We start from the raw sequence: 57,671 nt of genomic DNA on the forward strand, positions 1-57,671 counted from the left end.
TGCCATTTGCACCGGCACCGCGAAAGTAGGACGGACTTTAGTCTGTCCAGACCAACTGGACAGACTAAAGTCCGTCCTACTTTCGCAGTGCAAACCAAAAGGCGGAGTCGAGCCACGCGCTCAACTCCGCCTTTCGTTCATTTCACAGCTTCAGCCATGCCAGCTTGAAGTTTCTTTAGTTGTTGCCCCGCGTTGGCATTGTGCCACCGCCACTGCTGCTCGAACGTTCCGGTGCCGGCGCGGAAATCGTGGCCGCCGGAGCGCTGGTAATCGTCGAAGGCGCGGAAGTTGAAACGCTGCGCGAACCAAAGCCGCCGCTGTCAATGCCGCGGCTTTCGGCGCTACGGCCAAAGCCGTTATCAATGCCGCGGTTGGACGGGATTTCGCGACGAATCGGTTCGCGATCATTCCCAGTCACGACCCGCGCGGGCAACCCGCCAGCGACTACGCCGCCACCATTGTTGTTATTGTTTCCATTTGGATAGTAGTAAGGATAGCCGCCGTAGAACGGATTGTACCAATAGCAATCCGCCCAATTGCGATAAAAGCCGAAGCCGTAGGGCGAGGTCAGGAAGCCGCGATACGGCACAAAGGTGTAGCAGCCGTAAAACGCGTTATAAAACCAGCCGCCTGACAACAGGCTATTCTGCCGCAACGATGACAGATTCGCGGCCACCAGCGTTTGGGCGCGGTTGAAGCTCCAGGCGTCGAAGCTATCTATCGCGTCTTTGTCCACTTTGGCGAGTTCGGGTTTCTCATTGCCGCCCGTCAGACGCACGAGTTTGCCGCGCTTGATCTTTGCGTTGGCTTGATCGGCTAGCGCAACGTCGCGCAAGCCCAAATACGCTTCGCCCTGCCGCACGGCCACCCAGGTCGCCGCCGTTTTCGCGTCAATGCGAAGCAGCGTGGATTCCTTGGTGATGGAAAGCGGGCCATTGGGTGTCAGCACTTCAATCGGCGCTTTCTTGTCAATTTGACCGATCTCAACGATGGCCGAGCCTTTGAGCAACTCAAAGCGCGTTTCGCTGAAGCTAGTGTTGATGGCCTTCACTTCAGTGTTTTCATCCAGTCGTAAATACGAACCGGGGTTGAGCAGGATTTCAGCGCGGCTATTGGCGTCGGTGCTCAGTTGGTCGCCATCGCGCAACTGTGTGCCCAGAGATGCGCGCCCGGCCTTGCCGTCTTCGCTATCGTGCCGCAAAACGTGCACGATGCCATCGGCGCGATTGACGAATCCTGCTTTACTGGAAATCAGGTGTTGTGCACTGGCAGTGCCAGATACGGCCAGCATTAAGCTGAGCAGCAAACCAACCGTGGCATAAGAGATTCTTTGTTTCATCTGCGGCCTCCAATCGGAAAACGTGATTGTTCGTTGGGACGCGCCATAGATTCACATCCTGGCAACTCTGCTGTAGATAACTTTCTGACGCGCGGATTCTACTCCCACGAACCGCGCTCTACCAGCCCAAACACGCCCGGCCGAAACTTTTTCCGCGCGCGACAATCCCCGTGCTTTTTGCTCGGGCAAAACCAACCAGCACGATAGGCCAGCACGGCTGGCCAACACGGTAGGCCAGCACGGTAGGCCAGCGCGGCTGGCGGCTATTCAACTTTGCCTGTCAGCGCCAGCGCCAACGCCGGGCCGGCCTGGCAGTGCCCCCGCCCGCTGAGGTGCAGGTCGGCTTTGGCGCGTTGATCCAGCGCGAACAGGCGATTCAATTCCGTTCCGCGCACCGCCGCAGGTAGCGCTTGACGCGAAGACATGGCGAAGCCTTCCGTTTCACCGCGCAATAGATTGCCGTGCGTCGCGCGCATCTCGGCCAGCGCGCTCATAAACGGACTGCCAATCAGCCAGCCATCCGCAAAGCTCACGATCACATCGGCGCGATTTTTGACGTGCAAGTTGAAGCCATCAAACAACCGCCGCAACGGATCAACATATTCGTGCGCCACCGTCGCCTGATACCAGGCTTCACGGTCAGCAAAGCCGTCGGCATCCAGTCGCCCCGCCTTCCTCATCGCTTGAAGGATCGGATTCAGCCGCAGCGGATCGCCGCCCAGGTCTTCGTATTTGAAGCGCTCGCCCATCTGTGAAAGCTTCGCGCGTCCACGTTGGCTGACCAGCGCCAGCGAGTTGTCGGCTTGGTAATACAACGCGAAATCTACGCCCTCGGTCGCGGCGCAAACCTCGGCGACTTTGACCTTGTTGTCCGGCCAGGTGAACAACTGCGCCGAACCGACCAACCCGTAGCGCGGCAGCACGACGCTCCTTTCCGTCTTCAAGCTCTTTTCGGTCACAAAGCCCGCCTGCGCCAGCGCCTCATTCAACCGCACGTGTTTATAGCTGTCATAGCGGTTGCCGTGATCCGAAAACAACTCGACTTCCAATTGGTTTCCCGCTTGGGCGGATTCCGCGATCAACTCTTCCACCCCGCGATCCAGCGTGCGCAGATACGACTTGATCGCCTGTTCGCCGCCCAAATGCGTCAGCGAATCGGTTGCGCCCAGATAGCCCACAAACACCGGCGCGGACGAGCGGCGAAAAGCCTGCTTGCAGGCCAGCAAATCGAATTGCGCCGCAATCATCGTGCTGAGCGGCGCGGCCACATACGCCAAGGACCCGCCCAACGCCGAGGCGTGATAATCAAAGGTCTCGCGGAACGTGCCGCGAATGAACCGCGTCCCACGCACACGATCCTGCAAGCCGCCGATCAGCCGATTCTGCGCGCGGTCGTAATACTGATCTTCGTAACCCGGCGACGAATCGGCCTGCAGAATCTCGACCAGCGACGGATTGGTCGAAGACGGAAACGTCGCAATCATCCGCGCCGGGTTTTGGAAGTGTTTGAAAAGGCCTTCGGCACGCAGGTCGGCGATGGTTTGGTATGGGACGCCGTCGAGGACGAGGACGAGACGGCGCGGTTTTAAGGAAGATGTCGTGCCTGAATTCAAGCGCGCACCTAGCGGCAAGATCAGGCAACAAGCAAACAGATAATTCAGTAGAACAACCGGCGCGCGCAAAAATCTCTTCATAGCGGATCAAAATTTCTTTCGACGCAATATCAAGCAGCCTGCACTGACACTCGCCCCTGTAACAACACCAATCAGCCCACCCAACATACCCCACACGAGTGGCGCGTCTCCCATCAAACAAAGATACGAGCCGGGGTCGCCTTGAACCGAGCGCGGGTCAGTTTGCACTTGTTGCCAAGCTCGCTCAAATTGTAACTGACCATAGGCCGTGCCAATTCCGCCACCAAGCAAACTACCAAAGAAAGCTCTGATCAACAGCAAATGCAGCTTACCCTTCATCCGTGCCTACCAATCCTGAGTCCGTATCATATGCGTAAGATAGTCAGTCGAGCAGTGCTGTGTTCTCGCTGTTCGCCCAGTCGCAGCATCGCCGTGGCCGCCAAGCTACCGAGCAAAAGCAACAAAGCAACGAAAACAAAGATGCGATTCTCGCTCGCCGGTAAAGACCCAATTTCACTCAGTAGCCAACACATACAAGCTGCGGCTAGCAGCGTTTGTACCGCCAACCCAATTCGCAACAAGTTCAGCATTTGTGTAGGAAATAAGGTCGCCAGAAGTAAGGAGGCTAGACAGCAAGAAAAACCGCCCAATGCAGGCCAGAACAAAACCCAAAAACCATAAGCAAGATAGAGCATGCTAGCGAACGCGAGTGCAACAAGACACAACCAAAAGCCTGTTACTATCGAAAATCGTTTTCTCAGGGAGCGCTTCTCTCAGTTTCCCCTTGATGGTCTTGCAGGACTGCTTTCACGCCGAACACCATCCCCAACAACATACCTATGAGGATCGAAAGCCAAGCAATCCCTCCTCCACGAGAACACTCAGTGCTGGGATCAACTGGGTTAAGCCAGGCATACCAGAGGTAAATAGGAGCCATCATAAAGTAAAGGATGAACCCGCCACTAATCGAACCTATCAACCCTGCCAATATTGCTAACGACCATTTCATCACAAAACCTCCATAATTACGGCGCCGTATAAACCAGCACGCGCTTCCCACTCCCCGCCAACTTATGCCCCACCACGCCACCCGCAATCGGCAATCCAATCAGCGCCCCGGCAACGCCCACCTTCTCTTCATTGCAACTGCCACCGCATTGCTGAAAGCCTAGCGGCACTGCAATAAGAATACCCGCCAAAAGCCCTGCGCCTACGCCAAGGCCGCGAAATAGACGCTGTTTGGCGCGATCAACGCCGGTGACGCGCCAGACCTTCTTGATCTCGGTTTGTTTGAGTACCGTCAGCACGCCTTCTTTTTCAAGCTGCAATTCGGTGTCCGTGGCCGTCACCAGAAAGCCGGAGACCTTTTGCTTAATCCGCAACTGCACGCGCACTTCCTGTCCGGCGGCGATTTGCTTGACGGCCTCCCACTTTGCAGGTCTGGCGTGGCGGTCTGTGCGCACAGCAACGCCGGGTTGGTCACTAGCGGCAGAAAACAAAGACACAAAATCCAGAGAGGTTTCATCGCCAGCCTCATTTCAGTGCGTCGTGGTAGCCTTTCCGAACCGACGACTTCAATTTTCTAACGCGTGGTAAACGATGAACCACGTCAGCAGCAACACGCCAAAAATCACGCCCGCCGTAATTGCGATCTTGACACCGGTCGAGAGGTTCTTCCCCTTCGCCTGTGTGACGTTGGCGTAAGGCACGTCGGTGGCGATGCCGGTCTTCGCATCAGTGAGCACAAACGATGCGGCGTTGGTTTGGCTGACGTAACCGGTCAGTTTGGTTTTGTCGCGCAACTTGACGGCAAGCTGAGCGTCAGGCCCGGTGCCCAACTTGGCTATTTCGGCTTTCATTTTGGCGGCGTGGGCGGCGTTTTTTTCCGCGCTCGTTTCCGCCAAAACGCTGGGCGTTAGGGCGGGGGCAAACACCAAGACGCTCATCAACACTACGGATAAGCTTGGTTTGAACATAATCGCCTCCTGATCAACGCTAATCCAACGTCCGCGCAATCAAGTACAACACCAACAAGGTCACCCCCACTGCCACGGCTGCCGTAATCGCAATCGTCGCGCCGGTCGAAAGGTTCTTCCCTTTCGCTTGGATAACGTTCGGATACGGTATTTCGGTGGTAGTGCCGGTCTTCGGGTCGGTGATGACGAAGGAATCAGCGTTGGCTTGGCTGACGTAACCGGACAGTTTGGTCTTATCACGCAATTTTACGGAAATTTGCGCAGCCGGGCCGGTGCCGAGTTTGGCGACACCGGCTTTGACTTCGGCAGCGCGGGCGGCGGCTTTTTCTTCTTTGCTCGTGGCCGCAGCCGCGGGCGTACTCGCCAACATCAACAACAAGGAACAGACTAACGCAAGAGATATACGTTTTTGGTAAAGGGGTTTGAACATGATGAATCTCCTTTCAGGCACCGTCTAAAAATTCTTGCACCGCTGCTCGCAACGCCGCGCTCAGCGACGCCAACAAGAGCGGTGCAAGCTTTTCAAAAATCCTCAACGGTTGCGCTGTGGCTTAGAGCAAGGCTGGTGCCAGGGCTGGCACGCGGACTGAAATGGGTGCGACTGTGGGGCAAACTCTTCGGTTTGCGACGCTTGCGCGAGCCTTTTACGGCTGGGCGAGAAGTGGTCATGTTTGGCCGCGCGCCAATAGTCCGCCAATCCTCACACGCTGCCTGCCATGTCCGCCCATCAACCGTCAGGCGAATCTGGCGGTTCATCACGGAGTGGAAGCGGCCTAAAAAGTTGGCGGCGCGCAACAGTCCGTCCGCGCGTAGCCTAGAGTGTTCGCTGCGCTTGTGCTAAGGTGCCGCGCGCCAGCGACGATTTCTTAGCGAACTGAATAAACACTCAATTAGATGCGGCGGGCTGTCACGACTTGCCCGAAAGACTTGGTAGTACGCGCGCCTCGACTCTGACGAATGCTTGCGTTTGGCGTGCACATTGCTCTCGTTGTGGTACTCGCTTTCAACACCAGCGACGCTGAACTCGGTTTCTTTCTTTCACGATAATTCAAGGCAAAGTCATGGCTCCTGAACGTTGGCAACAAATCGAGTCGTTGTATCAAGCCGCCCTGGAACGCGAAGCAGCGCAACGCGAGGCTTTCCTGCTGGAAGCGTGCGCCGATGATGAAGCCTTACGCCGCGAAATCGCTTCGCTCTTGGCGGCGCGGAACGAAGCGGTGGGATTCCTGGAACAACCGGTGATTGTCACAAGCGCGGCGGCCAACAGCGGTGCAATTGCCGGGGCCGCGCTGGTTGGCCAGCAGCTCAAGCATTACCAAGTCGTGGCGCTGCTCGGCAAAGGCGGCATGGGCGAGGTCTATTTGGCCGAAGACCGCCTGCTGGGGCGCAAGGTCGCCCTCAAGCTCTTGCCCGCCAATTCACGCAAGACCGCGAACGCCTGTTTCGCTTTGAACAGGAAGCCCGCGCGGCCTCGGCCTTGAACCATCCGAACATCATCACCATTTACGAAATCGGCGTGGCCGACGGGTTGCATTTCATCGTCACCGAATTTGTCGAAGGCCAGACCTTGCGGCAACGCATGCGCACAACAGCTTTGCGGCTGGGCGAAACCCTGGAACTCAGCGCCCAGGTCGCCAGCGCCTTACAGACCGCGCACGCGGCGGGCATCATTCATCGCGACATCAAACCTGAGAACGTGATGCTGCGGCCTGATGGCTATGTCAAAGTGTTGGATTTCGGCCTCGCCAAATTGCTGCATTACGGGCCGCGTCACATCCGCCCGGCCTCCGACCCCGAAGACACGACGCGCGAATTGATCCAAACCGATCCGGGCAAAATGATGGGCACGGCGCGTTATATGTCGCCCGAACAGATTCGCGGCCTGGAAGTGGATGGCCGCAGCGACATCTTTAGCCTCGGCGTGATGCTCTATGAATTGCTGAGCGGCCAGGCGCCGTTCCAAGGCGCAACTTCCGGCGAAGTGATGGCGTCCATCCTGAATCGCGAGCCGCTCTCACTGGCGCAACTCGCGCCCAGCGTGCCTGCCGCCATGTCGCAACTGGCCACGCGCGCCCTAGCCAAAGAGCGCGAAGCTCGCTATCAAACCGTCGCCGAATTGCTCAAAGAGATCGAAAACCTGAAGCTGGATTTGGAATTGGCCGCCAAACTGGAACGCAACGGTGCAGCGACCGAATACCTGCTTGATTTGACGAGCGAACCGTCGGCCCAACCGCCCACGACGCAATCGCTTTATTCCACGCAAATCTCGCCGACTTCGCGCGCCAGCTTGCGCGATGCGCTGGAACCGGTGGGCGGCGCGGTGCCGCTTTCTTCCAAGTTTTACATCACGCGCCCGACCGATGCCGACTTTCAACCAGCCATTGCCCGCCGCGACAGCATCGTGCTGGTCAAAGGCGCACGGCAGGTCGGTAAGACTTCGCTGTTGGCGCGCGGGCTGCAATACGCGCGCGAAACCGGGGCCAAAGTGGTGCTGACCGATTTCCAAAGCCTCAATGCCGAATGCCTTGAATCCGTCGAAAAGCTTTTCCTGACGCTGGCGCAACTCGGCCTCGGCCAGTCGCTCGATGCCGCCGGACAGCGCGCCCAGGCGCAAACCGAATATCAAAGCGTGTTGAAACGGCAGGATGCGTTTGATTCGCGCAAAGACGCACGCAAGTATCTGGAACGGCCTTACGCGGCGGAGAAAACCGGTCTGGGCAAATGCGCCGAGTGAAACAGTAGCGCGCGCGGGAGCAAGCGGCGTTTGGCAATCACTGTCATTGTGCGACGGATGACGGCTCCGCTTGCTCACGCGCGCGCTACTGTTCAGCCTTCATCCGGCGCGTCTTCATTCAAAACAAAGCGCCGCGTCAGCCCCAAATCCTTCAACTTCTGCTGCAAACTCTGGCGGTGCATGCCCACCCGTTCGGCAGCGCGCGTGACATTGCCGCCCGTGTCGTTCAGCACACGTTCGATGTAAGCGCGCTCGAACTCTTTGCGGGCTTCGCGGAAGTCGGTGAGATAGGGTACAGGCAGAAAGTCCTCGGCGTGCGCGGTGGCCGGGCGTTGAAAAGCTTCGACGGGTTTGGCTGTTAGTTGTGCGGGCGAACTCGCGTTGAACAATTCGGGCGGCAAATCGGCGGGTTGCAACGCCGCGCCGTCCGCCAGCACCACACTGCGTTCGATGGCATTGCGCAACTCGCGCACATTGCCGGGCCAGTCATACGCCACCAACTGTTTCAGCGCGGCGGGGCTGAGTTCAGTACATTTCAATTGATACTTGGCGGCGTAGCTTTTCAAAAAGTATTCGGCCAGCAGCGGAATGTCTGCGCGCCGTTCGCGCAGGGGCGGCAAATCCATTTGCACGACACGCAACCGATAAAACAAATCGGCGCGGAATTTCTCGGCAGTGACCGCCGCCTGCAAATCGTGATTGGTCGCGCTGATCACACGCACGTCAAGCGGGAGCGAATGCGCGCTGCCCAGGCGTTCGACCTTGCGCTCTTCCAAAACGCGCAAGAGCTTGGCCTGCGTGTTCAAACTCATATCGCCAATTTCGTCCAGGAAGATCGTGCCGCCGTGCGCGAGTTCAAACTTGCCTTTGCGCTGCGCCGCCGCGCCGGTGAACGCGCCGCGCTCGTGGCCGAACAACTCCGATTCGATCAATTCCGAAGGCAAGGCCGCGCAGTTCATCGCGATGAATTCGCCTTTACGCCGGTGCGATGACTGTTCGTGAATGGCGCGCGCGACCAACTCTTTGCCGGTGCCCGATTCGCCGCGAATCAGCACAGTCACATCGGTGGCGGCGACTTTCTGAATCAAATCGTAAAGGCGCCGCATCGGCTCGCTCGCGCCTTGCAATTCGCCGACGCCGCGCACGGCCTGCAATTCGGCCCGCAATTGGGCGTTTTCGCGCTTGAGGCCCACCGCTTCGAGCGCGTTTTTGACGACGAGGCGCAGTTCATCAACTTCAAAGGGCTTGGCGAGGTAATCATACGCGCCCGCCTTGATGGCCTCGACGGCGGTGCGTTCGTTACCGTGCGCGGTCAGCATAACGACAGGCGGCGCGCCCGCGTCCGTTGCTAATTCGCGCAGATAGTCCAGCCCGCTCATGCCCGGCAGATTGATGTCGAGCAACAACAGATCGGGGCGTGCGACAGCCAGTTGCTGGCGCGCGGCCTCGACGCTGCCCGCTTCAGACACGTCGTAACTTTTGAGCGCGCGGCGCATGCCGTAACGGGCGGCTTCTTCGTCGTCAATGATGAGTATTTTCGCTTCCGCCATTACTCCGGATTAACTCCCAGTGCGCGTAGTTGGGCGGCTAGGCGTTCAGCTTGGGCGCGTGCTTCAGCGGCTTCAGTTCGCGCTCCCGCAGCTTCAGCCTGCGCTTCAGCAGCGCGGGCTTCCGCTGCAACGGCACGTGCAACGGTTTCAACTGGACGCTCAAACCGTTTGCCATCCGGCCCGTATACGCCAAGCCTGCCGTCTTCCTCTACTTTGAGTGTGACGCCCAAACGCGGGCTGTGCCATTCATTCTCGAACGGCATTGAGCGGAAGAAGCGCCCTTCACGTTGCCAGACTTCCAGCGTTCCGCTCTCCGGGTCAAATTCGTAATACTCTTCGACGCCATATTGTTTATAAAACTTGCGCTTTTCGTGCATCTCGCTGGCAGTGTTGCTGGGCGAGAGAATTTCGAACACGACTTGCGGCGCGATGCCGCCCTCTTCCCACTGCTTGTAGGAACTGCGCTCGCCTTTCGGCCTGCCGAAAGCCACGAGCACATCCGGCGCTTTGTTGATGCCGGGCTGTCCCTGCACCGGATACCAAAGCAAATCGCCCGCGACGAACACATTCGGGTCGTGGCTGAAAAGCGCATCCAGACCGACCTGGATGGTGATGATGTACTGATACTGAATGGTGTTGTCAGCCATTGGCCTCCCATCTGAATCGGGATAAACGATCTCGACTGCGCTTGCGGTACTAACCATAGTTTCACTCCTTGTAGAAGCTGTGCGTTGGGCCGCTACTTTACCACAGACGATGGCGCAGGGAACTCCAGCACGAAGCGCGTGCCGCGTGCGTCTTCCAGCGGGCTTTGCACCTTGATGGTGCCGCCCAACTCGCGCACGCGCCGCGCCACAATCGCCAAGCCCAAGCCGGTGCCGCGCTGTTTGGTCGTAAAAAACGGCTCGAAGATTTTCGCCTGCAATTCGGCAGGCACGCCCGGCCCATCGTCGCACACGCTGAATTGCCAGGCGTCAGCGCGTGGTTCGCTGCTCAGCGTAATGACGCCGTCGTGTTGAATCGCCTGCGCGGCATTGAGCAGCAGGTTGAGCAAAATCTCTTTGAGCGCGGCGCTCGTTTCACCGCTGAGTTGCGGATCGAATTGCAAATCCGATTCGACGCGCACGCGGCGTTCATTCAATTCATTGCGCGTCAATGCCAGCGTTTCATCCACCGTCGCGCGCAACGAAGCAGGCGCGGCGGCCACGACCGAGGGCCGCGAGAAGCTGAGCAATTGCGAGACGCTGCGGCTCAACCGATCCGCCTCGCCGGTGATCAAATCGAGATCGCGCCCGTATTCGCGGCTCACCGCTTCGTCTTCGCGCATCACCTGGGCGATGGATTTGATCGCGCTGAGCGGATTCTTGACTTCGTGCGCAACGGTTGCGGCCATTTGGCCGAGCGCCGCCAGCCGCGCGCTTTCAGCCAGTTCCTGTTCGAGCTTGACCTTCTCTTCGAGCAGTTGGCAATTTTCGAGCGCGGCGGCCAGATGGCCCGAAAGCACCGTCAACACTTCGCGTTTCTCGGCGGTCAGGTCTTGTTCGCTGCCACGCACGAGCAACAAGCCGACGACGCGGCTCTCGCGCCAGAGCGCATAACAGGCCACGGCCTTCAAGCGCGCCAATTGCTGCACCTCTTCGATCTGCGTCAACTGGCGCGCTTCGGCCAGGCGGCAAAATTCGGCAGCGACATCTTGCGCCTGCGTAGCTGCGACGATTTGCACCTCTTTCAATTCCAGCGCCTCGCGCAAGCGGTATTCGGCAAAGACGATGAATTGCGCCAGCTTGCCCAGGTTCGTCGAAGCCGCGCCGACCTGTTCGACCAATTCGCGGTACAAGCCGACTTCGCGGCGAAACAAGCGGCGCAAATAGGTCTCGGTTACGCGCCGCAACGGTTCGGCCAGCGCCAGCAACACCAAAATCAACAACGCCTCGACCACATCCGAACGCAAGCCGTAACGCTCCTGCATCACCAAACTGAACCGCCGAATGCCGTAGATGTAGGTCATCATCACCGCCGCCGCCAGCACGGCGTAAAGCACGCTCTGGCGCAGCACCAATTCAAAATAGCGATAGCGGTAAATGTAATAGGCCACGATGGCCGTCGGCGCGATGGACGAGAGCTTCGCCAGCAAATCCAGGTAACGTCCCAACGCGCCCCAATGCCGCGCGCCGAGCAGATAGGTCAGCGTGAAAAGCGCCGCGCCCGCCAGCATCGTCGCGGCGAAGGTTTTGAAAAACTGCCGCTCGCGCTGCGCCTGCCAGATCAGCGATAGCCGCCAGTCAATTGCCGCGCATTCCAAAAAAATAAACACGAACCACGCGATGAACGGCAGCAACAGCACGCCCAGCCGCTCAATCGGCGGCTCATAAGGTTCCTGCCACAGCCGCGTAAGCGCCCACGGCAACACCGTGCACGGCACATAACCCAGCCACGCCAGCGGCTTCAGCCAGCGTTTTGGGAATTGCGGATCGAACCAATCCAGCAGCTTGAAATGCGCGTGCGCCAGAAGTGGCGGCAAAAACGCGAGCGCCGAATAAGCCATCACATTCGCCGACTTGCGCCACCACCCGGCCATCTCGAAATCGAGCAACTCATAAATCGTGACCGCAAAATTACCTAGATGCCACAAGCCCAACACAACGCCCAAACTCAGCAACACGCGCTGTGAACCGCGCAGCCCGTAGCGGTTGTACAACATCCGGCAGAGATACAGATGCAAGGCCGCACCGGTGGCAAAGCCTACGAGTTTGATGATGTCGAGGGGCGCGAGGAGGGTTTGTGGGTAAGGCTGTTGAAGCAGCATAGCAATGCGAAAGAAAGAGATTACGGAACAGACGGAAATAACGGAGCAACCAGAAACTGAGTAGTGGTTGGCTGGGGGAAGTACCCAGCCGCAGATCAACGCAGAGCACGCAGATCAATTCAATCGGGTATCAGGTTTGATCGGCGTTGTTCAGCGTTCATCTGCGACGAGACCTCTCTGCGCCACGCCACTACCACAGCCCCAGAACCAGAACCAGGATTGCTTCTTCCGTCTGTTCCGTTATTTCCGTCTGTTCCGTAATCTCAAAAAACCTCTCGATCCAAGTTAGATCGTCACCTGACAGCCGCACTGCAAAGTGATCCGATGCGGTGATTGATAATGATGCTTGCCGCCCGGCACAAAATGACGAATGGCTTTGGTGTAAGGATCGAAGACGAAAACTTCCTTGACGCCCTGGCCCAGATAAAACGGCGGCCCCAATTCCAGGTCTGGTAGTGGGTCAATGGGGAGAGAGCCACGCCGCAGATCAACGCCGACCGACGCAGATCAATTCAATTGGCTAACAGGTCTGATCCGCGTTTTCCAACGTTCATCCGCGGCAAGACCTCTCCTCTTTGAGCCACTACCGCATTTTCTTTGTGTGCCTTCTTCGTATGCCTTCGTGGGCGAGGGAATTTAGATGTACGCGATCACGTCAATCTCGACCAGCGAATCGCCTGGCACCCAGGCCGCCGCGATGGTCGTGCGCACGGGCGGTTCCGCGCCGAAGCGCCCGCGAAAGACTTCGTTCATGGCCTGGTAATCTTCGGCCTTCGCCAGATACACATTGGCCTTGAGCACCTTGTCCATCGAAGAACCGGCGTTGACCAGTTCTTTCTCGATTTCATCCAGCACGGTTTTGGTGTGCTGTTTGATGTCGCCTTTGTAATGCGCGCCCTTGCCCGCGATGAAAAGCAGGTTGCCGTAAGAGACCGCGCCGTTAAACAGCGGCGGCGGCGCGTCCGGCTTGCGGTCGGGCTGCTTGCCGCCGGGATAATGGACTTTCTTTTTCGGCGCTTGTGTGGCGGCGTTGCCAGCCGGGGCAGCAACCGCCGTGGCGGCGGTGACGGTGGCGGCTTTAAGCAGTTTTCTACGATTTGAATTCATTGAGCAGTCTCCCTGAGTGTGGTTGGTGGTGATTGGTTCGTGTTAGTTGGTTGTGAGCAAACCGGAGCAAGCCAGCAGGCGTTGCGACCAGTCGTCAGCAGTGTCGGAAAGCGCGGCGCGTTGCTGCGCATCCGGCCACAGTGCAGCCCAGCCGCATTGCCAGCGCGCGAGTTGCCGTTGCAGCGCGCGCAATTCAGCTTGTGTCGCGAGGTCGGCATCACGGGCCGCCCATTCGCTGAAATGCTTGCTCTCGTAAACGACGCGCTGGGCGGCTTCGCTCAATTCCGGGCGCTGGGCAAACGCCTTGAGCCGGGCCAGATTGGACGCCAGATTGCCAAGCCGGACGGGCAGCGGGTCACGCAAGAAACGCTGCTGGCGGGCTTGCAATTTGGCCTTGTCGAAATTCATAGCGCTGCAACTCCGGCAAACAGCGGCGTGACGACGGCGCAACCGCGCGCGCGCAAGGCCGGATCAAGCAATTCCATTGACGGATTGTTTTGCCTGGGGCGGATGTTGATGAAGGAGTGATAACGGACTTCTTGCAACAACGGCAGCCAGTCCGCGCCCCAGACGTCTTCCTGCTGGCTGCCGTCTTCCAGCAACACGGCCTCGCAATCGGCGTGTAACTCACCGCCGCCCGCAACCATGCCGCGTTCGATGCCCACGGCCAGTTTGACGTAATCGGTTAACTCTTCGAGCATTTCGGCCAATTGCGCCGGGGTGGGTTTGTCAGCCAGTAAATGAATCATCGTGGGTTGATCTCCGGGTCGAGCAAGCCTGAGTGTTGCAAAAATTTATCTGACCAGCAGCCTGCTTGTGTGGCGACAGCGGCGCGTTGCTCGGCGTTGTCCCAAATGGCCGGCCAATTGGCGAGCCAGACAACCAACTCTTGTTTTAACTTCAGCAGGTCAGCTTGCCAAGCTGGTTGTACGTCCGGCATCAGCCACTCAATGAAATACACGCATTGGTCAAGAAACACTTTTACGTCCTGCTGATGAGCGTTATGATCAGAAAAGGAACGCGCCCTACCTAAACCGACGGCCAACTCGCCCAGCCGCCACGGCAGGGCCAAGCGCAGATAACTTTCGTGCAAGGCTTCCCAACGGTCCGGTTGCAATTGTACTTGTGCGTTACTCATATAACTCCTAGGACTTACGCAGAAGCATTGCCACAGAGGCACGGAGCCACAGAGGAAAGACATGAAAGACCGGAAGACTAGATCTCTGGCTCTGCGTCTCCGTGCCTCTGTGGCAAAGTTTCCGGCTTTTGCGTAAGTCCTAACTCCTAACAAGTCCTCGATGATTTCGGCGACGCGTGTTTGTGCTGCCGGGTCTTGCAACACAGGTGAATAGTTTTTTTGCCGAGCACGGATATTGATGATGGAGCCAAAATCAATTTTGCGCGTAACCATATTCCAACTTGCCCCCAAAGGTCTTCTTGCTGACAACCTTCTGCCAGCAGCGTGGTTTCGCAGTCACAGTGCAATTCGCCGCCGCCCGCCAGAATGCCCAATCGAATATCCACCACAACCTTCACCGTGTTCGTGCCAGCCTCAAGCATATCCTTGATCTGTTGCCGCGACGCGGGCGAATAGAGCACGTAGATCATCTCATTCCTTCACCGCCACCAGCGCAATCCGCACCAGCGGCGTGCCGCGCTGCGCCCGCTCCACTTTCGCAAACGGCTGGACGGTCGTGCGCGTCGGCGGGGCGGCGGCAAAGAAACTTGCATACGTCTCGTTCATCAGCTTGAACTCGGTGATGTCGTCCAGATAAACATTCGTCGCCACGGCGTGCGCCAGCGTTGCGCCGTGTTTGGCCAAACCGGCTTGCAGCAACTTGAAGGTCGCTTTGACTTCGCCTTGCACGTCCAAGTCATCACACGCACAGGCGGCTTGCGCCTGGCAGAAAACGGTTGCCCCATCCGCCGCGCAAACATCCGAGGCGGGTTTCTGGCTGCCGGTGTTGCGCAAGGCAATCACGGAGAGGGCCGCCTGTGCGCCTTCCGGCAACGCCGTCATCGGCAGCTTGGCATCCACCTTTGTGCCGTATTCGTTGCGGAAGACCGCAGTGGCTTTCAATTCAGCCAGCACGCGCTTCAGCGTTTGTTCAGCCTCGGCAGCCGTTTTGCCATAAACCGCCGATGGATAAATGCGCTGGCCCACGGCGACGGCGGCGCTGGCGTGGCCGAGGGGTTTGAGGCTTTTCAGCGTCAACACTTTCTTCACCTTCAAATCGCGCACGGCAACGGCGGTCATCTCAATCGGCGTGTCGGTCGGCATCTTGGCCGTGCCCAGAATCACGCGCGCGGGCGGATTGTTCGGAAAGTAGCCGGCATAGACCTTTTCGACTTCGGGCAGATCGCTCAGGCGTTCGAGATACAACTGCATGTGGACGACGTGTGCCAGCGTCAGACCGCCTGCTTCGACAATGGCTTTGACGTTTTCGAGGCACTGTTTGGCTTGCGCGGCGACGCCGTTAGGCACGTTGTTTTGCGCATCGCGTACACCTTGGCCCGAGACATACAGATAGTCGCCCGCGCTGATGCCGGGGCTGTAAGGGCCGACCGGTTTGGCGGCGTTGACGGGCACAATGACTTTGCGTTCGGAAAAAGCGGCGAACACATTCAAGACGAGCAAGCTTGCAAGTAGGAGTGGTTTGACCATGGTGGCGTGATTATACGGAAGCTGTCCAAAGCGGCAATAGAGCGAGCCGCCTAAACCTTGACACATTGAAGAAAGCCGGAGTATGGTCTGACCACTTTAGCGGTAGTATTCAAAAAAACAATTCAGGCATTTACCCCAACGCTGTTCCATCTTCCCTTTGGAGGCTCTCAATGACGCAACGTCCCGTTTATTTTGGTAAACAGTGGTGTTACCTATTTCTCCTTTGGCTCCTTATTTGTCCCAATATTTCAGCGCAAACAACTTCCACTTCAATCGTCGGCACGGTCGTGGATGCCTCGGGCGCGGTTTTGCCCGGCGCAAAAATCACCGCGCTCAACACGCGCACCGGCCAGAAGCGCGAAGACGTGACTTCCTCCACCGGTGATTTCAGCTTTCCGTTGCTGGACGTCGGCGTGTATGACGTGACGGTGGATGCGAGCGGCTTCAAGCAGGAGATCCGGCGCAGCGTCGTGTTGCAGATCAATGACAAACTGCGCGTGGATTTCGCCTTGCAGGTGGGCGCGACGACTGAAAAAGTCGAAGTCACGGCCACCGGCGTGACCTTGCAAACTGATGACGCGACGCTGGGCTTGACGGTCGAACAGCGCCGCGTCGAGGAATTGCCGCTCAACAATCGCAACCTCGGCGTGCTGGCGATTTTGCAACCCGGCGTGCAATACGGCCCGCGCAGCGGCACCGATGGGCAAGGCTTCGGCCAGCGCCAAGGTGCGAATGGCGTGCCGATTCCCGGCGTCGGTCTGGCCTTCGTCGCCAACGGGCAGCGCGAGACGAATCAGCACGCGACGCTCGACGGCGTGGTCGCCACCGAAGCGCGCGTCAACACGATCCCGTTTAGCCCTTCGCCCGAAGCGGTGCAGGAATTCCGCGTGCTGTCGGGCAGCTATTCGGCGGAATACGGGTTCAATTCGGGCGCGCAAACGATCATCGTCACCAAATCGGGCGGCAACGAATGGCACGGCTCGGCCTTTGAGTATTTGCGCAACGATGTCTTTGACGCCGAGAACTTTTTCCAGAACTACTTCAATGCAGCGGGCGCGGCGCGCAGCAAGAAAAACAGTCTGCGGCAAAATGATTTTGGCGGCGTGTTGACCGGGCCGCTGTGGGTTCCCAAAGTTTACGACGGGCACAACAAGACGTTTTTCATGGTCAATTACGAAGCGCGCCGCCGCCGTGATGGCGGTATCGCGCAAACGGCCAATCATCCGCCGCTGGCTTTTCGCAACGGCGATTTCAGCTCATTGCTGGCGCTGCCGACGCCGATCAAGATCGTTGATCCGCTGACCGGCGCCGAGTTCACCGGCAATATGATTCCTGCCAATCGCATTTCAGCCCCCGCCAAAGAGTTCATGAAATTCTGGCCCGAGCCACAGCGCGTCAATGCCAATCCGCTGACGGGCGTCAATTACACCGGCTTTGAACAACGCAAGCTGGATGACGATCAGGCTTTTGTGCGCGTGGATCACAATTTCAGCGAGAAAGACAAAATCTTCGGGCGTTACGCCTTTGACGAAGTGACCTACAGCGTGATTCCGGGCGACAACCCGAACTTCACCTATTTCGTCGCGGGGCGCAATCAGAACCTGGGCACGGCCTGGATTCACATTTTCAGTCCCAGCTTTATCAACGAAGCGCGCTATGGCTACAACCGTTCGGTGGACAACACGCTCAACCCGCGCGCCAACACGAGCTTTGATGTCGAGGCGCTGGGCGTGACGGGTTTCCGCGTCGTCAATGACGGCAATCGCAAATTCACGCCGCGCGAAACGGGCGTGCCGACGATCACGGTCAATGCTTTTTCGACCCTGTCGGAACAAGATGGCGGCAATGGTTTCGACTTTAACAACCTGCACCAATTCAATGACAACCTGACCTGGAGCCACGGCGCGCACAATACGAAATTCGGCTTCGACTTTCGCTGGGTGGATTTGTTCCGCGGCGCGGCCAACACGCCGCGCGGCAACATCACCTTCAACGGCGACATTGCCAACAACGGCTTTGCCGCGTTCCTGCTGGGCTATCCCAGCAGTACCGGCACGCCCGAAGGTTTGCCGCTGACTTACGCACGGCAAAAACGCTTTGCCGGTTACGCGACCGACGACTGGAAGGCGACGCGCAAGCTGACGCTCAATCTGGGCCTGCGCTACGAATACAACACGCCCGCGATTGACACGAAAGGACTATGGCGCAGCCTGACCTTTACGCAACAGGTCAACGGTGTGCCAACCGTCGTACCTAACATCGGCACACCGTTCGAATTTTACGAAGCGCAGAAGAAGCTCTTTATGCCGCGTCTCGGTTTTGCCTATCGCTGGACAGATCGTTGGGTGGTGCGCGGTGGCTTCGGCATTTATTACAACGTGCATCAGTTGAACAACTACACGATTCTGAATTTGAATCCGCCCAAGTCGGGCACCGCCAACTTTGCGAATTCGTCCACCGGCGGGCGCATCACCAACGCCGCCACGCAACCGGTGCTGACGTATGCCGCGCCTTTTGGCGTGGTCAGCCCGACGCTGGCGACCGGCATCAATGCGCTCGACCCGAAGAACGATCAACCCTACGTCAGCCAGTGGAGCCTGGACGTGCAGCGCCGCTTGCCCGGCGATATCGTGTTGTCGGTCGGCTACGTCGGCAACAAGGGCACGCACATTGACCAGACGGTCGAATTGAACGCGCCCGCGCCTTCGATCTTGGCGAACCCCGGCGGGCGGCGTCCGATTCCGACCTTTATTGACGGGGCGGGCGGGCCGTCGCGCCCATTGAACCGGCTGCGCTGGCTCACGTCCGATGGCAATTCGTGGTATCACGCCTTGCAGGTCAATGCGCAAAAACGCTTCAGCAAAGGTTTGCAGATGAACGTCGCGTACACCTACAGCAAGGCCGAGGGCGAAGGCTACGGGCGCAACGAAAGCGGCGGCGCGTTGCCCAATTCGTACCAGAACCCGCACAACCGGGCGGCTGAAAAGACGCGCTACGGGTTCGATTTCCGCCACAGCCTGGTCACGAGTTACCTGTATGAACTGCCGACGCTGCCGCTGTTCAAAGACAACCCCGGCAAATATGTTTTCGGCGGCTGGCAGATCAACAGCATCATTCAACTGCGTTCGGGCCTGCCTTTCACTGTCACGCAAACCAACACGATCAACACCATCGAAGGTCACGTGCGCCCCGACCGGTTGGCGAGCGGCAAGCTCGACACGCCGACGGTCAACAAATGGTACGACCCGGATGCCTTCCGCGTCGTCACGTGCGCGCAACCGGGTTCGGCGACGACCACGGCGGGCCAGGCGCTCAACAGTTATCTGGCTGGCTTCTGCCATTTCGGCAGCGCTGGGCAGGGCATTCTGGAAGGGCCTGGTTTCAAGAATGTGGACTTCTCGCTGATCAAGAACACGCAAGTGACCGAGAAGTTCAAGCTGCAATTCCGCGCCGAGATTTTCAACCTCTTCAACACGCCGCAATTCGGCATTCCGGCGACGGGGTTGAATGCGGCGACGGCCTTCCTGCCGACGGCGACAGGTGGCGCCTTCCCCACCCAAGTGACGGCTTCGCGCGGCCCCGGTTCGATTTCGAGCATTGTCGCGCCGATGCGGCAGATGCAGTTTGGGTTGAAGCTGTTGTTCTGATGAATTCGGCGCGGTACTTTACTAAATCGGTTTGCAATTGCGTTTACGAGAGCGTGTTGGGCTGGGACGGTACCGCGCGCGTCAGCAAGCGGCGCGTCAAGTTTACGCCATTGGCTGAACCGCCCACGCGCCGCTTGCTGACGCGCGCGGTACCGTCCTAATCGCCTGATCACAACGAACACAATGATGAATAACAACGCCGCACTATTTCGTTCCTTTCCGCTGATCGCTGGTGTGCTGGCGGTTGGCCTCTTCACCTGCTGGCCTGTGACTACAAGCTCCGCCCTCGAAGAAATCAAAATCCTGCGTTACCAACCCGTGCCGATGCGCGACGGCATCAAGCTCTTTGCCGACGTTTATCTGCCGCGGGCGACGGGCCGCTATCCCACGCTCATCGTGCGCACGCCTTACGGGGTACAGCGTGACGCCGTGCACGAGACGATGATCAAATTCGCCCAGCGCGGCTACGCCGTCGTGATGAACGATGTGCGTGGGCGTTATGAAAGCGAAGGTAAATGGGAGCCGTTCCGCAACGAAGCCAAAGACGGTTACGACACGATTCAATGGGCGGCCCAACAACCGTGGTCGAATGGCAAAGTCGCCACGCAAGGCGGCTCGTATCTGGGCCACGTGCAATGGGCGGCGGGGAAATTACAACCGCCGAATCTGGTGGCGATGTTCCCGGCGCTGGCTTCGACCAACATCTACCGCGATTGGATCACGCTGAATGGCGCGTGGCGCTTGTCATTCAATTACGGTTGGGGCGTCGTGCGTATGCCGAACCGGATCATGCTGCCGCAATACTGGCACACCGAAAATTACGCGCCGCCGGAATTGAAATACGAGACCATCTTGAAACATTTGCCGCTCAACGATGGTGATCTCGAAAGCGCAGGCTATACCGTGCAGCATTACCGCGACTGGGTGGCGCATCCGAGCTACGACGCCTATTGGAAAGAGATCAGCGACGAAGAGAGCTTCAACAAGATCAATGTGCCGGTGCATACCAGCGGCGGCTGGTTCGACATCTTTTTGCAAGGCACGCTCAACGGCTTCACCGGCGTGCGCAAGCAGGGCGCGAATGAAAAGACGCGCCGCGAATCGCGCATGATCATCGGCGCCTGGGGGCACGGCCCGACGCAAAAATACGGCGACGTGGATTTCGGCCTCGCCAACAACCGCAACCAGTTCGAAACCGAGTTGCGCTGGTTCGAGCATTACGTCAAAGGCGTGGACAATGGGATTGATCGCGAACCGCCCGTCGAGATTTTTTACATGGGCGTCAACCAATGGCAGCACGAACGGGATTGGCCGATTCCAGGGACGAAGTTTACGCCGTGGTATCTTGATAGCGGCGGCGCGGCGAACAACTGGGACAGCAACGGCACGCTCAGCGCCAAACTGCCAGCCGGTGCGGCGAGCGATCAATACACCTATGACCCAGATCGTCCGGTACCATCGGTTGGCGGCAACAACTGTTGCGGTACGCCCACGCTGGCCGGGCCGAAAGATCAAAGGATAATCATCAGCCGCAAAGACATTCTTGTTTATACCAGCGAACCGATGATCGAACCTTTGGCAATTGCCGGGCCGGTCAAAATGAAACTATTCGCCGCGACCGACGGCCCCGACACTGATTGGGTCGTCAAGCTGATTGACGTAGCCCCCGATGGCTTTGCGATGAACCTTTGCGAAGGCATCATCCGCGCGCGTTACCGCAAAGGTCTGGACAAAATCGAATTGCTCAAACCCAACGAAGTTTACGAATACGAGATTGATCTGGTCGGCACGGCGAACGTCTTCCTGTCCGGCCACCGGCTGCGCGTGGACATCACCAGCAGCCACTTCCCACAATTCGACCGCAACCCTAATACGGGCGCACCGTTCGGCACGTCGGCCCAAGTGCGCATAGCGAAACAAACGATCTTTCATGCCGCCGGGCGCGCCTCGCACATCGTGTTGCCGGTCGTGCCTGTGCCAAAACTCAAATCATAGAGATTACGAAACAGACGGAAATAACCGAACAAACAGAAACAGCCAGCCTGGATGAGTTCCGTCTGTTCCGTTATTTCCGTCTGTTTCGTAATCTCCTTCCAGCAAAGGCAGGGAACCCAATGTCCACTCGTCGCAATTTCATCCAAGCAATGTCGAGCCTTCCGTTGATCGGCGGCCTGTTTTCGGCGCACACGCTAACCGCCGTCGCCAAAGCGCCCGCGCGCGATTATTTGAAAGAACTCGGCGTGCGCCCCTTCATCAATGCCGCCGGTACATACACTGCGCTGACGGCTTCGCTGATGCATCCCGAAACGATGGAGGCGATCAATTACGCGTCGAAACATTTTGTCGCGTTGAATGATTTGCACGACGCCGTGGGCAAACGCATCGCCACGCTCGTGCACAGCGAAGCGGCGATGGTGACGTCGGGCGCGGCCTCGGCGTTGACGTTGGCGACGGCAGCCGTTTTGACGGGTAAGTCGCCGGAACGCGCCCGCCAATTGCCCGACCTGACCGGCATGAAAAGCGAAGTGCTGATTCAGAAAACGCATCGCGTAGGCTATGACCACGCGATTCGCAACTGCGGCATCCGGCTGATCGAAGTCGAAACTGCTGCCGAATTGGATAGCGCCATCAACGACAAAACGGCGCTGCTGTTTTTCCTCAACGATGCCGATCCGAAAGGCCAGATCAAGGCCGCCCAATTCGTCGAAATCGCCAAGCGCCACAACGTGCCGACGCTGATTGATTGCGCCGCCGATGTGCCGCCGACCGAAAACTTGTGGAAGTTCACCAAGCTGGGCTTTGACCTAGTGGCCTTTTCCGGCGGCAAAGGTATGCGCGGCCCGCAAAGTTCCGGCCTGCTGCTCGGACGCAAAGACCTGATCGAAGCCGCGCGCGTGAACGCGCCGCCCAACGGCGACACCATCGGGCGCGGAATGAAGGTCAACAAGGAAGAAATGATCGGGATGCTGGCCGCGCTCGAGGTGTATCTAAAACGCGACGCCGACGCCGAATGGAAAGAGTGGGAGCGCCGCGCCAAGCTCATCATTGACACGGCGGCGAAAGCGAACCCGGCGATCAAGGGCGAAACCTATGTCCCGCCCGTCGCCAATCATGTGCCGACCGTGCGCCTCAAATGGGAAAAGGCCGCGTTCAACTTGATCGCCGATGACGTGCGCAAACAGATGCGCGCAGGCACACCGGCGATTGAGATCACACCGGGTTCATCATCGGCATCAGCCACGACGCAAGAGTTCTCCATCGGCGTCTGGCAATTGCAACCGGGCGAAGCTGAAATCGTCGCCAAACGTTTGCGCGAGGTTTTCGGCAGCGTTAAGGGATAGCCAGCGAGCATTGCAAACACCAAGGGGCAAAGAAACAAAGCCGGTAATTTGGCTGGCTGATTTCTTTGCCCCTTTGTCCCTTTGTGTTGTAAAAGGCCCTTGACCGAACACTTCTCAACAAAGGAAATTCACCAAATGACAACGATCAACGCCTTTGATGGCGGCCAATTCGACGCCTATCTGGCCTTGCCGCCCAGCGGACGCGGCCCCGGCATTGTGCTCTTGCAGGAAATTTTCGGCGTCAATCAGGAGATGCGTCGCATCGCCGACTGGTACGCCGCGCGCGGTTATGTCGTGCTTTGCCCCGATTTGTTTTGGCGGCAAGAGCCGGGCATTCAACTGACCGATCAAACCGACGCCGAATGGAAACGCGCGTTTGAACTTTATCAAGGACTGGACGAAGCCAAGGCCGTAGACGATGCGGGCGCGGCGCTGGCCTTCTTGCGCGGGCATCCGGCCTGCACTGGCAAGGTCGGCGCAGTCGGTTTTTGTTTGGGCGGCAAACTGGCTTATCTGATCGCCACGCGCTACCAGACGGATGGCAGCGTCGGTTATTACGGCGTCGGCATCGAGAACGCGCTGGATGAAATTACCAACCTGAGCGGCCATTTGCTGCTGCACATCGCTGAGAAAGATCAGTACTGCCCGCCCGAAGCGCAGGCCAAAATTCAGGCGGCGCTGGCTGGGAATGCGCAGGTCACGATTCACGCTTACGCCGGACAGGATCACGCCTTCGCCCGCGTGGGCGGCGCGCATTACAACGCGGCAGCGGCGGAGCTGGCGAATCAACGTTCGCTGGCGTTTTTCGCGGAGCACCTCAATGGATAACTTGGCCGCGCTGTGGGAAGAGCACGTCAAATACGAATTCGAGACGCGCGATACCGAAGACACGCTCAAGACGATGGTGGCCGATGCTTACGTCAACCACGTGCCGGTGCTGACGGGCGGCGTTGGGCACGATCAGTTGCGGACGTTTTATTCGCAACGCTTCATCCCGCAAATGCCGCCTGACACGGCGATGACGCCGGTCTCGCGCACGGTCGGCGTTGAGCGCGTAGTGGACGAGATGGTTTTCGAGTTCACCCATACGATCAAGATGGACTGGATGCTGCCGGGCGTCGCGCCCACGGGCAAGCATGTCAAAGTGCCGCTGGTCGTCATCATCCACTTCCGTGACGGTAAGCTGGCGCACGAACACATTTACTGGGATCAAGCCTCGGTGCTCGTGCAACTGGGCTTGCTTGACGCCGCGACGCTGCCGGTCGCGGGCGTCGAGAGCGCCGAAAAAGTGTTGAATCCAAACCTGCCGTCGAACGCATTGATGGAGCGCACGAATGACTGATGCGCCGCTGGCTGCCCCATTGACGGGAAGACTCAGGCGCGATCTGGGCACGTTGGAATCCTATGCGGCGCTGCTTGGCATCCTGATTGGCGCGGGCATTTTCACCGTGACCAGTCATGCCTGGACGCTGACCGGGCCGAGCGTGATTCTCGGTTATGTCGTGCTCTTCCCGATGGTGCTGGCGACTTCGGTGCCGTATGCAGCTTTTCTTTCGACGCCGCTCGGACGCGAGCCGGGCGGCGAATACACGCACCTGTCGCGCACGCTCGGCAACTTCCGGCTGGCCTTTGTCGGCGCGTGGCTGAAGATCATTTCCTACCTCGGCGCGCTGGCCTTCCTGGCAAATTCATTGGCGGATTATCTGATCGCGGCAGCGGGCGGACGCTTGAATGCAACGCACCGCTTGCCGTTGGCGCTGCTGAGTCTGGTGTTCTTTTTCGTAGTGCACAGCGTCGGCGTGCGCTGGTTCGGACGCTTGCAGGTGACGATGTGCGCGCTGCTGGGCTGTTCGCTGGTGGTGCTGATTGTGCCGGGCCTGTTCGCCATTCGCCCGGCGAACTATCAGCCGTTTATCACGCACGGGTTGAGCGGCTTTCTGGCGAGTCTTGCGCCGCTGTTTTTTTCCTACGCGGGGTTTGAATCATTGGCGCAAACGGCGGGCGAGGTCAAAGACAGCACGCAGAGATTGCCGCTGGTGTTTTTGAAAGGCTTGAGCCTGACGGCGCTGATTTTCATCCTGATGTCGGCGGTCGCGTTTGGCGTCTTGCCGGGCGCGCGCCTGGGCGCGAGCCACGCGCCGATGGCCGAAGTCGCGGCGGTTTATCTGCCCGTCGGCCCGGCCTGGTTCGTCGGCTTTGGCGCGATTATGGCGCTGACGACGTCGCTCAATTCGACGATGCTGGTGCCGTCGCGCTTGATGTTCATTTTGGCGCGCGATGGTTTGGCTCCTGGTTGGTTGGGGGCGATCAATGCGCGCACGGGCACGCCGGTGCGCGGGTTGGCGCTGTCGCTGGCGACGTCGGCGTTGTTGCTGATCAGCGGACAACTGGCGCTGGCGCTGAATGTGGCGGTCTTTGCGTTAATCATTTTGTACTTCCTGCACAGCCTGACGTTTGTGTTGCTGCCGCGTCGCAATCCCGCGCTCTATCGAGAGATTACCGTGGCGATCAAACCCGCGTGGCAATTTGCGGCGGCGTGGGTGTCGTTGCTCACGATGGGCGGGTTGATTGCAGTGCAGGTCGTGCAGGACATTCAAACGCTAACGAAGCTGAGCTTGCGCCAACGCTTGGCCGAACACGCGCTGACCAGTTTGGAGTTGGTGTTGCTGTGGGGCTTGGTGGGGCTGGTGTTGTATGCGTTGAGGAGTCGGCGAGTGAAAGCGTAGGGGCAGACCTGCGTGTCTGCCCCGGTCGCGTTTGACGCCAGCGAATCCGCCTGATGCCGCCGGGGCAGACACGCAGGTCTGCCCCTACGTTATTGAGGAATGAAGATGCCCGAACAACCGATCAACCGCCGCCGCGAAGAGTTTTCGACGCTCGCGTCTGGCATCCATTTGTTGAGCCACAGCCTCGGCCCAATGCCGCGCAGGGCGCGTGAAGCCATGCAAAGCTACTGCGATTTGTGGGAGCAACACACCAGCGAGGACGCCTGGGCGGCGCGTTGGTGGGAACTGTCCGAAGAGGTCGGCAACCGGCTGGCGCGCATCCTGGGCGGCGCGCCCGGTTCGGTGCAGGTGCAACCGAACGCTTCGGTGGCAATGTCGGCGGTCGCTTCGTGTTTCGATTTCAATGCGACACCGCGCAATAAAGTCGTTACGACGGCGCTCGATTTTCCTTCGATGGGTTACATCTGGGAGGCGCAACAACGGCTGGGCGCGCGTGTGCATGTTGTTCCGTCGGATGACGGCATCGGCGTGCCGCTCGAGCGCATTCTCGCAGCGATTGACGAAACGACGTGTCTGGTGGCGCTCTCGCACGTCTCGTATCGCAGTTCGTCTCGTGTGGACGCCCGCGCCCTGGTCGAACGCGCGCACGCGCAAGGCGCGCTGGTCTTGCTGGATGTCTATCAATCGGCGGGCGCGGTGGAACTGGCGGCGGCGGATTGGGAGGTGGATTTCATGATTGGCGGCACGATCAAATGGCTCTGCGGCGGCCCGGCCTGCGGTTATTTGTACGTGCGGCCTGCTTTGCAAAACGAATTGCAGCCGCGCCTGACCGGTTGGATCGCGCACGCTGAACCCTTCGCCTTCGCGCACGCGGGCATGCATTACGCATCTGGCGCGCGCCGCTTCGCGCAAGGCACGCCGGGCATTCCCGGCTTGCATTCGTGTCTGGCCGGGTTGCAGTTGATCGAAGAGGTTGGTGTGCCGTTGATCGCGGCGGAGTCGCGGCGGCGCACGGCGCGGATGGTCGAATTCATGCAGGCGAAAGGCTGGCCGTTGCACAGCCCGGCGAATGTAAATGAGCGCGGCGGCACGGTGATGTTGGGCGTTGCGGACGGGCCGCAGATGGTGGCGCGCTTGGCCGAGCACAAGGTTTTTGTGGATTGCCGTCCGGGCGTTGGGTTGCGCATGTCGCCGCACTTTTTTAATACCGATGAAGAGGTCGAGGCGGCCCTGGCCGTTCTGGCCGAGGTGCTGGGTGATTGATTGAGTTCCTGGGAATCGAGTGTTGCCCGCAACGCCTGTCTAGCTGTTTTGTCCCGCCCGCCAGGCGCGAAATCAGAACAATAAGGCCATTGCGTTCTAAATATCTGTCTCATAGACTCTGCCGCCGAAACCCAAAACAAAATTGCAGTGCCGTCGCTTAACCGCAAGGCCGGTGGTCATTGCAAGCAGATTGGATAGTGGCTCAAAGAGGAGAGGTCTGGCCGCGGATGAACGCTGGAAAACGCGGATCAGACATGTTCGCCAATTCAATTGATCTGCGTCGGTCGGCGTTGATCTGCGGCGTGGCTCTCTCCCCATTGACCCACTACCGCAAATTGTTCGTACCCCTCCAAAATGAATCTCCCACGGTGACTGGCGGCTGTCAGTGGGTGGGCTTGGTTTGCCTGCAAACGCGCTCCACTTTAATCCGCCTTCGCTAAAGCTCTCGCAGCAACACACACACTTCGGAGGGATCACCCCATGGTCTCAGCACGGCTCACCCACGCTTGGCAACGCATGTTCGCGCTGCTTTTCTGTTTCGGCTGGTTGCTGGTCAGCGGACAGCCATTTGGTTCCGGCCACACGTCCGCCCAACAAAAGAAAGCCCCGCCCAACACTGAGCATGTTTACCTGAGCGACCTGACGCCGGTGTATCAAACCAACGGCCGCGGCCCGGTCGAACGCGACCAGAGCAACGGCGGCGCGCAGGTGCTGGATGGCCGACCGCTGGCGATCAACGGCGTGCCGTACCGCAAAGGGCTGGGTATTGCGGCATACTCCGAAATCCGTTACGCACTGGATGGGCAATACGCGGCCTTGCGTGCCGACATTGGCGTGGCCGACGAAGCGGGCGCGCGCGGCTCGGTTGTCTTTCGTGTGTTGGTAGATGGCGTGAAGGTGTTTGAGAGCGGTGTGTTGAAAGGCGGCATGGCGGCGCAGCCGATTTCGATCAATGTGGCGGGCCGGAAGGAGTTGGTGTTGATCGTGCGCGCTGCCGGAGATGGCGACGAAGATGATTCCGCCATCTGGGCCGAAGCACGGCTGGAAGTTGCGCCGGGCGGCGTTGCGTCTGTCGCCAATATGCCAGAGGGCAATGCGCCAGCGGCGAACGACGGCGACGCCATGCCCGCGCATTCGCACGCGCCGGGCACAGTGGATGAAGATCACGTGGCGCACGATGCCGAGTTGGCGAAACGGGCGCGCAACTTCGCCGGGTTCATCACGCCCAAAGACATCGTGTATGCCGCCGCGCCGGAGCAACTGTCGCAACTGGGGTTGTGGAGCGGCGTGACGACGTGGCCGTTCGCCTTTGCCTCCGTCGCCACCTTGCCGGATGGCCGGTTGCTGGCTTGGGGTGGCAACAATCTGCGCTATTTCAATGGCGGCGCGAACACGTTTGCCGCGCTTTGGAATCCCGCCAACAATCAAATTACTTCGATCAACAACGACGACCACAGCATGTTTTGCGCGATCCCGACGATGCTCGAAGACGGGCGCGTTTTCGTCAACGGCGGCGACGGCACGCGCGAACGGGTCAGCATCTTCGACTGGCGCACCAATCTGTGGACGCGCGCCGAAGATATGAACCGGGGCCGCTGGTATCCGGGCAGTGTGGCTTTGCCGAATGGGCAGGTCTTCACGGCGCTGGGCGAACCGGGCGATGTTTATCCCGAAGTGTGGACGGCGGGGCAGGGCTGGATGCTGTTAAACGGCGCGAACCTGCAAGCTCCCGTGCTGGATTTCCCCGGCTATCAAAACAACTGGCTGCCGTATTTTCATCTTGCGCCAAACGGCAACATTTTCCATTCCGGCCCGACGCAGCAGATGAATTGGATCAATCCCACGGGCAGCGGCAGCGTGGTGAGCGCGGGTCTCAACAACACCTGGTATCCCAAATATGGCGGCGCGGTGATGTATGACAAAGGCAAGCTGCTGGTCACGGGCGGACAGATTGACGGCAACACTGTGGCCGCCACCAGTCTGGCGCAGGTGATTGACGTGAACGGCGCGAATGCGACGCGCACACCGGTGGCGGCGATGCAATACGCGCGCAAATTCCATAACGCGCTGGTGCTGCCCAACGGCGAAGTCATGGTAGTGGGCGGCAATACGGTGGGCCAGGAATTCGACGATACCGGCACCGTGCTCGCGCCCGAAATATGGAATCCCGACACCGGCGTTTGGCGCACCGTCGCCGACATCGCGGTGCCGCGCAACTATCACTCGGTCGCGGTGCTGCTGACCGATGGGCGCGTCTGGTCGGGCGGCGGTGGCCTGTGCGATTGCGCGGCGGATCATCCCGATCATCAGATTTTCACGCCGCCTTATCTTTACACGGCGGCGGGCACGCTGGCCGCGCGTCCGACCATCAGCAGCGCACCGGCCCAGGTCGTCGCGGGCCAAACGATCAGCGTGCAAGCCACCGCGAGCCTGGCGAAATTCAGCCTGATCAAATTCACGGGGCTGACGCATGATCTCAACTCCGACCTGCGTTACTTGCGCGTGCCGTTCACCTCGCCAGCGAGCGGGCAGTATCAACTGACGCTGGATGGCAATCGCAACGTGCTGACGCCCGGTTACTGGATGCTGTTTGCGCTGAACTCAGCCGGCGTGCCGTCGGTCGCCAAAGTCATTCAGGTCGTGACGGCGTTGGGGCCGGTCGTGACGACGCCGGTCGTGCAGAACAGCACGCTCAACACCGCCGTCAGTTTGCAGGTGCGCGCCACCAGCCCGACCGGCGCAATCTTGAGTTACAGCGCGACCGGCTTGCCGCCGGGCACGAGCATCAACAGTCAAACCGGTGTTATTGCCGGCACGGTGACGCAAACCGGCACCTTCCGCGTGACGGTGACGGTCAGCGATGGCACCAGTGCGCAAGTCGCCTTCGACTGGTTTGTGCGCCGCCCCAATCTGGCGCAGGGCAAGCCGGCGACACAGGCTTCGATCTATGAAGTCGCCGCCGCCGGGCTGGCCGTGGATGGGAACACCAACGGCAATTACGCCGCCGGTTCGGTGTCGCATACCAACAGCGCCGCCGCCAACGATTGGTGGCAAGTTGATCTGGGCGCGACCTACACGATTGACAGCTTGCAATTGTGGAATCGCACCGATTGCTGCCAGTCGCGGTTGCAGAATTTCTATGTCTTTGTTTCGACGACCAACCAAACAGGCCGCAGTTTCAGCACGATTCTCAACGACGCGACGGTCTGGCGTTTTTATCAGGCGGCAACCGCGCCCAGTACGTTGAACATTCCGGGCGGCGTCAATGGCCGTTATGTGCGCGTGCAATTGGCGGGCACGAATTACCTGTCGCTGGCCGAGGTGCGCGCGTTCGGCGCGTTGCCGCAAGCCAATCGTCCGCCCGTGTTGGGCGCGCTGCCCCCACGCGTGAATTCGGTCGGCAACACGGTCAACGCCACGCTCACGGCGACTGACCCCGATGGCGACACGCTGGCTTTCAGCGCGACAGGCTTGCCGCCCGGCGTCAGCTTGAGCAGTGCGGGTGTGTTAGCGGGCACAACAACGACGGCGGGCAATTACAACGTCAACGTCAGCGTCAGCGATGGCCGGGGCGGCACCGCGACAGGCAGCTTCACCTGGGCGGTGAATGCGCAACTGGCATTGAACGCCATCACGTCTACGCCAAAGCCCGTGAACAGCAACATCACCTACACAGCCAGCGCCATCAACGGCCTCAATCCGCGTTTCAAATGGCTCTTCGGCGACGGCACGGCGGAGACGGCGTATGCGACGTCGGCCAGCGTGACCAAGAGTTTCGCGCAACCGGGTCTGTATGTCGTGCGCTGCACGGCCACCGATGATCGCGGCCTCGAAGTCGTCACGACCTTTGTGCAGGCGGTGCATCTGCCCAGCACGGCCAACCGTCCGGCGGTCTCGATGAACATTGTGCTCGAAGACCGCGCGGCGGCGAACGACCGGCTCTGGGTGGTCAATCAGGACAACGACACGGTCAGCGTCTTTGACGTCGTGACCAATGCCAAAGCCGCTGAGATCGCCGTCGGCGCCGCGCCGCGCAGCCTGGCCATCGCGCCGAATGGCCGCGTCTGGGTGACGAACAAACGCGCGGCGACCATCAGCATCATTGACCCGGCGACGTTGACCGTCGCACAGACGTTGACGCTGCAATACGCCGCGCAACCCTTCGGCATCGCCTTTGGCGGCGGTGCGGCCTGGATTGCGCTCGAAGCAGTGGGCAAATTGATTCGGCTGGATGCGGTCACGGGCGCAGTGACAGGCACCGTGAACACCGGGCCGAACGTGCGCCACGTTTCAATCACCAGCGACGGCAGCCGCGTCTATCTCTCGCGCTTCATCTCGCCGCGCGTGCCGGGCGAAGAGACCGCCGCGCCGCAAGTCGCCAATGGCGGCGGCGAAGTGCTGGTCGTCAACACCGCCACGCTGGCCGTCACGCAAACGATTCGCTTGCAACATAGCAACGAACCCGATGCCGAAAATTCCGGACGCGGGATTCCCAACTATCTGGGCCCGGCGGTCATCTCGCCCGATGGTGTGAACGCTTGGACGCCGTCAAAACAGGATAACCTGTTGCGCGGCACCTTACGTGACGGGCGCAATCTGACCTTTGACAGCACGGTGCGCAGCATCACTTCGCGCCTCAACCTGACGACGAACGCCGAGGATTACGCCGCGCGCGTTGACCACAACAACGGCGGCATCGCCAGCACGGGGTTGTTTGATCGCACGGGCAATTACCTCTTCGTCGCGTTGGAAGGCAGTCGCGAGGTGGCGGTGCTTGATTCGTATGGCAAACGCGAGATCATCCGCGTCAACGTAGGCCGCGCGCCGCAAGGGCTGGCTTTGTCGGCGGACGGGCAACGCCTGTTCGTCAGCAACTTCATGGAGCGCACCGTCTCGGTGCTCGATCTGACCGGCTTGCTCAATGGTGGCGCGCAAACTGTGCCGGTGCTGGCGACGCTCAATGCCGTGGCGACCGAACGCCTGACGGCGCAGGTGCTCAGCGGCAAGCAGCTCTTTTATGACGCCAAAGACCCGCGCCTCGCGCAGGATGCTTATTTGAGTTGCGCGTCTTGCCACAACGACGGCGGGCACGATGGGCGCGTGTGGGATTTGACCGGCTTTGGCGAAGGCTTGCGCAATACCATCGCCTTGCAAGGGCGCGCGGCGGCGCACGGCTTTTCGCACTGGTCGGCGAACTTCGACGAGATTCAGGATTTCGAGGGGCAGATTCGCAATCTGTCCGGCGGCACCGGCTTGATGACCGACGCGCAATTCAACACCGGCACGCGCAGCCAGCCGCTCGGCGACCGCAAGACCGGCGTCAGCGTTGACCTCGACGCGCTGGCGGCGTATGTGGCTTCGCTCAGCGCCTTCTCGCAAAGTCCGTATCGCAACGGCGGCACGTTGACGGCGGACGCCGTAACAGGCAAGCAAATTTTCCAGACAGCCAATTGCGCGCAATGCCATAGCGGCGTGCTGTTCACCGAAGCGCTGAACGGTACGCTGCGCAACATCGGCACGCTCAAACCGTCGAGTGGCTCACGGCTGGGCGGGCCGCTGACGGGCATTGACACGCCGACGCTGCGCGACGTGTGGGCGACCGCGCCCTATCTGCACGACGGTTCCGCCGCCACGCTGGAAGAGGCCGTCAACGCCCACAATAACGTGACGATCAGTGCGACTGACCTGCCCAAGCTGGTCGCCTACCTGCAACAAATCGGCAGCGAAGAGGCGAGTGCACCCGCAGCCAACCAATCCCCGACGGCCAGTCTGACCGCGCCAGCGAACAATGCGACGTTCACCGCGCCCGCCACGATCAATCTGGCGGCGAACGCGGCGGATGGCGACGGCACCATCGCTCGTGTTGAGTTTTATCAGGGCGCAACGAAGCTCGGTGAAGACACATCTGCGCCGTACACCTTCGCTTGGACGAATGTGGCGGCGGGTTCGTATAGCCTGACCGCGCGGGCTGTTGATAACGGGAGCGCGAGCACGAATTCGACCGCCATCAACGTGACGGTGACACCGGCGGGCGGCGGCGGCGTGCAGGATGTCATTTGGACGAGTCTCGTCAATACCACCGTCAGCGGCACGACGTTGCGCAAAACGGCGGGCAGCAATGAGGGCAGCCCGGACGGCAGCGCCAGTTCGCAACAAACGATTGCGAGCGGCGACGGCTATGTCGAATTCACCGCCACGGGGCCGAATGTGTACCGCGCGGTGGGGCTGAATGGCGCTGACGCGCTCACTTCGTTTGACGCGTTGGATTACGCGGTCGTCTTCACCAACACGAACATCGCTGAATTCCGCCAGGCGGGCGCCTATCGCGGCGACACGTTTTTCGCCCTCAACGACGTGTTTCGGGTGGCGGTCGAAAGCGGCGTCGTGAATTTTTATAAGAACGGCGTGCGGCTGGCGAGCGGTTCCAGCGCGCCGGTTTATCCACTCAAGGCAGGCGCGGTGTTCACTTATCTCAACGGCGAAATCGCCGCCGCCAAAATCTCCGGCGGTGGCGGCGGTGGCGGCACTTGCACCTATTCCGTCGCGCCGCTCAGCTTGAGTTTCGCCACGGCGGGCGGCGCGGCGAATGTCAACGTGACCGCGCAAGCCGGTTGCGCCTGGACGGCCACGAGCAATGCCGCCTGGTTGACGGTGACGGCGGGCGCGAGTGGCACGGGCAACGGCGTGGTGAGCGTATCGGCGGCGGCGAACGCCGGCGCGCAACGCAACGCCGTCTTGACCGTGGCCGGGCAAAGCGTGGCGGTGACGCAAGCGGCGGCAGCGGCGACCGGCAACAACATCGTCTGGACGGAGTTGGTGAATACGATTGTGAGCGGCAACGTCTTGCGCAAGACGGGCGGCGCGAGTGACGGCACCTGGGATGGCAGCGCGGCTTCGCAGCAGTCGTTGGCGAGCGGCGCGGGCTGGCTCGAATTCACCGCGACCGGGCCACAGGTTTATCACGCCGTCGGCTTGAACGCCCAAGGCGCGTTGGGGAAAGAGAGTTCGATTGATTTTGCGGTGGTGTTCACCAACGCCAACATCGCCGAATTCCGCGAAAACGGCGCTTATCGCGGCGACACCCTTTTCGTCACGGGCGATGTGTTCCGCGTGGCCATCGAAGGCACGAGTGTCAACTTTTACAAGAACGGCAGCCTGCTGGCGCAAAGCGCGACCGCGCCTGCCTATCCGATTCGTGCGGCAGCGGTCTTTGCCCAAGCCGGCGGCGAAGTGAGCAATGCCAAGTTGACGGCGGGCACGGTCGCGGCCAGCGGCTTCAATGTGACACCGTTGTTTTGGTGGCAGCGCGGCAAGGAATGGCTGGGTTCGTTGGTGGCGGTTTTGCTCCAATAGGGCAACGCGCAACCCGTACAGCAGACTGGCAGTCTGCTGTACGGGTTCCTCCATGCTCTTGCGCAAAAAATCTAACGCCTTGTTCGACAGGTGGCGCAGGTCGTGAGTATTGGTCTCTGGCGAGCGCGCTACGTTTGCTCAATCATGCGTGCTGGCTGTGCGGTGCCGGTTGAAAGAAGGCTGGCCTGAATTGGCGCAGCGCCAGTATTGACGGCCATTTTGCGCGTCGTAACGTTTTTCTTTCGCCTCCACTCTTGGGCGTAAACCCAAAACTTCTTTCCTGCTTTGGCAACCGGTTTGGCGAGAAAGAAAGGCCGGGAACGCGGCGTTCGTCCAAACGCGCAGACCTGGTTTGAGTGAACCCGTGCCGAAGCAGCTTGTTCATACCCCTCCAAAATTAGTGTCCAAAAGGTGACTGGTGCAGTGCGCGGTGTGTGTGTGTGTAGACGTTTGTCCCTCAGTCTCGCCGTCAGCTTCACCAATCCAATTGGCAAAACGCCGTCCGCATTTTTAACCAGGTGTTCGGGAGAGCTATTTATGCGCACGGTGTTGTTGAGTCTTTTTCTACTCTTATCTTTGCTCGCCAGTCTGGCGGGCGTATATGCCAAATCCGGCCCGAAAGAAATTGTGGCCACGCCGACCGCGCCGACGGGCTTCCTGAATGAAAGCTTTATCAGCACCGGGCTGGTGTTGCCGACGGCCATCGCCTTTGCGCCGGGCAATACCGTCTTCATTGCCGAAAAGCGCGGCGTCGTGCGCGTCTGGCGGCAAGGGGCCTTGTTGGCCGCGCCTTTTATTGACATCCAGGATGATGTGAACAGCCTCGGTGATCGCGGCATGTTGGGGTTGGCTGTGCATCCTGATTTCCCCAACACGCCTTACGTTTATCTGCTTTACACCTACGACCCGCCGGGCGCGCCCAAAGATGGCGTGGGCGCGCGCGTGAGCCGTTTGTTGCGTGTGACGGCGCAGGCGGACAACCCTTACGTTGCGGCCACCAGCGAAGGCAGCCGCGTGGTGATCTTGGGCACGAACAGCACGCTGGCCAACAGCGGGAACGTGGGGAATCTTGAGGATTCGGATCATCCGGCTTGCGGGCGCGGGCCGGTGTTTGATGAACCGTTTGTGCGCGATTGCGTGCCTTCGGACGCCGATACGCACAGCATCGGCACGGTGACGTTCGGGCCGGATGGCAATCTGTATGTTGGCACGGGTGACGGAGCCGGTTACACGACGGCTGATCCGCGCGCCTTGCGGGCGCAAGAATTGGACAGCATGGGCGGCAAGATTTTCCGGCTTGATCCAATCACAGGGCGCGGGTTGCGCGACAATCCGTTTTGGGACGGCGATGCTGACAGCAACCGTTCAAAAGTGCTGAGTTATGGCTTGCGCAATCCGTTCCGCTTCACGCTTCATCCGCGCACGGGCGAGTTGTATACGGGCGATGTCGGTTGGGCGACGTGGGAAGAGATCAATGTCGGCAACGGCAAGAATTTCGGCTGGCCTTGTTACGAAGGCGGCGACCAGGGGAGCGCGCGCCAGGGGCAATACGCCAACAACGGCGGCACGCTGCAACGCTGCCAGCAGCTTTACGCCGAAGGCGAAGGCGCGGTGCAAGCGCCCGCATACGCCTATCAGCACTTTCTGATTTCGGCCTCGGTAGCGGCGGGCGGTTTTTATGCGGGTACGGCGTGGCCGGTGCAATATCGCAACGCGCTGTTTATTTCGGATTACAGCCGCAACTGGATCAAGTTTGCGACCTTTGACGCGGACGGGCGCGTGACGGTGCACGATTTTGCCGAGAGCGTGGCGGATCGCGGCGGGCCTGCGCAAGTGACTTTCGGGCCGGATGGCAATTTGTATTATGTGGCGCTGGGCATGCTGAGCGAGATTCGCCGCATTCGTTATGTGCCGAATGGGAACAGCGCTCCCACCGCCGACATCGTGGCGGACAAAACCAGCGGATCAGCGCCGTTGACGGTGAAGTTTTCGGGCCGCGGTTCAGCCGATGCCGAAGGCCAGACGCTGTCTTATGCCTGGGATTTCGGCGACGGCGGCAAGTCCACGCAAGCGGAGCCGGAACACGTATACACCCGCGAGGGCCGCTTCACCGCGACGCTGATCGTGACTGACCCGCAAGGATTGGCGGGCAGCGCACAACTTGAAATCATTGTCGGCAACAGCCGCCCGGATTTCTACTTCACCTCGCCCGGGCCGCAATGGACGTATTACAGCGGCGGCGAAGTCGGCTTCAGCGTTACGGCCACTGATCCCGAAGAGGGCGACGTTTCTTACCTGACGCAATACAAGGTGCTGCTGCATCACGGCGAACACGTGCATTTCGACCAATCAAGCTATAAAGGCTCCAGCGGGACTTTCATCGCCGAAGATCACGGCGATAACACCTATTACGAAGTCTGCGCCGTGGCCTATGACACGCAAGGCGCGGCGTCGGTGGGGAAATGTCTGGATGTGCGCCCGTTCACGGTGCGTTACACCATTGACACTGTGCCGAGCGGCTTGCGCATTGATTACGGTGGGGCGAGCTACACGACGCCTTTCACTGTGCCGACGATCACCAATTCCAAACGCGACCTAAGCGCGCCCACGACGCAGAACGGCTACCAATTCAGCGACTGGTCAGACGGCGGCGCGCGTGCGCATACGCTGACCATCGAAGACGGCCCGCGCACCTTGATTGCCCGGTATCAACCTGTGGGGCCTGTGACAGCAGACACGCCGGTTTACCTGAGCGATCTGACGCCGACCTATCAAGCGAACGGCTGGGGGCCAATGGAACGCGATCTGAGCAATGGCGAAGCGGCGGCGCGGGATGGCCGCGTGCTAACGATCAACGGCGTGCAATATCCCAAAGGGTTGGGCGTGCATGCGCTCTCGGAAGTGCGTTATGCCTTGGATGGCCAGTACAGCCGTTTCCAAACGGATGTTGGTGTGGATGACGAGGTCGGGTTGCACGGCTCGGTCGTCTTTCAGGTCTTTGCTGATGGCGAGAAGCTGTATGACAGCGGGTTGATGTTTGGCTATCAGTCGGCCAAACACGTCAGCCTGAGCATCGCGGGCAAACGCGAATTGCGCTTGCTGGTGCTGACCGGCAACGGCAACCGTGATCAGGATCACGCCGATTGGGCCGGAGCCAGATTAATTCGTGCGGTCAGCGCCGCTGTTCCAATTGCAGACGCCACCCAGGCGGCAGTACAGACGGGTGGCAAGGTGGCAGGGTTCAAACAACCCTCTTTCTTTACCGGGCGCGCCCGCACGTGGCGGCGGTAAGCGGCCCGGAGTATCCCCAACCGCCGACGAACCGCTGTTTTTCAAGCCTCCAGCGGTTCGTCAGCGGTCACGCCACAGCCCGACACGGCACCTAACCCCATTATCTGTCCAGCACTTATTGATACTTATTGGCTTGCCTGCGCCCACTGACCAAGCTACAATCCGCCCGGCGTGCGTAACTTACGCGATTGCTGTTTTGACTGTGAAGTATTGATTCGAGCGGCGTCGGGTGTTGCCCTTCAATTTCGGCCCGGTGTTTGCCCCGCTGAACCGGCCAGTCCTTCCAGTGTTTAGAAGCACAGCCCGCGCGACCCTCTCGCACCCATCCGGTTAACCGGCGTCCCAAGTCAGGTGGAGCCACAGGGCCTTCAATGCCGGCCGTCACAACAGATGAAACTGGGGACTGAGGACGGCAATAACTATAACCACAACGGAAGAGAGAACCCATGAGAGTCACTTGCCCAAAATGCCAGTTTGAAAACCAGGCCGATTCAAACCGCGTCGTCTGCGCGCGTTGTGCCACGATTATCGAGGTGCGGCCTGAGGCGGGTGTGGGCGGCTACGATACCTATAGCACGAATTTCGATGATGGCAGCTTCGGCGGCGGCGGCTATGACAATGGCGCGCGGCGCACCGCTGGCTATCAGGCGCCAGGCTATAGCGGCGGCGGGGCTGCCGATGCGGGCGGCTATGGCGCGAACTATCCGGGCTCGAATTACCCGACGCAGAATTACTCAAACGCCAGCTATCCGACGACGCCGGTCGCGCATCAATCCGACCAGGATGTTTACGCCACCAAGATTGATGATGATTTTGACGACGTGCTCGACATTCCGCGCACGACCGTGCAACAGCCGCAAAGCTACCAGCCAAACGAAGCGGCCCCGGTCTTTGAAGATGTTTTCGCGACGCCGGATTACGGCATGGGTGGCAATCAACGCAACGCGCCGGATCAATATCAAATGGGCATGGGCGGGATGCCCGGCGCCAATGACCCGTATCAGGGGAATGATCCCTATGCGGGCGGCGGGCAGCAATATCGCGGCGGCCACATGCCTGAAGCGAATTTTGATAACCCCAGTTATGGCGTGCCGCCCGAACCGGAATTCATGGGCTGGCCGGTCTTGCCGGAAGATTCGACCGATCCGGGCATTCCAACGACCTCCGGCTTTGCCAAAAAGAATTCGCTCTTCCGCACGGTCTTGATCGTGGCGGCGGCGTTGGGTTTGCTCTTCATTGCTTATTCGCTGTTTAGCGGCCCCGTTACGCGCAAACCCACGCCGAAACCGGCGGACACAGACACGGCCAGCACCTCCACCACGGGCGAGCAGTCCAAAGCCGATGATTCGGCCAAAGGCGACATTGCTGCCGTCACGAAGTCGGACAAAAACGCAGCCGAGAAGCCGCCGGTCGGCCCTTCGGGGACTGAAACGAAACCGCCGGTAACGCAACCCAAATCTGAAAAGGTGACTGTTCCGCCCGTCACCGTCACGACGCCTGCACCCAAAGTGTTGCCGCCGGAAACCACGACGGTCAAGAAACCGGAAGTAAAGAAACCTGAAGCGGCGAAGCCCGAAACTGCCAAACAACCTGAAAATGCGGGTGTGCCACCGACGCCGAATCGCGGCGGCATCACGTTACAGGTCGGCTCGTTTAATGACCGCGCGCAGGCCGATGAGCGGGTCAGCCGGTTGAAAGCCGCTGGGGTCGAGGCGCATATCGTGTCGGCGAATATCCCCGGTCGCGGTCTTTGGCACCGTGTGCAAGTAGGCCGCTTTGTTTCGCGTGAACAGGCCGCCGGGTATGCCAGTCAATTGCGGGGCCGTGGTTTGGTGCAGGATTTCATGGTCACGCCGGTGAACTGAGTTTCACCGGTATAACTGAAACAAATGAAGCGGAGAGTTGGGCTAAGCCCCCGGCTCTCCGCACTTGTCGTAAAAGCAGGGCCGCAGTGGTGCAGCAACCCCCCATCAGCAGCAATCGCAAACCTACCGATGCGCTTTACGCGCAGGTCGTCGAGCGGTATGCCAAGCTTTTCGACAACCCTTCGGCGCGGCTACGCTTTTTGCACAGTACCTTGGCCAAACAGGCTGCCCGCCAAGAAGAATTGCGGCAATCGCTGCAACGGTTCAAATTCCTCGAAAAAACGCCTTTCTATAATTGGATTATGGAAGCGCGTCTCTACAGTTCGATTCTGGAAGAGATTCGCGCCCTGATGGGCAACGTGCCGCCGGAACAACGCGCGCGCTTGCAGGCGGTCGAGATGCCTTTCAAGGCCAGGGCCTTTTTCTATTGCTATCAGGCGCGTCACGCCTTGTATGCCGTGGGCGTCGTGCTGGCCGGACTGCTGCTTTTCGGGTTGTATTCGGGCGTGATGAAAACGGGGCATTATGTTGCGCAACGCTTTGGCCAGCCGGGCAGAACAATTGTGGTCAATGCCAGCAGCCAATCCGGGGCGACTCCGCCCGTTACGAAAACGCTGGATCGGTTATACAATCTGGAAAAGGTCTGGCTGGTCGAACGCACCGGCAAATATGAACGCTACAGCAATAACGGGCGCATCAATACTGAATACGAGGTGGACAATCATCCGCGCGCCTATTACCTGATTCCGCGTAACTCGGAAGCCGCGCCGGAAGAGGTCAGCGGCGCGCCGATTGGCATCGTTTACCACACGACCGAAGGCGAGCAGATCAATTTCTCGCAAGATAACAATTCTTCGATCCAGGAACGCTCAAAGAATCTGATCAAGCATGTCATCCAGGCCAACAAGTCATACAACTATCTGATTGACCGCTTCGGCGAAATTTTCAGGGTGGTGCGCGACGAACAGACGGCCAATCACGCGGGCTATTCGCTCTGGGCCGATCAGAAATATGTTTACATCGGGTTGAACGAGAGCTTTATCGGCGTCGCGTTTGAGTCCAAACAATCCAACTCGCTCGAAGACACGCTCACCGAAGCGCAGGTGGTGTCAGGCCGCCAACTGACCGCGATTTTGCGCGGCAAGTACAAAATCGCCGACGTCAATTGCACGACGCACGGGCTGGTTTCGGTCAATCCCGACAACGGCGCCATCGCGGCACATTACGATTGGGTCAGGAACTTTCCCTTTGAAGGCATGGGCCTGTCGGACAAATACAAAGTGCCCACGCCCAACATGGCCGATTACGGCTTCACCTGGGACGAAGAGATTTTGGAAAAGCTGAACAAGACGCTCTGGCCCGGTGCCATCACCGCCGACGAAGAGTTCAAACGCCGCGCCGAAAAACAGCACATTGGCGTGGAAACGCTGCGCCTCAAATTGCGCGACCGGTATCGTGATCTGTATGCGCGGCAAAAGGCGTTGCAAACTTCGTCCGCCCCCCAAAACGCCAAGCTGACCTTGCAGTCCGAGGCCGCCGAAAATCCTCGCTGAATTACCCGATGACGGGTACCGCAATCTCCCCCATTAGCACGACTGTTGTGGTTCGACAGTTCAAGCTCTGCGCGCTGTAACGACAGGCTGTAGAGGCAACGGTATTGAGTTAGGTGCGGCAATAAGGCGTTCAGAGTTCACGCTTCAGCGTGTTAATTCGACTGAGACACGCTGAAGCGTGAACTCTGAACACGAATTCAATGCCATTGGGCTATAGATGGAGTATGTCCCCTTCTGTTGAGCGCGGCTGGCCCTTAAAATAAGACCTGCTTGGGTCTTTGCTGCCGAGACAATTCCGCTACTTGAAACTTTTCGCGCCAATTCAACAAAGCCGCTCGTGCTGTTTCTGACAAGCTCCGGCGGAGTATTGCAATTTCGCGGGAAAGCAAGTAAGAAAGGCTTTCTTTTAATGCCAAAAACACCAAGTAAAAACGACGGAGGAATAATGGAAGAGAAGAATCCCGCGACACCCGAAGCCGGCGGCGAAGCCGGTGCGCTCGGACTCGACATCGGCACCAGCCGCATCGTGCTGGCTGGCGGCCCCAACGGTCACAAAGCCCAGACCCAACTCAACGCTTTTGTCAGTGTGCCTTATTCAAAAATGACCGAAGCCATCTTGCAGCAGAACAAGATGGTCTATCAACGCAACGGCAAAGAACTGTTTGTCTTCGGCAGCGATTCCGATAAGTTCGCCAGCTTTTTCAACGCCGTGCCGCGCCGTCCCATGCAACTGGGCGTGCTCAATGCCAGCGAACCGATGGGCCAGCAGATCATCCAGGCCATCATCGAAGCGATGGTGCCGCGCGCCAAGAAAAACGAACTGCTCTGTTTCAGCGTGCCGGGCCGCGGCGAAGGCACCGATTCCAACCTCGTCTATCACGAAGCCGTGCTCCGGACCTTCCTGCAATCGCTCGGTTACGAAGCCAAAGCGATCAACGAAGGCCTGGCGATTGTCTTTGCCGAACTGCAAAGCGAAAACTTCACCGGCATCGGCATCAGTTGCGGCGGCGGCATGTGCAACGTTTGCGTCTCGTTCCTGTCCGTCCCCATGCTGACTTTCAGCATTCCCAAGGGCGGCGATTACATTGACCAGAGCGTTTCCGCCGTGACTGACGAACCGCTCACCCGCGTGCGCCTCGCCAAAGAAGAATCCCTCGACCTCTCGCGCCAGCCCAAAGACAAGGTTTCGAGCGCCCTGCACATCTATTACGATGAGGTCATCAACACCCTCGTCGAAAAGCTGCGCGAAGAGTTCGAGAACTCCAAGCAACTGCCCAAACTCGACCGCGCGATCCCGATTGTGCTCTCGGGCGGCACCGCCAAACCGCGCGGCTTCCTGCAAAAATTCGAAGCGGCGCTCAAACGCGACGGCTTTCCCGTCCAGATTTCCGACGTGCGGCTGGCCAGCGATCCGCTGACGGCGACGGCGCGGGGCTGTTATATCGCGGCGATTTCCGAGATTCGGTAGGCGTTGCAGAAGAGACCGCAAGAGTTTACAAAAGTATGAAGGGTGAGAAGGCTGGCTGTGATTTTGCTCACCAGCACAGCTTCTCACCCTTTCTTTTTGAGAAGGATTGGCTGTAACCCTCAGTCACGCTGGACAGTGATGGGTTCTCGATCTGGTGCCTTGATCACCAAGCTGTCTGGCCCCTGCCGTCCCGCTTCGGCACGCCGCTGGCGAATACGTTGAAGCAACTCTTTCAAGTATGGTTCCAGCCATTCTGGATTGTTACCGTCGTAAAGATAGATTTCCCACTTGTAGAAGTACTGGCCTTTCTTGCCAATCGTCACATAATCCACCGCCCCACAACGGTAGAAAAAGTTGAGACTACGGCGTAATAACTTCTCCCATTCATCAGCATCATTGGCATCACTCACCGCTGGTAATTCAAAGCGGAAGAACGTCTGTGGCAAATGGGCCAAGAGCGTGTGATTGTTGCGGAAGTTGATCTCGTTGATTCCGGCTTTGTGGTTGTTGCACAGGCGGCAAAGCGTTTGTAGATTTCCGAGCGCACTGGTGCCGCCCAGGTAACTAGGTGCAACGTGGTCTACTTCGAGTAATCGGCGATTGCTTTCCCCGCAAGATAGACAGCTGAAACCATCACGGGCTTTGGTCTGCTCTTTGACTTCGGCTGATGGCTCGCGAAGAAACTGCTTCTCCGGGAATTCGACTGGCACCTTTGCTGCGGGCTGCATAAATTCCTGGCAGAGCAACTTGTTTTCGCAAGCGTCATACTGCGATTTGAAGAGCGGATAATTGGGATAAAGTACGCGCCAGTAGCGGTCAGTGCGACTGTATTCGGCCAACAGTGCCTCGTGTTTTTTGCGTGCGCCAAGATCGGCTTGGACGGAATGTTGCACCAACTCATCCAAGTCGTGGTGATTGCGTTCAGCGAAGGCAAAGAATCTAGGCAGGCTGTTGTTTTGCGCCAAGTGGCGGGCAAGGTGGAAAAGATTGGTCAGTAAATCGGCAGCCGAGCGTTCAGTCACTTGCGCAAAGTACTTCTGACGCCAAAACTCAAGCTCTTCTTGATGGGCTTCAAGCGTTGTATCGGGACTGGCAAAGCTACGCAAATCCATACATTCAAGCAACTCAAGCAAGCGTCGGTAGAGTTCGACCTCGTTGTCAAAGACCATCATCATCTGCGGCACCGTCACCTGATCATCGCTGCCAGCCACCACTGTTTCGAATTCGACGAGATACCAGCCGACAGGCAGTAGCGAAAGAAAAGGCGCGGGCGCGACGTTTTCACCGCTGTCCATCTGTCGAGCCAAGCGCCGCACCAAGTCTATCGAAATGTACTGCAGCGGCGGACGCTGGGCGTGTTCCGGCATGCTCTCGTCAGCGCGCCCAGCATTGAGTTGCTGATAATTGGCCCAGTTGATGAGATGTTTCCAGTTGTCCGTGAACGAGACTATAAACGCTTCGTCCGTGCCGCCGAATTTAGGGCCACGCAGCGCCCGCCCGATCATTTGCGTCAGCAGAATGCTGCTGGTGGTTTGGCGCGTCAGAAAGACGGTACGCACATCCGGCACGTCGGTGCCTTCGGTCAGCATCCGCACGTTGAGCAACACATCAAGTTCGTTATTTTTGAAAGCCGCCAGCACTTGCTTGTTTTCGTCGGCGGTGCGGCGGTTGCGCGTTTCTGGATTACCAGGGTTGGCGTCCACATGCGTGTAGACAGCATCGGCACGCACACCGCGCTCACACAGGAATTCGCGCAGTTGTTCGCATTGGAACCAACGGTCGGCAAACATGATCGTCTTGCCGTAGCGTTCGCGGTTATTGACATAGGTATTGGCGATGTAAAGGTTGCGTTCGCGGCTCTGCGCCAGTTGGGTAATAACATCTTCGGGTAAATCGCGGTAAGTGCCACGCCATTTCTCGTACTCGCGCTCGTCGAATTCTGTCTCAAAGTTTGTCTGGAAGTCTTCAAAGATAGGTTTGGCGAGAATGCCTGCGGCCATCAACTCCTGTGGTGTCGTCTGATAAACGATCTGCTGCGGGAAGAGTCGTGTGAGCCAGCCGCGTTTCTTCTCTTCGCTGTGAGTCGGCGTTGCGGTCAAGCCCAAGAGTACCAACTTCGGCAGTCGCTGACGCAACTCATCAATCAACGTGCGATAGCTGTAAGCTGGCGAATGATGCGCTTCATCGAAGACTACGCAGAGGCGTTCACCAGCGGCTTGAAGAAAGGCGGTAAATTGCGGATGTTGGTTGCGCCAGGCCTGGGTAAAGGTTTGCAGCGTGCCGATCACGACATCATCGGTGTGTTTGAGTTGATGCACGCGGCTGTGGCCCGGCGTGCCGGAGATCACACGCGCCGAAAGTTTCGGCTTCGGCTCAGGAATGCCGCCGAGTTCGCGTTCCAGATTCTCCAATGCTTGCTCCAACAGATGATGCGTATGTGCTAACCAGAGGACGCGGTAACCAGTGGACAATGGCGCGGTGCAAAGAAACCGCATTGCCGTGAATGTCTTGCCGCCGCCCGTAGGAAGCACAAGTAGGCCGCCTGAAGGAGCAATTTGAGTATTCTCAAACCACATGCTTAACCTGCTCAAAGCTTGGTTTTGATGATTGGCAGGAGTTCTTACGCAGTAAGACTTACGCGCTTCGATAAGGTTATATTCGCGGAAAAACTGATTGTCTGGTTGGGGGAGCACAATCTTACCTCCCGATGTTTTATGCTGAAATTGTTTGGCAAGCCAATGGGGCTGACTGGCGTAATACTTCGACGCGGTGCAGTCTAATGTATTGCAATCTGACACGGCAATACGTTTGATTGAACGCGAGAATAGATGTTCGAATGGTTGTGTCGCAAACACCAGCCGAGGGCGTAGGCGTGATCAGCGTGCATTTGTCAGCGTCCCAAGCGACCTTGTAAAAAGCTCAGCAATTGGAGGATAGTTCGAGCATGCCAACGGTGCTCAGAAAGGATGGCTTCAATTTTGCTGATGCTAACGAATTTTGTGGTTTTAGCCCCAGCGGGGCGAGATGTTTATAGCTCCGGGAGCGAGAAGCTTTTCAAGCTCCGTTAGGAGCGAAATGTGGGGCTGCGGGTGTCGCCCCGCTGGGGCTTGGGAAATATTTGGCCTGCGTTGCTATAAACATCTCGCCCCGCTGGGGCTGAAGAAAAGGCGCTACAAATCGCCGCTGAGCAGCATGATTATTTGCTTGAACAATGGAGGAGAATTCGTGGCAACGCATAAAGCGGGCAAGTGGACATACACCGACGAAGAGTTTGAGGTAATGTTCGCCGAAGCTGACCGGCGCGGGAAAGAAGCAATGAAGACCGAGATCACGGCGCGCCATGCCTATTACGACCCCACCACTCACCGGCTGGTCATCGAATTGAAAAACGGTGCGACGCACAGCGTGCCGTGCCAGTTGATTCAAGGCTTGCGCGACGCCGACCCGGCGGACATCGCGGCGGTCGAGTTGGGTTTGCGTGGGGCTTCGTTGCATTGGGAGAAGCTGGACAATGATTTCACCGTCGGCGGGTTGGTGCGCAGCATTTATGGCACCAAAAAGTGGATGGAGCGACTGGCGCGCGAGAACGAAGAAGCTGTGCAGGCCAAAACCGCGCCCAAACGCCCGCGTGTTCCGGCGGCGGCCACGGTAACGGGGAAGCGCCGACGGAAAGCCGCTTGAGCTAAAGCTGTAAGGAGGAGCAACGATGATAGACTTCAATCTGTTTGACCCGCTACCGAAAATGCAATCAGTTTTTGTGCTGCTTCGTGTGTCTTCGCGGGCGAATCATCTTTTTCCGGGGGCCTTTCCAATGGATCGCAGAACCTTCGTCCAATTTCTCGCCGCCACGCCGCTGGTCACGACGCTGCCTGCGGACGAGCATAAGCCGCAATATCGCATCGTCACGCCGCACAAACCGCAAGGCGCGCTGGGTATGCCCGGCCCCTATCCCGGTCAAGTCGTCAAAGTGACTTCGGCCAAATGTGTGGATGAAGCGACCGCCGCGACCAATGCCGAGGTCGTGCGCGAAATGATGGCGCGCGGCATGTGCGAATTGACTGGCGAGAAACAACCGCTGGCTGCGTGGCAACGCTTTTTTACGCCCGCCGATGTGGTCGGCATCAAGGTCAATTGCGGCGGCTATCCGTATTGCATGTCCGATTACGAGGTGGTGGCCGAAACGATTCGCAACCTGGTGGCCGTCGGCGTCAAGCCCGCGCAGATTTACATCTACGAGCGGTTTGAGAATCAGATCAGCGAAACGAACTACACGCCGCACGTGGCCGAGGGCGTGCGCATTCACGCGGCTGAACGCCAGAACCGCCGGACGGATCAATCGAATTACGACCCGCGCGTCTATGTCGAAGCCGACTTCTTTGGCGAAGACGACACGCGGTCGAACATGATGAAGCTGGTTTCGCAAGCCGTCACCAAGATCATCAACATCCCGAACATGAAAGATCACGGTGCGGTGGGCGCGACCGGCTGTCTGAAAAACGTCGCGTATGGCAGTTTCTCGAATGTGGCGCGCACGCATTTCAAAGGTGTCTCGCATACGCTGTCGTTCGTCGGCACGCTGGCGGCGGTCGAGCCGCTACGTTCCAAGACGGTCTTGCAAATCATGGATGGTTTGCGCGGCGTCTGGCACGCGGGGCCGTTTGCGCGCACGCTGAAATACGTCTTCTTTCCCAAACAACTCATGTTCGGCACCGATCCCGTCGCCATTGACCGCCTCTTGCTCGACATCATTGACGATGAACGCAAGCGGCGCGGCGTGATTTCGATTTGGAACCGCGACGTGCAAACGCTGGATTTCAACAACGGCAAGCAACGCGACGAAGACCCCAATACCAACATCATCATCCGCGAACCGGGCCACGTCGAATTCGCGGGCAAGCTGGGCTTGGGCGTGCACGAACTCGATAAAATCCGCGTCAAGGAGATTGCGCTATGATCCGCCAAAGCCGTGCGGCGGGGATTGGCCTGCTCATCTCATTGGCTTGCGCGCTGAGCAGCGCGACAGCGCAAAAGCCAGCCCAGCCGACACAGCGCCTGCCCGTGCTTTATGACGCGAAGAAGCTGGGCGCCGCCGCGTTGCAAAAACGCGAAAAGCTATTGGTGCCCAAGCTGGCGGGCCGCGCCGCCAATGTGGCCTCGGCCACGCGCCGTCCGTGGATTGACGCGAACGGCTGGCGCATCGGGCGCAATCCGGCGGGCAAGTTTTATTACGAAGTCCCGGCGGGCAAAGCCGCGCTGGCACTGGCCGAAGCGTTTGTTTATAACGCCGATGCCATCGTCAAAATTGAGGAAGCCGATGCCGCACAGGCTGAAACGATGCTCGCGTTTTTGCGCACTCTGCCGCCTGCCAACTGGCCCGGCGTCGCCGACCTCGGCGTCATTGACGATGGCTCGCCCGACATCGGCGAAGTGCTCAACCTGCTCACGCGCCGCAATCTGCTCTTCCGAATCGTCAAAACACCCGCGCCGGACTTGCGGCTCAACATTCAACTAGGCACCCAGGAATTCCCGCGCGAAGCCGCCGCCGATCCCAGCGAATTTGTTTTGCGTGTACGCCGTCAACTCACCGACGAACAGCGTTCATTGCGCCTGTACGGCACTGAGTTGGTCATCTGCCGCATGCAAAGTGACGGCCCGCACGCCCGCGTGCATCTGCTGAATTACAGCGGACGCGACATGGAAGGTGTGCGCGTGCGTTTGCGCAGCGTGTTTGGGTCGAGTTCGGCCTATGCGTTTGGGGTCAAGAAAGTGACGGTCGAAGATTTCGCGCTGGACGCCACCGGGACGGAATTCACGTTGGATCAGTTGGGCGCATATACCGTCGTGGATTTGAGCGCGGCGAAATAAGGCGCGCCTTGTTTTTGCCGCGCTCACTCCTGCGGCTCAGCCAATTTGCAGATGCGGGTGGCCGTAAACAGCATAGGCCAGCCAGGTGGCTTCCTGCGCCGTGCGCGCTTGCTCGCGCGCTTGAATCGTCGCCTCGGCCAGCGTCGCGCCCTTCAGCAATTGCGTATAAAGCTCCTCGGTGAAACCGCGCGCGGGATCATCGCCCACAGCCCACAGCGCTCCGATAAACACGCCCGCCCCGCGTTTCAAGAAGGCTTGCGCGAAGCCGCCCAACCCCGTCAGTTTGTAGCCCGCGCGTCCGGCCTGGCAGGCGTTCAGCACGATCATGGGGCGGTTGTCCGGGCCTTTCAAATTAGCGAATTGCTCGGTCACCGTCGCCGTCAGCGCGTCGGTGATGTATTGGCCGTTCTCGATGCGCCCTTCCAGCAGCAGTTGCGCCCCGGTGATGTTGTTGGTTTCCGCCGCGCCGTGGCAGGCAAAGTGCAGCAGGTCGAAGGCGCCCGGCTGGCCGAGCAGCTTACGGACTTCGCCGGATTTGGGCACGACGGGCGTGGCCCGAAATTTGGCCTTGAGGAATTTGGCTTCTGCCTGCGTGGCGGCCAGTGTCAAGCGCGGATCAGGATAATCGGGCACGACGTAACGGGCACGGTCTTTTCTGATGAGCAGCTTATCCGGCGGCCAGAAGCCGGCTTCGTGCAACCAGCGCACCAATCCCATTTGGCCGAGGAAGTGCGTCTCAGCAGGCAACGGTTGGCCCGGCTCTTTCAGATGCACCAACTCCCAGGGGATGAACGGCTCGGTCGAGATGACCTGAATACTGCGAATTTTATCGCGATGCTCCCAGAGCCGTTGTTGCAGTTTTTCCGGCAACAGTTCATCCAGCAACTCGGCCCCGAAGGCGCGCAACTCGGCGTTGAAATCGTCGAAGTCCTGCGCGCTGCTGAGCCAGCGGTCTTCAATTTTCTGATACAGATCGGCGACGTATTGGCCGCGGTCGCCCACAAACGATTTTGACTCGAAAGACTCGAACAAGCCCAAGTCCGGCGATTGCAGTTCATACATGAAGCTGGTCTGGTTGCCCCGCAGCAGTTCGATGATCCGCAGTTGGTGAAGCGCTTCTTTCAAGGGCGGCGCGGGCGTCACGGTTTGGCTGGCAGCAGTCTTGGCCGTCGCACCGCTTTTCGTTTTCACGATCTGCGGTTTGAGTTGGAGCGTGATGAGCGGTACCTGCCCCTGGCGCGCGACGATCCAGACTTCGCCGTCACCGACGTTAGTCGCTTTGAGATCGAAGTAAAGCTGTTGCGGCGCGCCCGGTGCAGGCGGCTCAATTTCCGCGCGGCCTTCATCCAGCAACTCGAAATTCTGTTTCGGAATCGCCTGCACGATGATGCGCTTGGTGGCTTCGATTACAGCTTGACCGCCCGCCGCAGCGACACCGGTGGCGCGTTCGATAACTTCGCGCGAGATGAGCACCTCGACGGTCGTGGCGCGTTTGACCACCACTTCTTCATCCATCTCCGCGTGGAAGTAGCATGTCTCTGTGGGCGCAGCAGCAGCGGGGGCCTGCTTGGGCGGCTTGGCGCGTGTGGTGGGCGGTGCGACCGGTGTGGCGCCGCCGCCGCGTGTGGTGCGCCCGCCGCGCGTCCTTCCTGCTGGTGCATCAAATTCCCCACCGCCGCCACCCTCACCAGCAAGAAGCTCGTCGCCGCCAGAGTCGCCAGCATCTTCCCGCATGCCGCGCCTGCCACGCGGCCTCGCGGCAGGCAATTCAATCGCTCTCGGCCCCCTGCCTGCCGGCACAATGGAACTCACCCCGCCGCCACCGATGTAACCGCTCAGGCCTTCCAGCGAAAGAAACGTCGGCATCGCCCGCTGCGCCTCGGCGCGTTCGAGGGGTTTATTCGCGCTGGTGGGTGGTGTTGGCTTGGCTAGTTTTTGCGCCAACGCGACGAGTTGTGCGGTCGTGCGTAATTCAACGGTTTCGGCCACCACACCGACGGGCCGACCATCCGCGATAACCACGCCGCGCCCCGCTGTTTCCCGGCACTTTTGCGGAGCCGCCGCCAAGGTCAGCGGCTGATTGACCGTGCGCGGCTGCGAGGCGTCCTCTTCGCGCAAGCCGAGGGCGATGCTCAGGGTGCGCTGGTCATTGGGTTTGAGTTCTTGGAAGATTTGCTCATACGTGAAAGCGTAATTGAGCACATCGCCGTAATGTGCGCGGCGCAAAACGACGAAGCTGGCGACCTGCGTTTCGAGGCGTTGCCGCAACTCCGCCGCGAGCATCACATCCGCATCCACCACGATGATGTCCGTATCCACCGCTGCCGGAAGCGGCGCTTTGGCCGCTTCGCCCGCCTGGCCAATACGCTGGGCCGCCGCCACTGCGGCCAGCGCGCCCGGACGCTCCGGCACAGGCGCAAGGTCAGTGGCGATACCGCGCCTGCCGCCTCTGGTCACCGCCGGACTCGGCGGGCTTGCCGGACGCGGCTCCAGCAAACCCAACCAACGCGCCAAGACATCGGTGACGCGCGGCTGAACGAAGTAATTGGTGTGATAAACCTGCGGATTGGCGCTGAAATCCAAACTGTCTTTGATGAACTTCCCTGCTTGCGGATCAATCGCGATCATCGAGGCCGTATTCACGACCAGGTCATTCGCTTCTTTCATCAACTCGCTCATAAAGCCCGTGCCCAACATTTGCAGCAGCCGTTTCGGCAATTCGCTGGGCTGGTGGTCGCCGTCAAGCTGGGCTTTGAATTGGGCGGTGATGGCGAAGTAGTTGCTCTGCTGAATGGTCGGCTGTCCGGGTTGCGTCTCGTTGAGCTTGGTGACGAAAGCCCCCGCCGGTTCCATCGCGGCCAAGCCGGGCGCGGCACTGTCGCTGATGGTATGCGTGGCGGCGTATTTAACGAACGCGCCCAAGCTCTGCACGGCCTCGCTCAACACCAGCGCCGCGACATTCACCTGGGGCAGCAGTTTGAGCAGCTTGCAAGCCCCGACGACCAGATTGGTGTAAAGGTCAACCAGCGTTTTCCAATTCGCCGGCTCAGCCAGCAAGGTGCCGCCGTTGGTAGCGGCGACGAAAATCACGCGCCCAAGCTGCGGCTTCCAGGGCGAAAGTGGCAACAGGTGTTCGATCAAACTGCGCGTCACCAAGCCGCCGCGACTGTGCGTGATGATGTCTATTTGCGGATTGAAGGGCCAAGCGTAGCCCTGCAACTGTTTGAGCAACTCGGTGGCGTTGGCTAACGGGTCTTCGCTCAAGGTCTGGTGGTCGAAACCGATGACCGCGTCGTAATTGGCGCGCGCGCCCGCGAGAAACTTCTGCCCCCAGGGCGTGGCGGCCAGCGCGCCAAAGCCGCCAATCGTGCTGCTGAAGGTACCGTGAATAAACAGCAACAGCCGCGCGGGCCGGTCAGCGGGCAACTTGAGCGTCGCCAGATCACTGACCAGCGGCCATTGCTGCGGATCATCCCCAGCCAAATTGACAAGGCCGGTTCGCACGTTCCGTTCCAGGTATTTGATGGCATTGCCCACGGCGATGCGGGCGGCGAATTTAAGCACATAGCCTTTGACCGTGCCCCAAACGAAGTTGCTGACGATGCCACGCTTGGCTGTCCCGCGCGTCGGCGCGGCAGGCGCGGCAGGGCCGGGCAAGTCAATGCTGAAGGTGGCTTGGCGCGCAGGCGCCGGGCCGCGCTGGCCGCCGCGTGCGCGCGGTGCGGCTTGCGCGTCAGGAAATTGCCAGGTGTACATGCCGTCCTGTTCCAACAAAAGTACGGCGTCTTCATTCGCGGCCAGCGGAACGTCAAAAGCCGCCCGGCCCGTGGTCGCAGCCCGCGTCTTCGGCGCGGCGCTCGGCGTCAAATCGAATTGATCGAATAGTCGCATCTCTTGTTGTTCGAGCGCCGCGAGCAAGGGGTCGCTTTCCCCAGCGGACGGCGGCAGCGGAATAGCGCCCCTCAGGCTGCCAGGGTTGATGCGGCGCGTTCGCGGCGGCGTGACAGCAACTGCATCGCCAAGCTGATAATCGTCAGGAAGAGTGATTTGCAAACCGCTTGCGCGGCTGATGCTGGCCATGGAATGCTCCTTTCGAGTGAGTGTGGTTGGGTTAACGCCGAGCTACACGTCGCGGCAGATATTTCCAATGCAAGTGAATTGGACTTCAAACTATTCTGTGACTGACTGCTTCATCTCAAGCGTAACGTGCCAAACGCTTCCGGCGTGTGGTAATTGTCGCTGTTGGTCGGTTGCCACGCGATGCGTTTGCGGTTGGGCGGCGGCCCCTGGAAGCGGTAAAAATTGACGCGCAGTTCGTTGCCGGCTTTCGGCGCGCGCTTGTCCAGTTTGTCATAGGGGATGCGCATCGCACCGTACCAAACCTTTTTCTCTTTGACGATTTGCGCTTTGACTTCGTAGCCGGAGTTCCAGCCAACGTCGTGATTCACGGGCGTTGAGCCACGATCAATGTCGAGGTCAACCCATTCGCCCTGCGGCGAGACTTGAAATTCGGTGTAGCGCTTGATGTTGGCGAAATCGCTGCCGATGAAAGCTTCGGCCACGTCCCATTCCCACAGCTTGTTGGTTTCGGTTGTCGTCGAAGGGTTGGCTTTCAAGAACAGTTCTTCATAAGGACAGATAAACAGCAAGTACAGATTTTTGTCCGTCCAGCGCGCGCGAATCTCGGTGCGATGCCCCGGCGTCAGTTCGCCGCGCGGGCCGCGTTCCGAAAAAACGCCCTTGACCGACTTCCAGTTTGGATCATTCGGGTCGGCCTTGAGCGCGAAATCGGCTTTGGCATGATAGCTGTTGATGACGTTGGCGGCTTGCGCCCAGCCCGTGGTCGCCAGCAACAATACGAGCCCAAGCGTTGGTAGATTGCAGCGAAGTTTCATTGGGTTTGCTCCTGATGGTTGGTTTAACGCGCGGCATCATCGCCCAAGCCGCCGTGAGTCGCAAGATGGACAAGCAAATACAAGCTCCAACGGAGCGCGATACGAAAGCCCGGGGCAACGCCCTGGGTGGGGTGATCAAAATTGAGAAAGCCCTGAAGGGACGCAATAATCACGCGCTATTGCGCCCTTTCGGGGCTTGGTTAAACAGCACGACTTACCAGGGGCGCCGCTTCGCCTGCCCCTGGCTTTCGTATTGCGCCCCGTTGGGGCTTGTCTCGCTCGTTTGTTTAGCCATCTTCGCTTCCCTTCCAATAACCAACGCTCGTGAACTAATCCGTTACGAAGACAGCCGCGTCTCGATGGCTTCCACCTACACCATCGTTGTGTATGGCCGCGACACCCAAACGTCGCGCCTCGCCGTCAATGCCGCCTTTGACGAAGTTGACCGCCTTGACCGGCTGATGAGCCATTACAAACCCGCCAGCCCACTCTCACGCCTGAACCGCGAGGCCGCTCAACAGTCGGTCAAAACCGAAGCCGAACTCTTTGACTTCCTGACCGAATGTTTACGCTACAGCCGCGCGTCTGACGGCGCGTTCGACATCACGGTCGGCGCGCTGATGAAAGCCTGGGGCTTCTTTCGCGGCGAAGGGCGGATGCCCAGTGACGCTGAACTTGCCATCGCCCGCGCGCGCACTGGCTATCAGCACCTGCGCTTGAATCCGACCGACCGCACCGTCAGCTTTGCCACATCCGGTCTCGAACTCGATCTGGGTGGCATCGCCAAAGGCTACGCCGCAGATCGTGCCGTCGCCGTGCTCAAACAACACGGCATCCGCAGCGCGCTGGTCAGCGCCGGGGGCAGCACGATATACGGGTTGGGCACGCCGCCCGACCAAGTCGCTGGCTGGGAGGTTCAACTCCGAGACCCGCTCGATGCGCGCAAGACGGCGCTGACCGTGCGGCTGAAAGACCGCGCGTTGTCGGTGTCGGGCAATTACGAAAAGTTTTTTGAACTGGGCGGTGTGCGCTACTCGCACATTATGGATCCGCGCACCGGGCGGCCTGTGCCGGACATGCTTTCTGTCGCGGTGTTGACGGCTGACGGCACGGCGGGCGATGCGCTCGACAATGTGTTTTACGTGCAAGGCGTCGCGTGGAGCCGCGCGCATCTGGCGGACTGGCCGGGCACTGAGGTTTACTTTTTCCTGCCGCAAGCGGGCGGCAAATGGACACTCACGCACTTACCGGATTGACCCTGCGGCGAACCGGCCAGCAAGTTGACTTCCCTGCCTTGGGCGGCTAATTTGACGCCTCTTTCAAATCATCCATCACAACTATGGTCGCACGTCGTTTCATCATCTCCGGCTCTGTACAAGGCGTAGGCTATCGCTTCTTTGCGATGCGTGCCGCTGCGCGCTATCAGGTGCACGGCACGGTGCGCAACCTGCCCGATGGCCGCGTCGAAGTCGTGGCCGAAGGCGACCGCGACGAGATGGATGAATTCAAAACCGATCTGACGGCAGGCCCGACGTTCGCCGTCGTCTCTGACATCGAAGAGACCGACCTGCCCGTCACGGGCCGCTACCGCGAATTCCGCATTGATCACTGATTCCGAAAAGGAGCTTCCCAATTCATGTCCGCTGTTGATCCCGCCATCGAAAAAGAACTGAAAGCCCTGATCCGCGAAGTCCCCGACTTCCCCAAACCCGGCATTCTGTTTTACGACATCACGACGCTGCTCAAACATCCGGCGGGCCTGAAAACCGCGCTCGATCAATTGACGGCCAAATACCAGGGCCACGCCATTGACACCGTCATCGGCATCGAATCGCGCGGCTTCATCTTTGCGCCTTACATCGCCGCGCAACTCGGCGCTGGCTTCGTGCCCGTGCGCAAACCCAAGAAGCTGCCCGCCGAATGCGAGAGCGTTAGTTACGATCTCGAATACGGCAGCGACACATTGCAAATCCACAAAGACGCCATCGGCACGGGCCACAACGTCATTATCGTAGACGACCTGCTCGCCACCGGCGGCACTGCCAAAGCCGTCACCCAACTGGTCGAAAAACTTGGCGGCAACGTCGTCGGCCTGTCGTTCATGGTCGAACTCGAATTTCTGCCCGGTCGCGCCAAGCTCGCTGGTTATGATGTCTTCTCGCTGCTAAAATACGCCGCGTAATTTGATAGCTCGCGCTTGTAGCTCAGGTGGATAGAGCGACTGCCTCCTAAGCAGTAGGCCGCTGGTTCGAGTCCAGCCAAGCGCATTAAGGAATTCAACAACTTACCGTCAGACAATATGCATGCAATTGGCAGCGATGCCACATTGAATGCCACATTGCCTGATTTTATTTTTCCCTCAGTCATCACTGACCTTCTGCTTTTTCAATCCTGTTTTCGTTTTTCTTTAGAGGCACCTGTCTCTTCAGGCAGCTCCCAGTGTGTTTTGAATCATTGACCGTAATTCCTCTATAAAACCCTCTTTTTCTTTTTTATTTACGGCTATGGCCGCAAGCAGGTCTTCATTGCTTCTGGCAGCTTGGTCTAAAAGGCCAAGTAATCGCTCCTTATCTGGGAAAGGAGGTTTACTTGCAATGATCGCTTTGTGCTGAGTTATGGCGTCAGCCTCTTGCTGACAAAATTCAATTTCCTTTTCCATCCGATCAATACCGAGAATCTCATAGAAAGTTTGGGGCTGGTCGGAATCGTTTTTATGTTGGCTCATATTGTTCTTCCTTTGTGAATTATAGTTGTGCATCATCGCGCTTAATAGTTAAGAGCAATTGGATCCCCTTTACTTCCCTTTCGCCTTACTATCTCGCTTCTTTGCCGTTGGCTTCGTCTCGGCTGCGCCGGTTTTGGCCTTCTTCGTCTTGGCGTTCACCGGCGCAGATTCGCGTGTTACTTCTATAGCCTCGGCTTCATCAGTTTTTTTGGGACGGCCTGGCTTACCATAAATGGTGACGTTGGCCAGTGCCGATTCTTGAATAACGTACTCTCGCCCTATCTGTTGCGCAGCAAGCTTGCCCTCGTAAATCAGTGCAAGGATGCGCCGAACGCTCACACCCAACTTATCTGCTGCCTGTTGTGTTCCGAGTAGGTTCATACATGTCTTATAGCGGAAAAAAAAAGTTCCGTCAAACGACTATTTAGCTTGACGAAATATACCGACAGCCGTATATTATTCCCGTCAGTTGGACATCACAAACGAAAGGTACACGGCAATGATCAAACTGGAACGCGGCGACAAGATGAACAAGGCGATTGAAAGAGCGAAAGCGGTTCGCCCCTTCGTCAAATGGCTGGGTGAGCGCACCTACACGGTGAGTTCCAGCGATGGTCAGCGCGTCTACATCGTGCGCTTCGTGGTTGCCAACGGTCACAAGCTGGCCGAATGCAACTGCAAGGCGGGCGAGGCTGGCATGCTTTGCTACCACGTCGCCGCCGCAGCGGCGGTCAACATCGCGGTGGCTTCGATTCATCGGCAGGCTGAGCAATCAGCCGCGCCCGTGATCGAGACGAAGCCCGTCACGACAAGCAATGTGCGCTTCGTCAGCAACGGTCAATTGAGCGGCTGGTATTACGGCAGCGTGATGATCTGACGCGACGCAACGGGCTGGCGGTTCGCGCGCCAGCCTTTCCCCCAAACCCAAAGCAAAGAATGGAGAACCCAAAAATGGAAATGGAAGTGGCAACGAAAACGAATACGCACCTTCGCATGGTGCCCAAACCGAAGGCCGCGCCCAAACTCACGGCGGATCAGCTCGTCAATCAGGTGGCAGAGCACACCTTTGAGGCGCTGAGCTATTGCTGGTTCACCACACGTCAGCGGCCTATGTCCGATGTGCCGATTGATCGGTTTATGACGGCGCTCTACCGCGTGACAGATGAGAGCGGAGCCATGTGGCAGCCGCTGGTGATGGCCTATCTCGCGCCGGTCATTTACGCGCTTGATGCTGAACTTGATGCCGCTGCGACGGGTCAGAAGATCAAGCCCGAAGTTTTGCAACGCGCCATCCGCGAAGCCCAAGTTGCGGCACTTGCTTCTTTGCGCGTTGGCGTTTAACCGTGCTGGCCTGCCCCGCCAGCCATTACCACGAACTCGAATATAAACGGAGAAAACAAGATGCAAACTGAAATGACTTCCACGACTAACCCGTCTGTCGCGCAGGCCCGTGCGCTGCGCCCGGTGTATGAGCAGTTTACGCAAGCGACGGTCGCCTTGCTGTCTGACCCGGCGACCCCCGCCATCGTGCGGGATTACGCGATTGAAGCCGCCGTTTCAATTGGCAATGAGTTCGGTTTCCTCGGCGGGGAGTCTACGGCTGATGCTGAGCGCTGCCTGCGTAGCGCGTTCGGCTCAATCTCATAACGCGAAAGGGCTTTCCGAGTGCGTCTACACCAGGAAAGCCCCTAACAACAACCACACGCCGAAGCGCGCAGATGCTGCCTTCATTGTCATCCTACCGCTTCGGCCCTTCCCATTGAAAGGCAATTGAAATGCAGTCCTATCAAGCTTATCAAACGAAGCAAACCCAATTTGAAGAACAGGCCGACAAAAAACACGAAACCACCGGCGCAATTGCCCATTGG

45 protein-coding genes and 1 tRNA gene (1 of these 46 running past the window's edge) are annotated in these 57,671 nt (G+C 59.0%); 26 read left to right on the forward strand and 20 right to left on the reverse strand.

All coding sequences use genetic code 11. The features are described from left to right. Window positions 1–175: 175 nt before the first annotated feature. The 5 genes from HY011_33990 to HY011_34010 all read right to left on the reverse strand — a co-directional run bounded on the left by HY011_33990 (window position 176) and on the right by HY011_34010 (window position 5,379). On the reverse strand, window positions 176–1,339 hold the full coding sequence (locus tag HY011_33990; GenBank protein ID MBI3427963.1) for a FecR domain-containing protein: 1,164 nt from the start codon (window positions 1,337–1,339) through the stop codon (window positions 176–178). A gap of 263 nt (window positions 1,340–1,602) precedes the next feature. After that, complete coding sequence (locus tag HY011_33995) at window positions 1,603–3,033, reverse strand: alkaline phosphatase family protein (GenBank protein ID MBI3427964.1); 1,431 nt, start codon at window positions 3,031–3,033, stop codon at window positions 1,603–1,605. A 965-nt stretch (window positions 3,034–3,998) separates the two neighbouring features. Then, window positions 3,999–4,436 carry a hypothetical protein gene (locus HY011_34000; protein ID MBI3427965.1) on the reverse strand — a complete coding sequence of 146 codons (438 nt, stop codon included), beginning with the start codon at window positions 4,434–4,436 and terminating at the stop codon, window positions 3,999–4,001. A gap of 111 nt (window positions 4,437–4,547) precedes the next feature. Further along, window positions 4,548–4,949, reverse strand: a complete 402-nt coding sequence (locus HY011_34005; GenBank protein MBI3427966.1) for a hypothetical protein — start codon at window positions 4,947–4,949, stop codon at window positions 4,548–4,550. 19 nt (window positions 4,950–4,968) lie between these two features. Further along, window positions 4,969–5,379, reverse strand: coding sequence for a hypothetical protein (locus HY011_34010; protein ID MBI3427967.1), 411 nt, complete (start codon window positions 5,377–5,379; stop codon window positions 4,969–4,971). A gap of 631 nt (window positions 5,380–6,010) precedes the next feature. Between HY011_34010 and HY011_34015 the strand changes: the two genes are divergently transcribed. Both HY011_34015 and HY011_34020 read left to right on the forward strand, forming a co-directional pair. Continuing rightward, window positions 6,011–6,430, forward strand: coding sequence for a hypothetical protein (locus HY011_34015; protein ID MBI3427968.1), 420 nt, complete (start codon window positions 6,011–6,013; stop codon window positions 6,428–6,430). After that, window positions 6,427–7,683 (forward strand): protein kinase, encoded by a 1,257-nt coding sequence (locus HY011_34020; GenBank protein ID MBI3427969.1) that lies wholly within the window; start codon window positions 6,427–6,429, stop codon window positions 7,681–7,683. Before HY011_34015 ends, HY011_34020 begins: the two co-directional genes overlap by 4 nt. 92 nt (window positions 7,684–7,775) lie before the next feature. Here HY011_34020 and HY011_34025 read toward each other — a convergent pair whose 3' ends face one another. The 10 genes from HY011_34025 to HY011_34070 form a co-directional block, all read right to left on the reverse strand. After that, a complete protein-coding gene (locus tag HY011_34025) occupies window positions 7,776–9,233 on the reverse strand; it encodes a sigma-54-dependent Fis family transcriptional regulator (protein ID MBI3427970.1) in 1,458 nt (485 codons plus the stop codon). Further along, complete coding sequence (locus HY011_34030; protein MBI3427971.1) at window positions 9,233–9,937, reverse strand: Uma2 family endonuclease; 705 nt, start codon at window positions 9,935–9,937, stop codon at window positions 9,233–9,235. The genes HY011_34025 and HY011_34030 overlap by 1 nt, the downstream gene beginning before the upstream one ends. 35 nt (window positions 9,938–9,972) lie before the next feature. Then, entirely contained in the window at window positions 9,973–12,039 is a 2,067-nt protein-coding gene (locus HY011_34035) for a hypothetical protein (GenBank protein MBI3427972.1), read from the reverse strand. 285 nt (window positions 12,040–12,324) lie between these two features. Then, complete coding sequence (locus HY011_34040) at window positions 12,325–12,480, reverse strand: hypothetical protein (GenBank protein MBI3427973.1); 156 nt, start codon at window positions 12,478–12,480, stop codon at window positions 12,325–12,327. A gap of 195 nt (window positions 12,481–12,675) precedes the next feature. Further along, the gene (locus HY011_34045) at window positions 12,676–13,146 is read right to left on the reverse strand and encodes a RidA family protein (GenBank protein ID MBI3427974.1); all 471 of its coding nucleotides are present in this window, start codon (window positions 13,144–13,146) and stop codon (window positions 12,676–12,678) included. A 42-nt stretch (window positions 13,147–13,188) separates the two neighbouring features. Beyond that, entirely contained in the window at window positions 13,189–13,554 is a 366-nt protein-coding gene (locus HY011_34050; protein ID MBI3427975.1) for a hypothetical protein, read from the reverse strand. Continuing rightward, window positions 13,551–13,895: a hypothetical protein gene (locus HY011_34055; protein ID MBI3427976.1), complete on the reverse strand. Its 345-nt coding sequence runs from the start codon at window positions 13,893–13,895 to the stop codon at window positions 13,551–13,553. The genes HY011_34050 and HY011_34055 overlap by 4 nt, the downstream gene beginning before the upstream one ends. Continuing rightward, window positions 13,892–14,284, reverse strand: a complete 393-nt coding sequence (locus HY011_34060) for a hypothetical protein (protein MBI3427977.1) — start codon at window positions 14,282–14,284, stop codon at window positions 13,892–13,894. The genes HY011_34055 and HY011_34060 overlap by 4 nt, the downstream gene beginning before the upstream one ends. 146 nt (window positions 14,285–14,430) lie before the next feature. Next, entirely contained in the window at window positions 14,431–14,754 is a 324-nt protein-coding gene (locus HY011_34065) for a hypothetical protein (protein MBI3427978.1), read from the reverse strand. Between the two features lies 1 nt (window position 14,755). Next, the gene (locus tag HY011_34070) at window positions 14,756–15,811 is read right to left on the reverse strand and encodes a hypothetical protein (GenBank protein MBI3427979.1); all 1,056 of its coding nucleotides are present in this window, start codon (window positions 15,809–15,811) and stop codon (window positions 14,756–14,758) included. 170 nt (window positions 15,812–15,981) lie between these two features. Between HY011_34070 and HY011_34075 the strand changes: the two genes are divergently transcribed. The 13 genes from HY011_34075 (at window position 15,982) to HY011_34135 (ending at window position 42,318) form a co-directional block, all read left to right on the forward strand. Further along, entirely contained in the window at window positions 15,982–19,458 is a 3,477-nt protein-coding gene (locus tag HY011_34075; protein ID MBI3427980.1) for a TonB-dependent receptor, read from the forward strand. Further along, on the forward strand, window positions 19,458–19,619 hold the full coding sequence (locus HY011_34080) for a hypothetical protein (GenBank protein ID MBI3427981.1): 162 nt from the start codon (window positions 19,458–19,460) through the stop codon (window positions 19,617–19,619). Before HY011_34075 ends, HY011_34080 begins: the two co-directional genes overlap by 1 nt. A 25-nt stretch (window positions 19,620–19,644) precedes the next feature. After that, entirely contained in the window at window positions 19,645–21,453 is a 1,809-nt protein-coding gene (locus tag HY011_34085; GenBank protein MBI3427982.1) for a CocE/NonD family hydrolase, read from the forward strand. 119 nt (window positions 21,454–21,572) lie between these two features. After that, the gene (locus tag HY011_34090) at window positions 21,573–22,799 is read left to right on the forward strand and encodes a PLP-dependent transferase (GenBank protein ID MBI3427983.1); all 1,227 of its coding nucleotides are present in this window, start codon (window positions 21,573–21,575) and stop codon (window positions 22,797–22,799) included. 135 nt (window positions 22,800–22,934) lie between these two features. Next, window positions 22,935–23,627, forward strand: coding sequence for a dienelactone hydrolase family protein (locus HY011_34095; GenBank protein MBI3427984.1), 693 nt, complete (start codon window positions 22,935–22,937; stop codon window positions 23,625–23,627). Beyond that, a complete protein-coding gene (locus tag HY011_34100; protein ID MBI3427985.1) occupies window positions 23,620–24,141 on the forward strand; it encodes an ester cyclase in 522 nt (173 codons plus the stop codon). Before HY011_34095 ends, HY011_34100 begins: the two co-directional genes overlap by 8 nt. Next, window positions 24,134–25,525 carry an amino acid permease gene (locus tag HY011_34105; protein MBI3427986.1) on the forward strand — a complete coding sequence of 464 codons (1,392 nt, stop codon included), beginning with the start codon at window positions 24,134–24,136 and terminating at the stop codon, window positions 25,523–25,525. The genes HY011_34100 and HY011_34105 overlap by 8 nt, the downstream gene beginning before the upstream one ends. 105 nt (window positions 25,526–25,630) lie before the next feature. After that, window positions 25,631–26,788 (forward strand): aminotransferase class V-fold PLP-dependent enzyme, encoded by a 1,158-nt coding sequence (locus tag HY011_34110; protein MBI3427987.1) that lies wholly within the window; start codon window positions 25,631–25,633, stop codon window positions 26,786–26,788. A gap of 480 nt (window positions 26,789–27,268) precedes the next feature. After that, window positions 27,269–34,141 carry an NPCBM/NEW2 domain-containing protein gene (locus HY011_34115; protein MBI3427988.1) on the forward strand — a complete coding sequence of 2,291 codons (6,873 nt, stop codon included), beginning with the start codon at window positions 27,269–27,271 and terminating at the stop codon, window positions 34,139–34,141. 537 nt (window positions 34,142–34,678) lie between these two features. Beyond that, window positions 34,679–37,432, forward strand: coding sequence for an NPCBM/NEW2 domain-containing protein (locus tag HY011_34120; protein MBI3427989.1), 2,754 nt, complete (start codon window positions 34,679–34,681; stop codon window positions 37,430–37,432). Between the two features lie 446 nt (window positions 37,433–37,878). Next, the gene (locus HY011_34125) at window positions 37,879–39,297 is read left to right on the forward strand and encodes an SPOR domain-containing protein (protein MBI3427990.1); all 1,419 of its coding nucleotides are present in this window, start codon (window positions 37,879–37,881) and stop codon (window positions 39,295–39,297) included. An 86-nt stretch (window positions 39,298–39,383) separates the two neighbouring features. Further along, on the forward strand, window positions 39,384–40,850 hold the full coding sequence (locus HY011_34130) for an N-acetylmuramoyl-L-alanine amidase (GenBank protein MBI3427991.1): 1,467 nt from the start codon (window positions 39,384–39,386) through the stop codon (window positions 40,848–40,850). A 445-nt stretch (window positions 40,851–41,295) separates the two neighbouring features. Beyond that, window positions 41,296–42,318 carry a hypothetical protein gene (locus HY011_34135; GenBank protein MBI3427992.1) on the forward strand — a complete coding sequence of 341 codons (1,023 nt, stop codon included), beginning with the start codon at window positions 41,296–41,298 and terminating at the stop codon, window positions 42,316–42,318. 119 nt (window positions 42,319–42,437) lie between these two features. Here HY011_34135 and HY011_34140 read toward each other — a convergent pair whose 3' ends face one another. Then, window positions 42,438–44,894, reverse strand: coding sequence for a DEAD/DEAH box helicase family protein (locus HY011_34140; GenBank protein ID MBI3427993.1), 2,457 nt, complete (start codon window positions 44,892–44,894; stop codon window positions 42,438–42,440). Window positions 44,895–45,543: 649 nt separating this feature from the next. On the opposite strand from HY011_34140, the gene HY011_34145 reads away from it, so the two are divergent. The 3 genes from HY011_34145 (at window position 45,544) to HY011_34155 (ending at window position 48,183) form a co-directional block, all read left to right on the forward strand. Next, entirely contained in the window at window positions 45,544–45,999 is a 456-nt protein-coding gene (locus HY011_34145) for a DUF2442 domain-containing protein (protein MBI3427994.1), read from the forward strand. A gap of 130 nt (window positions 46,000–46,129) precedes the next feature. After that, entirely contained in the window at window positions 46,130–47,272 is a 1,143-nt protein-coding gene (locus HY011_34150) for a DUF362 domain-containing protein (protein ID MBI3427995.1), read from the forward strand. Beyond that, window positions 47,269–48,183, forward strand: a complete 915-nt coding sequence (locus HY011_34155) for a hypothetical protein (protein MBI3427996.1) — start codon at window positions 47,269–47,271, stop codon at window positions 48,181–48,183. The genes HY011_34150 and HY011_34155 overlap by 4 nt, the downstream gene beginning before the upstream one ends. A gap of 36 nt (window positions 48,184–48,219) precedes the next feature. Here HY011_34155 and HY011_34160 read toward each other — a convergent pair whose 3' ends face one another. Together HY011_34160 and HY011_34165 are read right to left on the reverse strand one after the other, a co-directional pair. Beyond that, the gene (locus HY011_34160; protein ID MBI3427997.1) at window positions 48,220–52,263 is read right to left on the reverse strand and encodes a CHAT domain-containing protein; all 4,044 of its coding nucleotides are present in this window, start codon (window positions 52,261–52,263) and stop codon (window positions 48,220–48,222) included. Window positions 52,264–52,373: 110 nt separating this feature from the next. Next, window positions 52,374–52,997: a carbohydrate-binding family 9-like protein gene (locus HY011_34165; GenBank protein ID MBI3427998.1), complete on the reverse strand. Its 624-nt coding sequence runs from the start codon at window positions 52,995–52,997 to the stop codon at window positions 52,374–52,376. 95 nt (window positions 52,998–53,092) lie between these two features. Here HY011_34165 and HY011_34170 point away from each other — a divergent pair, with 95 nt between their 5' ends. The 4 genes from HY011_34170 (at window position 53,093) to HY011_34185 (ending at window position 55,345) form a co-directional block, all read left to right on the forward strand. Continuing rightward, entirely contained in the window at window positions 53,093–54,334 is a 1,242-nt protein-coding gene (locus tag HY011_34170) for an FAD:protein FMN transferase (protein ID MBI3427999.1), read from the forward strand. Between the two features lie 83 nt (window positions 54,335–54,417). Then, on the forward strand, window positions 54,418–54,690 hold the full coding sequence (locus tag HY011_34175; GenBank protein ID MBI3428000.1) for an acylphosphatase: 273 nt from the start codon (window positions 54,418–54,420) through the stop codon (window positions 54,688–54,690). Window positions 54,691–54,714: 24 nt separating this feature from the next. Continuing rightward, on the forward strand, window positions 54,715–55,260 hold the full coding sequence (locus tag HY011_34180) for an adenine phosphoribosyltransferase (protein MBI3428001.1): 546 nt from the start codon (window positions 54,715–54,717) through the stop codon (window positions 55,258–55,260). A gap of 11 nt (window positions 55,261–55,271) precedes the next feature. Next, a tRNA-Arg gene (locus tag HY011_34185) sits at window positions 55,272–55,345 on the forward strand. 158 nt (window positions 55,346–55,503) lie between these two features. Here the strand turns inward: HY011_34185 and HY011_34190 are convergent. Continuing rightward, complete coding sequence (locus tag HY011_34190; GenBank protein ID MBI3428002.1) at window positions 55,504–55,803, reverse strand: hypothetical protein; 300 nt, start codon at window positions 55,801–55,803, stop codon at window positions 55,504–55,506. Window positions 55,804–55,872: 69 nt separating this feature from the next. Next, complete coding sequence (locus HY011_34195) at window positions 55,873–56,184, reverse strand: helix-turn-helix domain-containing protein (GenBank protein MBI3428003.1); 312 nt, start codon at window positions 56,182–56,184, stop codon at window positions 55,873–55,875. 118 nt (window positions 56,185–56,302) lie between these two features. Between HY011_34195 and HY011_34200 the strand changes: the two genes are divergently transcribed. The 4 genes from HY011_34200 to HY011_34215 form a co-directional block, all read left to right on the forward strand. Next, window positions 56,303–56,680 (forward strand): hypothetical protein, encoded by a 378-nt coding sequence (locus HY011_34200; protein MBI3428004.1) that lies wholly within the window; start codon window positions 56,303–56,305, stop codon window positions 56,678–56,680. A gap of 59 nt (window positions 56,681–56,739) precedes the next feature. Beyond that, window positions 56,740–57,144 (forward strand): hypothetical protein, encoded by a 405-nt coding sequence (locus tag HY011_34205; protein MBI3428005.1) that lies wholly within the window; start codon window positions 56,740–56,742, stop codon window positions 57,142–57,144. A 60-nt stretch (window positions 57,145–57,204) separates the two neighbouring features. Continuing rightward, window positions 57,205–57,450, forward strand: coding sequence for a hypothetical protein (locus HY011_34210; protein ID MBI3428006.1), 246 nt, complete (start codon window positions 57,205–57,207; stop codon window positions 57,448–57,450). Between the two features lie 128 nt (window positions 57,451–57,578). Continuing rightward, on the forward strand, window positions 57,579–57,671 hold the 5' portion of the coding sequence (locus HY011_34215; protein MBI3428007.1) for a hypothetical protein. 720 nt of this gene lie beyond the right edge of the window; the window shows 93 of its 813 coding nt (coding positions 1–93); it begins with the start codon at window positions 57,579–57,581; its stop codon lies off the right edge, out of view.

The organism is Acidobacteriota bacterium (assembly GCA_016196035.1).
GTDB lineage: Bacteria > Acidobacteriota > Blastocatellia > RBC074 > RBC074 > JACPYM01.

Excerpts from the sequence above, each read along its gene's own strand:
- HY011_33990 (MBI3427963.1), bottom strand. The coding sequence starts at position 1,339 with ATGAAACAAAGAATCTCTTATGCCACGGTTGGTTTGCTGCTCAGCTTA.
- HY011_33995 (MBI3427964.1), bottom strand. The coding sequence starts at position 3,033 with ATGAAGAGATTTTTGCGCGCGCCGGTTGTTCTACTGAATTATCTGTTT.
- HY011_34005 (MBI3427966.1), bottom strand. The coding sequence starts at position 4,949 with ATGTTCAAACCAAGCTTATCCGTAGTGTTGATGAGCGTCTTGGTGTTT.
- HY011_34010 (MBI3427967.1), bottom strand. The coding sequence starts at position 5,379 with ATGTTCAAACCCCTTTACCAAAAACGTATATCTCTTGCGTTAGTCTGT.
- HY011_34015 (MBI3427968.1), top strand. The coding sequence starts at position 6,011 with ATGGCTCCTGAACGTTGGCAACAAATCGAGTCGTTGTATCAAGCCGCC.
- HY011_34025 (MBI3427970.1), bottom strand. The coding sequence starts at position 9,233 with ATGGCGGAAGCGAAAATACTCATCATTGACGACGAAGAAGCCGCCCGT.
- HY011_34030 (MBI3427971.1), bottom strand. The coding sequence starts at position 9,937 with ATGGTTAGTACCGCAAGCGCAGTCGAGATCGTTTATCCCGATTCAGAT.
- HY011_34035 (MBI3427972.1), bottom strand. The coding sequence starts at position 12,039 with ATGCTGCTTCAACAGCCTTACCCACAAACCCTCCTCGCGCCCCTCGAC.
- HY011_34045 (MBI3427974.1), bottom strand. The coding sequence starts at position 13,146 with ATGAATTCAAATCGTAGAAAACTGCTTAAAGCCGCCACCGTCACCGCC.
- HY011_34050 (MBI3427975.1), bottom strand. The coding sequence starts at position 13,554 with ATGAATTTCGACAAGGCCAAATTGCAAGCCCGCCAGCAGCGTTTCTTG.
- HY011_34055 (MBI3427976.1), bottom strand. The coding sequence starts at position 13,895 with ATGATTCATTTACTGGCTGACAAACCCACCCCGGCGCAATTGGCCGAA.
- HY011_34060 (MBI3427977.1), bottom strand. The coding sequence starts at position 14,284 with ATGAGTAACGCACAAGTACAATTGCAACCGGACCGTTGGGAAGCCTTG.
- HY011_34065 (MBI3427978.1), bottom strand. The coding sequence starts at position 14,754 with ATGATCTACGTGCTCTATTCGCCCGCGTCGCGGCAACAGATCAAGGAT.
- HY011_34070 (MBI3427979.1), bottom strand. The coding sequence starts at position 15,811 with ATGGTCAAACCACTCCTACTTGCAAGCTTGCTCGTCTTGAATGTGTTC.
- HY011_34075 (MBI3427980.1), top strand. The coding sequence starts at position 15,982 with ATGACGCAACGTCCCGTTTATTTTGGTAAACAGTGGTGTTACCTATTT.
- HY011_34080 (MBI3427981.1), top strand. The coding sequence starts at position 19,458 with ATGAATTCGGCGCGGTACTTTACTAAATCGGTTTGCAATTGCGTTTAC.
- HY011_34085 (MBI3427982.1), top strand. The coding sequence starts at position 19,645 with ATGAATAACAACGCCGCACTATTTCGTTCCTTTCCGCTGATCGCTGGT.
- HY011_34090 (MBI3427983.1), top strand. The coding sequence starts at position 21,573 with ATGTCCACTCGTCGCAATTTCATCCAAGCAATGTCGAGCCTTCCGTTG.
- HY011_34095 (MBI3427984.1), top strand. The coding sequence starts at position 22,935 with ATGACAACGATCAACGCCTTTGATGGCGGCCAATTCGACGCCTATCTG.
- HY011_34100 (MBI3427985.1), top strand. The coding sequence starts at position 23,620 with ATGGATAACTTGGCCGCGCTGTGGGAAGAGCACGTCAAATACGAATTC.
- HY011_34105 (MBI3427986.1), top strand. The coding sequence starts at position 24,134 with ATGACTGATGCGCCGCTGGCTGCCCCATTGACGGGAAGACTCAGGCGC.
- HY011_34110 (MBI3427987.1), top strand. The coding sequence starts at position 25,631 with ATGCCCGAACAACCGATCAACCGCCGCCGCGAAGAGTTTTCGACGCTC.
- HY011_34115 (MBI3427988.1), top strand. The coding sequence starts at position 27,269 with ATGGTCTCAGCACGGCTCACCCACGCTTGGCAACGCATGTTCGCGCTG.
- HY011_34120 (MBI3427989.1), top strand. The coding sequence starts at position 34,679 with ATGCGCACGGTGTTGTTGAGTCTTTTTCTACTCTTATCTTTGCTCGCC.
- HY011_34125 (MBI3427990.1), top strand. The coding sequence starts at position 37,879 with ATGAGAGTCACTTGCCCAAAATGCCAGTTTGAAAACCAGGCCGATTCA.
- HY011_34135 (MBI3427992.1), top strand. The coding sequence starts at position 41,296 with ATGGAAGAGAAGAATCCCGCGACACCCGAAGCCGGCGGCGAAGCCGGT.
- HY011_34140 (MBI3427993.1), bottom strand. The coding sequence starts at position 44,894 with ATGTGGTTTGAGAATACTCAAATTGCTCCTTCAGGCGGCCTACTTGTG.
- HY011_34150 (MBI3427995.1), top strand. The coding sequence starts at position 46,130 with ATGGATCGCAGAACCTTCGTCCAATTTCTCGCCGCCACGCCGCTGGTC.
- HY011_34155 (MBI3427996.1), top strand. The coding sequence starts at position 47,269 with ATGATCCGCCAAAGCCGTGCGGCGGGGATTGGCCTGCTCATCTCATTG.
- HY011_34160 (MBI3427997.1), bottom strand. The coding sequence starts at position 52,263 with ATGGCCAGCATCAGCCGCGCAAGCGGTTTGCAAATCACTCTTCCTGAC.
- HY011_34170 (MBI3427999.1), top strand. The coding sequence starts at position 53,093 with ATGGTTGGTTTAACGCGCGGCATCATCGCCCAAGCCGCCGTGAGTCGC.
- HY011_34175 (MBI3428000.1), top strand. The coding sequence starts at position 54,418 with ATGGTCGCACGTCGTTTCATCATCTCCGGCTCTGTACAAGGCGTAGGC.
- HY011_34180 (MBI3428001.1), top strand. The coding sequence starts at position 54,715 with ATGTCCGCTGTTGATCCCGCCATCGAAAAAGAACTGAAAGCCCTGATC.
- HY011_34190 (MBI3428002.1), bottom strand. The coding sequence starts at position 55,803 with ATGAGCCAACATAAAAACGATTCCGACCAGCCCCAAACTTTCTATGAG.
- HY011_34195 (MBI3428003.1), bottom strand. The coding sequence starts at position 56,184 with ATGAACCTACTCGGAACACAACAGGCAGCAGATAAGTTGGGTGTGAGC.
- HY011_34200 (MBI3428004.1), top strand. The coding sequence starts at position 56,303 with ATGATCAAACTGGAACGCGGCGACAAGATGAACAAGGCGATTGAAAGA.
- HY011_34205 (MBI3428005.1), top strand. The coding sequence starts at position 56,740 with ATGGAGAACCCAAAAATGGAAATGGAAGTGGCAACGAAAACGAATACG.
- HY011_34210 (MBI3428006.1), top strand. The coding sequence starts at position 57,205 with ATGCAAACTGAAATGACTTCCACGACTAACCCGTCTGTCGCGCAGGCC.